The organism is Limnohabitans planktonicus II-D5, from assembly GCF_001270065.2.
Classification (GTDB): Bacteria; Pseudomonadota; Gammaproteobacteria; order Burkholderiales; family Burkholderiaceae_C; genus Limnohabitans_A; species Limnohabitans_A planktonicus.
Map to the genome: position 1 here is coordinate 57,672 of NZ_LFYT02000001.1, position 56,652 is coordinate 114,323.

A 56,652-nucleotide genomic window follows, 5' to 3' on the forward strand; every position below is an offset into this window, starting at 1 on the left:
CCCGTGGCCAGCAAGGCGACCATGGCGTTGACGATGCAGCGCTCGTCGACCAAGCGGCCAATCGGCGTGAAGTTTTTGTCCTTGACCAGCGCCAGCACGGTGCGGGCCGCTTCACGGGTCAGGTCCTGGCGCACGCTTTCACCCGGGTTGATGAAGGCCGTGCCGGGCACATGCAGGCCCATAGCTTCGAGCAGCATCTGGTTGCTGTTGGCCGTGCCGTAAAAGGTGCAGGTGCCTTCGCCGTGGTAGGCCTTCGACTCCGCTTCCAGCAATTCGGGGCGGCCCACCAGTCCCAGTGCAGCTTGTTCACGCACCTTGGATTTTTCGTTGTTGGACAGGCCGCTGGTCATGGGGCCTGCGGGCACAAACACGGTGGGCAAATGGCCAAACTGCAGGGCACCGATCAAGAGGCCCGGCACGATCTTGTCGCACACACCCAGCATCAGGGCCGCGTCAAACACGTCGTGGCTAAGCGAAACAGCCGTGGCCATGGCGATCACATCGCGGCTGAACAGGCTCAGCTCCATGCCCGGTGTGCCCTGGGTCACGCCATCGCACATGGCGGGCACGCCCCCGGCCACTTGGGCAGTGGCTCCCAATTTGCGGGCCTCGTCTTTGATAAGGTCGGGATAGTGCTGCAGCGGCGCGTGGGCCGACAGCAAGTCGTTGTAGGCGTTGACGATGCCAATGTTGGGCGCACGCGGTGCGACCACTTTGATTTTGTCGAGCGCCGTGGCACGGCCCTTGTCGCCTTCGGGCATGGCGGCAAAGGCGTGGGCCACGTTGGCGCAGCCCAGGCGCTGGGCACCGGGGTCGCGTTGGGCAGCGGCATCCACCTGCTGCAAATAAGCCTGGCGGGTCGGGCGACTGCGTTCGGTGATGCGGGCTGTGACCGCGATCAAAATCGGGTGAAGGGTCATGTTTGGACGCCGGGTCAGGCGTGGTAACTAAATTACATGAGCGATGGTAACCGCGTTCCCCCGATTTGGTGCGTATGGCGGGTTACAGACTGGGTACAACTCAACAAGGCACAAGGGCAGGCACAAAAAAACCCGCCGAAGCGGGTTCTTTTGTGCGTGAGCCCCATCACTTGGCGGCAGAGGCATCGGCAGCGGGTGCAGCAGCAGGCGCGGAGGCGTCAGCAGCTGGGGCAGAAGCTTCGGCAGCAGGGGCTGTCACGGCTGCGGGCGCTGCAGGATTGGCTTTTTTGGTCTTGGCAATACCAAACCCAATGGCCAGGCCCACGGCCAGCACGATCACGGCGACCAGAATGGCCCACACTACGGTTTGATTGTCATCTTGAGGGGTCGACATGTTTGTTTTCTCCGAAAATAGTCGGCAGATTGTAATGGGGCCTGACTGCACATGACTGATACACCCGCCGACGCCCAAACCACCCAAGCCATCGACAGCGCCTCTGACCGCGCATCGGCGGCACACCACAGCCGCTTGCTTGACCATTTTCGTGCGCAGGTGTCAGGCCAGGATTTGTGGGTGTTTGGTTATGCCTCGCTGTTATGGCGCCCCGAATTTGACGCCCAAGAGCAGCACCCCGCCAAGGTCTGGGGCTGGCACCGCGCCCTGAAAATGTGGAGCCGCCTGAACCGGGGCAGCCCCGAATGCCCGGGCCTGGTGTTTGCCTTGTTGCCCGGTGGCAGCTGCCAGGGCGTGGCCTACCGGGTGGCCCGGGATCAGGCCGACGAGGTGCTGGTACGGCTGTGGGAGCGGGAAATGCCCATGGATGTGTACACCCCCAGCTGGCTGCCATGCAACACGCCGCAAGGCCCCGTCAAGGCGCTGGCCTTTACCCTGCCGCGCAGCAGCCCCAGCTTCACCGGCCAGTTGCCTGCGGAGACCTACCGGCAAATTTTTCAGCAGGCCTGCGGGCGCTTTGGCACCACGCTGGAGTATGCCCGCCAAACCTACGACAGCTTGCGGGCCCACGGCATCGAAGACCGGGCGCTGGCCGCACTGCTGCGCTATGCCGACTGAGGGTTGGGCGTTGAGGGTTGGGCGTTGAGGGTTGGGCGTTGAGCGTTGGGCGTTGAGCGTTGAGCGTTGGGCGTTGAGCGTTGAGCGTTGAGCGTTGGGCGTTGGGCGTTGGGCGTTGGGCGTTGGGCGTTGGGCGTTGAGCGTTGAGCGTTGAGCGTTGAGCGTTGGGCGTTGAGGGTTGAGGGTTGAGGGTTGAGGGTTGAGGGTTGAGGGTTGAGGGTTGAGCGTTGGGCGTTAGGCGTGGTGAGGATGACTCACCCGGGCCAGCCAGGGCGCACGGCATGAGCTCAGCGCCCCCGGATTGCGCTGGCTCAAAGCCTTAAACCTAGAAAACGCAGTTGACCGCTTTGAACCCGCTGGAAACCCTGATGTAACCTCATCTTTGTGAGCACGAAGACGCTCACCTTATGGGTGATACCGCTACGCACCCGATGGCACAGCCCTGGGGGCACTGGCGGCGTTGTTCGTCGTTGCAGGGGTGCAGCCTGCGGCCTCCTCGCGCCTGGCCATTGCCCCCCATGGCAGCACCCTCGGGCGCGTTCAACTGCGTTTTCTATTGATCCGGCACGCTGAAGTTTGAAATGCGTGAGACATGTCATCTCGTAGGTCGGCACTCGAAGAGTCCGACGTTATTGGTTTCGGCACAGGCCCCTGTCGGGGTCTTCGACCGCCGACCTACAACAGCTTTGCGCATTGAAAACTTCACAGGGCCGAATCAATAACGTCCACCGCTCAACGCCAAACGCCAATCGCTCAACCTAAAGCGCCCAACGCTAGGGCATCAGGTTCGCGCCATCCCCAGCAGGTGCGCCATGTCCTTGAGGAAGATGCGCACATGGGCCATCGGGTCTTTGCGCGCCAGTTCCTTGTTCATGTAGGACTCAAAGGTCAGGCGCTGCACGTCGCGGTCTTCGCAAATCTTGACGAACTTTTCGCGGCGTTTGTCGTTTTGGTACCAGAAGTACTGCATCACGCCCAAAATCCAGAACACGCGGCCATGCTGCTTCATGAAACTCTTGCGGCCTTGTTTCAGGCAGGCGCTGTTGCCGGTTTTCAAGGCCTCATGGGCGGCCTTGGACACGCGCCGGGCGCAGTCCATGGCGTAATAAATGCCTTCGCCCGACGATGGGGCCACCACGCCTGCGGCGTCGCCAATCACCACCACGTCCCGGCCGTTGTCCCACTGGGGCAAGGGTTTGAGCGGAATGGGCGCGCCTTCGCGGCGCAAAGTAGGCGCGTGGGTCAAACCCGCAATTTCTCGCAAGCGCGCTGTGGCGCTGCGCAGCGAATAACCCTTGTCGGCGCTGCCCATGCCCACGCTCATGGTCTTGCCGTGCGGAAACACCCAGCCATAAAAGTCGGGCGAGACCTCCCCTTGGTAGTACACGTCGCAGCGCGCTGCGTCGTAGCCGGGTTGGCCCACGGGGGACTCAATGATCTCGTGGTACGCGAACACATACTTGGTTTTGTGTGCATTGGGAATGGCCTGGCGCGCCACTTCCGAGCGTGCGCCGTCAGCCCCCACCACCATGCGGGTCGACACCTTGATCGGCTTGGCGTGTTCCAGTGCGGCATGCTCTTTGGACGTGACCGGGGTGTAGTGCACCCACAACTGGCCGCTGTCGTCGTGCTCCAGTTTGTCAAAAATGGCCTGACGTCGCACGGCACCCGACTGGGCAGCACGATCGCGCAAATACTCGTCAAACTCGTCGCGGTCCACCATGCCGACAAAGCCGTTGTCAATGGGAATGTCCACTTTGTTGTCGGTGGGCGAGATCATGCGGGCGCAACGCACCTTGGCCACCAGCAGGTGGTCGGGGATGTCGAAGTCCTGGATCAAGCGCGGCGGAATCGCGCCTCCGCACGGCTTGGTGCGGCCCTGGCGGTCCAACAGCAATACGCGCCAACCCTGGCGCACCAGGTCATGGGCGGCCGTGGCCCCCGAAGGCCCGCCCCCCACCACCACGAAATCAAAATCAGTCTGGTTCATGAGCTTGACCCACCTTTCAGCATGAGGGGACTGTCAAAACGCAATGGCGTGCGCTGCGCTGCAGGTACTTGGCGCAGGCGCAAAGCCACCGCTGCCGAGACCGCAAACATGAGCCCTTGCAAGGCAAACACGGCCGCATAGGCTGTGCGCTGTTCGCCCAAAAGGGCGTGGGCCAGGTCGCTGGCGGCCGTGCCCAGCAAACCACCCAAGCCAAAGGCCGCCGCTTGCGCCGCGCCCCACAAACCCATGCGCGTGCCTTCGCGGCCCTTACCGCTCTGGCCCTCTCCGGCCAGGCGCATCATGGTGGCAATGGCCGCGATCGAAAACGCGCCGTTGGCCACCCCCAAAAACACCACATTGGCCTGCAGCGGCCACGCTGCGGACAGGGCCGAGCTGACCAAACCCACCGTGGCCAGCGCCGAAAACAGGCAGCCGCCCACCATCCACGCCTGCACCGATCCCAGCCGACCCGCCACCCAGCGCGAACCGGCACCGGCCACTGCCAGCATGCCGATCAGCACGCCCATGTGGTGCCAGCCCGACAGCTGCGTGGTTTGCCCCGGCGTGAAGCCGTGCACCGCGCCTGCAAAGGGCTCCAAAATCAAGTCTTGCGCGCTGTAGGCCAGCATGGACATGAACACAAACACGGTGAAGGTGCGCGCTGCCGTGTCGGCCCACACCTCTTTGAAGGCTTCTTTGAAGTCTTGCTTTTGCAGGCGCTCGGCAGCCTCGCTTCGCAGCGGCACAGTCTGCGTTTGTGCGTCCTTTTCCAGGCCCCACAAACACAGGGCCGTGATCAGCGCCGTCAACACACTCAAACCCGCCGAGACCTGCAACAGCACCTGCGGGCTGTAAGGGTCGATCAGCTTGCCCACCACACCGGCTGTGACGGCAAAGCCCACGATCATCATCAGCCACACCGTGGTGGCCGCTGGGGCGCGGCGCTCCTCGGGCACGCGCTTGGCCATCAGCGTCAGCAGCGATGTGCCGCAAGCGCTCACGCCCAAACCGATCAGGCTGAACGACAACCAGGCCAACAGGGCACCATAAAAGGGCTCGGCGGCCATCCACACCGTGGCCCACGCGGCCGTGAAGCCGCCCGCACCCAGGACCAGCATGCCACCCATCATCCAGGGGGTGCTGCGGCGGCCTTTGTCAGCACCAAAACCCATGCGCGGGCGCACCATCTGCACCGCGTAATGCCAAGCGACCAAAAAACCAGGCAGCAAGGCGGGCAGCGCCAGCTCAACGACCATGATGCGGTTGAGCGTGGAGGTGGTCACCACCACCACCGCCCCCAGACAGGCCTGAATCAGGCCCAAGCGGATGATCTGAAACCAGCCAAACATCGGCATGTTCAACGCTGTGCTCATAAGGCCCCCACGGTGTGTTGCAACTGATTCAACTGGCGCAGGCCCCAGGCGCTGGCCATCATGCCGCTGACAAACAGCGGCACACCAAAGGCCGACACATGCAAAGCCCGCTCCACCGGTTGGCGCAAAAATTTGGCCATCAAGGGCCCTTGCAAAAGAGCCAAAGCCAAGACAGCCGAAGCGTGCCAAGGCAGTTGCCAGCTCAAAAGCAATGCCGACACCACCACCTGCGGCACCAGCATGAACACACAGGCGGTGCGCGCTGCACCGTGCGCGCCCAGCTGCACCGGCAGCGAGGCCACGCCCATGCGGCGGTCGCCCTCAATCGCCTTGAAATCGTTGAGCGTCATGATGCCGTGCGCCCCCACGCTGTAGAGCAGCGCCAGCGCCACCGAATGCGGGCCGGGCCAGGCCCCGCCCAGCATGACGGCCGTGCCCGTGAGCCAGGCCAGACCTTCATAACTCAGGGCGCAAGCCGCGTTGCCCCACCAGCCGTTGTTTTTCAGGCGCACAGGTGGTGCGCTGTAGGCCCAGGACAGCGCAATGGCCAAGGCGCAAGCGGCAAAGCCCCAAGGCCCCATGAGCGTGGCCCACATCAGCGACAGCGCAGTCCAGGCAATGGCAATGCCCAGCCCCCAGCGCCCGGGCATGCGGCCCGAGGGGATGGGGCGGTTCGGTTCGTTGATGGCGTCCACATGCCGGTCAAACCAGTCGTTGACCGCCTGGCTACTGGCACACACCAGCGGGCCAGTCAGCACCAGGCCCAAGAGCAGCAAACCCCAATGCGCGCTCAGGGCTTGACCCGAGGCCACCACCCCGCAGGCAAAGGCCCACATGGGCGGGAACCAGGTGATGGGTTTGAGGAATTCGGCCACCGTGCGCAAAGCGGGCCGGGTGAGCACGGCCACGGCAGCATCCGCGTGAGCGACCTGGGGTGAGTGGGCGTGAGCCAGTGGCGGGGTGTCCATGCCCCCATTGTGAAGAGCGTTTTTAAAATGTCAACTGGGATTGACACTCATCGTCAACTTTAATTGACGACTTTCAGATGTTTTCTGTTTCAGCCTCGGCCACCATGCCAAAGCGACGCAATTTCACATAGAGACTTTGGCGCGACAAACCGAGCATTTCTGCCGCCGATGCGCGGTTGTTGTGGGTCAGCTCCAGGGCCGCTTCAATGCACAGGCGCTCAATCGTATCCACCGTCTCGCCCACGATGTCTTTGATGGGGCGTCGCCCCACCAACTGCGACAACTCGGCAAAGGGATTGACTTGGCTTTGAGCCAAGGAAGCACCCCCTTGCAGGCGTCGGTCCATGTCACGCACAAAAAAGACATACATTGGCTCGGGCCGGGCCAGGTACACGGCCGAAACCTCCACGGGCAAGGTCATGCCCGATAAAGTGCGCACCTCGGTGGCGAAATTGCGCACCGGCAACTGCTGGCGCAAGCTGGTGTTGAGCACGCCCCAGTCCACCGCACCGCGCAGCAGCCAGCGATCCAGACTTTGACCCACCACCTGTGACGAAGCCGTCAGGCCCAGCAAGGCCATGCCCTCTTCGTTCACGCTTTTGATCACCCCCGAGGTGTCGGTGAGCAACCAACCATCTGGAAAGCGCTCCATCGCTTCGCTCAAAGCGGCCGAAGATCCGGCATCGTGCAGCGGGGCAGATGCCGCCTCGCGGGTGACCAGGCGCACCAGAAACTGCGCCCCGCCCTCCTGACGAAACACCGTGGCCGACACCGTCCAAGCCGAGGGCAAGCCCGCCACGCGGGCCGAACACATCTCGATGCGGCCAGTGGCCAGCGCCATGCGCAGCAAAGACTGCACTTCACCCTGGCTGTCGCCTTCAAAACATTCGCGCACATCACGGCCCACCAGGCGTTTGCCCGCGTCTTTGAGCAAGGCTTGTGCACCCACATTGGCTTCGAGAACGCGCTGAGTGGCGGCATCCACCATCAAGACGGCCTCAGACGAGGTGTCAAACAGGACGCGGTAACGCGCCTCAATGTGGCGCAAGCGCAGATAGTCACGCTCCATGGATTGCTGGGTTTCCACCAGGCGGCGCTGCAATTCAGCCAGACTTTCCAGGTCGCGGCCCATGGCCAGCAGCTTGCCGCCGCCCAGAGGCAACACCACGTATTGAATGGCCACCTCGCTGCCCAAGGCAGACAGGTGGTTCACATGCCGCCAGCGCATGACGTCGGGCACGCCTTGGGACTTGAGCATTTCCTGGATCTTGATGCGGCTTTCACTGGTGACGGTGTCGATCCAGCGGCGTCCCACCCAAGCTTGGCAGCCCAAAGCGGCCAAGGTGTCGCGCCCGGTTGACACATCCTCAATCACACCCTGCGGGTCCATGACCAAGGTGAGGTCTGACACCACTCCCAGCAATTGGGAGAAGGTGGACGGGTCCAGAGAAGGGAGCTTCATGTTTTAAAACTAACGGGTTTGAGCATCAGGAAGTTGACACTTGAATTTGTCAGATAAGTATAGGGTGATGCCAGTCTGACAGCCCCAAAGCCCTGGGAATTAAATGTAATAAAAGTATCTGAATTGTCATTTAAGGTCACGCTTGTGGATCACAAAACCAGCATTTGTGTGACGCAGGCCACCGTTTTGGGGGCATCCTCGGCCACGAGTTTGGCGGCCAAGCCCTTGAGCGAATCAGGGGCCATGAATGCCATGGGGCCGCCCACGAACACCTGCAAATTCAGGTTGTCCGACGCCTCACGCAGTGGCGGCAACAGATGGGTCAGTGTCTGCAAGTGCCTGTCGGTGGAGACAGAAATACCGGCGGCATCGAACCAGTCCGACAAAAACAGATGTTTGAATTCGGCCACATCCTGAGGGACACCCACCGTCACGGTCCAACCGGCACGTTTGAAAAACTCGCTGAGCATGAACAGTCCCATGCTGTGCTGAGCGCCGGGCTCAGTCAATAAAAGCAGGCTCAGACCATTGCGCTGCTGGGGCGATTCCAGCAGAAATTCAGCACTGAAATCGTGCAACAACTGCTGGAGATGGGACGACGCGATGGTCGTCATGGCGAAGTCCAGCCGATCCGAACACCACCATTGGCCCAGCAAACGTGCACACGGGGTGATGCCCTGCAGATAGATGTCTTCGAGCGATTGCCCCTGGCGCTGCCAGCCAAACACCACGCGTCTGGCGGCGTCCAGTCCTTGCAAACAGGCCTGTGCCAAGTGCTGCACCTGGGCCAGGTCAAGCGCAGACTTACCTGCGAAAGAAGTTCCGCCGACCAAACGAGGTCCAACAGGCACGCCCTGCCTCAAGGCCTCGGGCAACTGCGTCGCCAATCCGGCCATTTGTGGCGGGAACTGGGAGTCTTCGACATTGAATTGCGCCATGACAAGCACCGATCATCTATGGGATACACCAGCGGCAGGCTCCAACAGCTCGGAGTGTTCGTCGCAAGAGTTGTATTGAGCAGGTCATCGCCATGCGCCTGCAAAACACGAACTTGAGTGTGCAGGGAATTCAACAGCTTGCCTTCAGTGTAAACCCTTGAATCAATAAAATATGTCAATTTATGTTGACACACTATGGGGCACCCACTTACATTCATTCCAAGACGTTCACAGCACAAGGTTCCTCATGCCCGCATCCAGCCCCCAGGTTTTGTACACACCAGCGCAACGCGCCCGGCGTGACGCGACCGCCTGGACACTGGTGCAAGGCATCCTGGCCCCGGTGCAGTTCCTGATTTTTGGCATCAGCCTTTATTTGGTGATCAACAGCCTGCACACCGGCGAGCACACCGACTGGGCCCTGGCCTCGGTGGTGCTCAAGACCGTGGTGCTCTACGCCATCATGGTCACGGGTGCCATTTGGGAAAAAGTCGTCTTCGGCCAATACCTGTTTGCCCCCGCCTTCTATTGGGAAGACGTGGTCAGCATGGGGGTGATGGTGCTGCACACCGCCTATGTCTGGGCTTGGTGGCAAGGCGCCTGGAGCGCCAACGACTTGCTGTGGCTGGCCCTGGCCGCGTATGGCAGCTACGCCATCAACGCCGCGCAATATATCCGCAAGCTGCGCATGGCGCGGCTGCAAAAAACCGAAACCCCATCACTGCCCGTCACGGGCGCACAGGCCAGCACATGAGCACTGTCATCCCGATCCGCGCAGAAACTTCCGGTTGCACCGACGTCGTGCCTTTGGTCGAACGTGGCCAGCGCGAGGTGTTTTGTGGCCTGACCGGCATCATCTGGCTGCACCGCAAGATTCAAGACGCCTTCTTTCTGGTGGTGGGCTCACGCACTTGTGCCCACCTGATCCAGTCGGCCGCTGGCGTCATGATCTTTGCCGAACCCCGCTTTGGCACCGCCATCATCGACGAGCGAGATTTGGCCGGATTGGCTGATGTGCACGAAGAACTCGACCGCGTGGTCGGCCAGTTGCTGGCGCGACGCCCCGACATCCGCTTGCTGTTTTTGGTGGGTTCTTGCCCGTCCGAGGTGATCAAGCTGGATCTGTCGCGCGCGGCCGAGCGCCAAAACCAGATTCACCACCCCAAGGTGCGCGTGCTCAACTACTCGGGCAGCGGCATCGAAACCACCTTCACCCAAGGCGAAGACGCTTGCCTCGCGGCCATGGTCCCCGGCCTGCCCGCCAGCGCACCCGACACCGCCCCCGCCCTGATGGTGGTCGGCACCCTGGCCGACGTGGTCGAAGACCAGATGCGCAGCTTGTTTGATCGCATGGGTTTGCAAGTCAGCTTCTTCCCGCCGCGCAACAGCCAGGCCATGCCGGTGGTCGGCCCAAACACCCGTTATTTGTTGGCCCAGCCCTTTTTGGCCGACACCGCCCGCGCCCTGCAGTCGCGCGGCGCGCAGCATTTGGCAGCGCCCTTCCCGCTGGGCGTGGAAGGCATGACCGCTTGGCTGCAAGCAGCCGCCACCGAGTTTGGCGTGGCCCCCGAAGTGTTTGAACAAGCCACCGCCGCGCCGCGCCAACGCGCCGAAAAAGCCCTGGCCGTGCAACGCCAGATGCTGCAAGGACAACGCATCTTTTTCTTCCCCGACTCACAGCTCGAAATCCCGTTGGCGCGCTTTGTGCACCGCGAACTGGGCATGGACTTGGTGGAAGTGGGCACGCCCTATTTGCACCGCCAGCACATGGCCGCCGAACTCGCGCTCATCCCCGCAGGCACACGCATCAGCGAAGGCCAAGACGTGGACCTGCAGCTCGACCGCTGCATCGCCGATGCGCCCGATTTGGTGGTCTGTGGCCTCGGTTTGGCCAACCCCCTGGAGGCACAAGGCATCACCACCAAGTGGGCCATCGAGTTGGTCTTCACCCCCATTCAAGGCTACGAGCAAGCGGCGGACCTCGCCGGCCTGTTCAGCCGCCCCCTCAAACGCCGCCTGAAGCTGGCGGCTTAAAGCGCAGGAACACCCCATGCAACTGACGCTCTGGACTTACGAAGGACCGCCCCATGTGGGCGCGATGCGCGTGGCCACCGCCATGACGGACGTGCACTACGTGTTGCACGCCCCCCAAGGCGACACCTACGCCGACCTGCTGTTCACCATGATCGAGCGCCTGCCGCGCCGCCCGCCCGTCACCTACACCACCTTCCAGGCGCGTGATCTGGGCGGCGACACAGCAGAGCTCTTCAAAGACGCTGCACGCCAGGCCATGGCGCGCTTCAATCCTGCGGCCATGTTGGTGGGCTCGTCCTGCACGGCCGAGCTGATTCAGGACGACCCGGGCGGTTTGGCCCAAGCCCTCCAACTGACCATCCCCGTCGTGGCGCTGGAGCTGCCGTCCTACCAACGCAAGGAAAACTGGGGCGCGAGCGAGACCTTTTACCAACTGTGCCGCCACTTGGTGCACAAGCCCGCCGCTGAAAAGCCCGAGAAGCTGAAAAAGGCCCGCCCCACTTGCAACATCTTGGGCCCCAGCGCCCTGGGTTTTCGCCACCGCGACGACGTCAAGGAAATCACCCAACTGCTGAACCAACTCGGTGTCGATGTCGCCGTGGTCGCCCCTTTGAGCGCCAGCGTGGCTGACGTGCAAAAACTGGCCGAAGCCGACTTCAACGTGGTGCTCTACCCCGAAATTGGCCTGGCCGCCGCGCAGTGGTTGCAGCGCCAGTTTGACCAGCCTTACACCAAGACCGTGCCACTCGGTAGCCACGCCACGCGCGACTTCATCGCCGAAGTCTGCACGCTGACCGGCCTGCCCCAACCCGCACAAGACCCGACCAACGCCCACGCCCACTGGTACGCCAAGTCGGTCGACTCGACCTACCTGACCGGCAAGCGCGTCTACATTTTTGGCGACGCCACGCATGTGGTGGCCGCTGCCCGCATCGCCAGCCAGGAGATGGGCTTTGAGGTGGTGGGCCTGGGCAGCTACAGCCGCGAATTTGCCCGCGAAGTGCGCGATTGCGGCAAGCGCTACGGCGTCGAGGCGCTGATCACAGACGACTACCTGGAAGTCGAAACCCAGATCAACGCGCTGCAGCCCGAGCTGATCTTGGGCACACAAATGGAGCGCCACATTGCCAAGCGCCAGGGCATTCCCTGTGCGGTGATTTCGGCCCCGGTGCATGTGCAGGACTTCCCCGCCCGCTACGCGCCGCAAATGGGTTTTGAAGGTGCCAACGTGCTGTTCGACACCTGGGTGCACCCGCTGATGATGGGCCTGGAGGAACACCTGATCGGCATGTTCCGCGAAGACTTCGAGTTCCACGCCGGTGCTGCGCCCTCGCACTTGGGCAGCACACGGCCTGCGGCTGAAAACGTGGCTGCGGTCGTCACTGCCCCTGTGCCCTCACCCGTTGCCACAACGACGCCCATGCCTGTGTCTGCACCCGCCCGCACCGACACCCTGACCACAGACAGCGTTCAAAAGGTCGCCGCCCCCGCCCAAGCCGCTTCGAACCAGGCCACTTGGAGCCCCGAGGCTGAAAAGGAGCTGGGCAAGATCCCGTTCTTTGTGCGGGGCAAAGCGCGCCGCAACACCGAGCGATTTGCCCAAGACCTGGGCGTGGCGACCATCACCGTGGAGACGCTCTACGATGCCAAAGCCCACTTCAGCCGCTAAGCAGGCCACCTCCAGCGCACCGCGCATGAGCGTGGTGCTGTTGACCATGGACAGCCACTTGGCCAGCGCCGCCGAGAGCGCTGCCGAGCGCCTGGCCCGCGACCTGCCCGGCCTGCACCTGCAAACCCACAGCGCCTCGGCTTGGCGCGACAGCGACAAGGCCCTGGCCGCGTGCTTGGCGGCCGTGGCCCAAGCCGACTTGGTCATCGTCACCATGCTGTTCATGGAAGACCATTTCCTGCCGGTGTTGGACGCCCTGCAGGCGCGCCGAGACCATTGCGACGCCATGGTCTGCATCATGTCGGCCCCGCAAGTGACCCAGCTCACCCGCATGGGCAAGCTGGTGATGGGCCGCGAATCGAGTGGCCTGATGGCCTTGCTCAAAAAGCTGCGTCCCAGCGCCAAGAACAAAGACACCGGCTCAGAGACTGGCGCGCCATCGAGCGCCGGGGCCAAACAAATGGCCATGCTGCGCCGCCTGCCCAAGTTGCTGCGCTTCATCCCCGGCACCGCACAAGACCTGCGCCTGTACTTCTTGACCATGCGCTACTGGCTGGCCGGTTCCGAGCACAACATCGAGCATCTGGTCAAAACCCTGGTGCACCGCTACGCCCAAGGCCCGCGCGAGCCGCTGCGTGCACTGGCCAAGCCCGAAGACCCGATCGAATACCCCGAGGTGGGCCTGTACCACCCGCAGATGAAAAACCGCATCAGCGAACAGCTGAGCGACCTGCCCGGTCACGGCCGCAAAGACCAGCCCGCCGTGGGCTTGTTGCTGCTGCGCTCGTATTTGCTGGCCGGCAACACCGCGCATTACGACGCGGTCATCGCATCGCTGCAAGCGCGTGGTCTGCGTGTCATCCCCGCCTTTGCCAGCGGACTGGACGCCCGCCCGGCCATGGACCGCTTTTTCAAACAAGGCACGGGCACCCAAATCCAATCCTTGGTCTCGCTCACCGGCTTTTCGTTGGTCGGTGGCCCCGCTTACAACGACGCCAGCGCCGCCGAAGTGGCGCTCAGCGAGCTTGATGTACCTTATATCGCCGCGCACCCGCTAGAGTTCCAGTCGATCGAGCAATGGGGCGACTCCACACGCGGCCTGCTGCCGGTGGAAAACACCATCATGGTGGCCATCCCCGAACTCGACGGCTCGATCTTGCCCATGGTCTACGGTGGTCGTCCCGGCCCCGCTGGTGAAACCTGCCACGGCTGCGACAAGCGCTGCACCTTCCCCAGCGGCCCGCGCAGCCAGGACATGTTCACCTGCAGCGAACGCACCGAAATGCTGACCGCCCGCGTCGAGCGCCTGGTGCGCCTGCGTGACAAACCACGCGCCGAGCGCAAGCTGGCCATCGTGCTGTTCAACTTCCCACCCAACGCAGGCAGCGTGGGCACGGCCGCTTACCTGTCGGTGTTCCAGTCGCTGTTCAACACCTTGCAGCGCTTGTCGCTCGAAGGCTACCAAGTGACCTTGCCGGACAGCGTGGACGAGCTGCGCAACCGCCTGCTGCAAGGCAACGCCAGCCAGTACGGCACGCAGGCCAATATGCTGCACGCCATCGACACCAGCCACCATGTGCAAAACGAGCGTTGGTTGAACGAGATCGAAGCGCAGTGGGGCCCCGCGCCCGGCAAACACCTGACCAACGGCCAGTCCATCTTTGTGCTCGGCGCAGACTTTGGCCAGGTGGTGGTCACGGTGCAACCGGGCTTTGGCTATGAAGGCGACCCGATGCGCCTGCTGTTTGAAACTGGCTGCGCCCCCACCCACGCCTTCAGCGCCTTTTACCGCTACCTGCGCGACGACTACGCCGCCGACGCGGTGCTGCACTTTGGCACGCACGGCGCGCTCGAATTCATGCCGGGCAAACAAACCGGCTTGTCGGCCCAGTGCTGGCCCGACCGCTTGATCGGCGCGCTGCCCAATGTGTATCTGTACGCCGCCAACAACCCGTCCGAAGGCGCTCTGGCCAAACGCCGGGGCGCGGCCACGCTGGTGAGCTACCTCACCCCCTCGCTCACACATTCGGGCCTGTACAAAGAACTGGTCAACCTGCAGCAATCCATTGAGCGTTGGCAGCAAATGGGCCCCGACCAAGCGCAGGACCGCGAGAGCCTGACCACACTGATCCGCGAGCAAGCGCAGAGCATCGACCTGGCCGTGCCAGCAAATCAGGCGGCAGACCCCACCGCCTGGATCGAGCGGCTGCAAAACCAGCTGCTCGAACTCGAATACGCCCTGATTCCTGAAGGCCTGCACGTCATGGGCCAAGCCCCCACCCGCGAGCAGCGCTTGGGCACCCTCAAAGTCATGGCCGACGCCATGGGTTTGACCGGCGCTCAAAACGCCAGCTTGATGGAAGCCTTGGTCGACGGTGCGAGTGAGGCGCAACTGAACGCACAGTTCAGCAACGAGCTGCCCGCTGGCGATAAAGCCCAAGCCGAGACACTGCGCCAGCTGGTGCGCAGCAACCGCCTGCTGGGCGAAGACCACGAAATGCAAGGCCTGATGCGCGCCCTCGACGGCCGCTACTTGCAGCCCGCTCCTGGCGGCGACCTGATCCGCAATGCCAACGTGCTGCCCACCGGGCGCAACCTGCACGGCCTCGACCCGTTTCGCATGCCCTCGGCCTTTGCCGTTCGCGACGGCATGCGCCAAGCCGACAAGCTCTTGGCCCGTTACCAGCAAGACCACCAGGCCCTGCCCGAGACCGTGGCCATGGTGCTGTGGGGCACCGACAACCTCAAGACCGAAGGCAGCCCCATGGCGCAAGCCCTGGCCTTGATGGGCGCAGCCCCGCGCTTTGACAGCTACGGCCGCTTGGCTGGCGCACAGCTGATTCCTTTGGCCGAACTGGGTCGCCCCCGCATCGATGTGGTCATCACCTTGTCAGGCATCTTCCGCGACCTGCTGCCCATGCAAATCCGCCTGCTGGCCGAAGCCGCGTTTTTGGCGGCCAGCGCCGACGAGCCGCTTGAGCAAAACTTTGTGCGCCAACATGCCCTGGCCTACCTGGCCGAGCACGAAGGCAGCAACATGGAATGCGCCGCACTGCGCGTGTTCGGCAACACCGAAGGCGCATACGGCGCCAACGTGAACCACCTGATCGACAGCAGCTGCTGGGAAAACGAAAACGAACTGGGCGACGCCTTCACCCAGCGCAAAGGTTTTGCCTACGGCCGCGAAGGCCGCCCGGTGCGCAACACCTCGGTGCTGCAAAGCGCGCTGGCCAGTGTGTCGCTCACCTACCAAAACCTCGACTCGGTGGAGCTGGGCGTGACCAGCATCGACACCTACTTTGACACCCTGGGCGGCATCAGCCGCGCCGTGCTGCAGGCCAAACACCAGCGCGACGGCAACGCCGCCGAAGCCCCGCCCGTCTTCATTGGCGACCAGACCCAAGGCGAGGGCGTGGTGCGCAGCCTGACCGAACAAGTGGCCTTGGAAACCCGCAGCCGCATGCTCAACCCGAAATGGCACGAAAGCATGTTGCAACACGGCTACGAAGGCGTGCGCCAGATCGAGGCGCACCTGACCAACACCATGGGCTGGTCGGCCACCACAGGGCAAGTGCAGCCCTGGGTTTACCAGCAGCTGGCCCAGACCTTTGTGCTGGACCCCGCCATGCGCGAGCGCATGGCCCAGCTCAACCCCACCGCATCGGCCAAAGTGGCCAACCGCCTGCTGGAGGCCACCCGCCGCCAGTATTGGCAACCCGACGCCGAGACCATGACAGCCCTGCTGCGTGCCGGTGAAGAACTTGAAGACCGCCTTGAAGGCATACAAGAAGGACTCCCAGCATGATCGAAACCACCAGCATCCCCGTGAACAGCATTCAAAGGGTACGCGGCGCAGACGGCGAAGGCAGCGTGCAGTTCCAGATGGACCCCACCGTCAAGATCGGCACCGCCAAGGTGTTTGCCGTTTACGGCAAGGGCGGCATCGGCAAAAGCACAACCTCGTCCAACCTGTCGGTGGCCTTCAGCAAGCTGGGCAAACGCGTGCTGCAAATCGGCTGCGATCCCAAGCACGACTCCACCTTCACCCTGACCAAAAAACTCATGCCCACCGTGATCGATGCGCTCGAAACCGTGGACTTTCATGCCGAAGAACTGCGCCTCGATGACTTCGTCTTCAAAGGCTACAACGGCGTGATGTGCGTCGAAGCCGGTGGCCCGCCTGCAGGCACCGGCTGCGGTGGCTATGTGGTCGGCCAGACCGTGAAGCTGCTCAAAGAACACCACCTGCTCGAAGACACCGACGTGGTGATTTTTGACGTGCTGGGCGATGTGGTGTGCGGCGGTTTTGCCGCCCCGTTGCAACACGCTGACCGCGCACTCATCGTCACCGCCAACGACTTCGACTCCATCTTTGCGATGAACCGCATCGTGCAAGCCATTGGCGCCAAGGCCAAAAACTACAACGTGCGTTTGGGCGGTGTGATCGCCAACCGCAGCGATGCGACCGACCAGATCGACAAATACAACGCGGTCACGGGCCTGAAAACCATGGCGCACTTCCCCATGCTCGACGAGATCCGCAAGAGCCGTTTGCAAAAGTGCACTTTGTTTGAGCTGGAGCCCACTCCCGCCGTCAAAGCCGTGCAAGACGAATACATGCGCCTGGCCGCGGCCCTGTGGCTGGGGGCCGACCCACTGCCCTCCATCCCGATGAAAGACCGCGACATTTTTGACCTGCTGGGTTTTGACTGATCACCCTCCAGAAAGCACACCATGAACACCACCGCCTACGAACAACGCCGCAGCCAGATCGAGCACTACTTTGACCGCACGGCGGCCGATGCCTGGGCGCGATTGACCTCGAACGAGCCGGTGGGCCGCATCCGCGCCACCGTGCGCGCCGGTCGCGACACCATGCGCGAAACCCTGCTGTCTTGGTTGCCACAAGACCTGCGCGGCCTGCGCGTGCTGGACGCCGGTTGCGGCACCGGCGCGCTGGCCCTGCAAGCGGCCCTGCGCGGGGCTGAAGTGGTGGCGATTGATTTGTCACCCACTCTGGTCAAGCTCGCTGCCGAACGCATGGCCGCCGAACACCCGACGATGCCAGGCTCGGTGGAATTTTTGTCGGGCGACATGCTCAGCCCCGACTTGGGTCACTTTGACCATGTGGTCTGCATGGACTCGCTGATCCACTACGACAGCGACCAAATCGCCGAAGCACTGGCAGGTTTGGCCCAGCGCACGCGCAGCTCCATGGCCTTTACGTTTGCGCCGCGCACGCCGCTCTTGGCCTTGATGCACAGCGCGGGCCGCTTGTTTCCGCGCAGCGACCGCTCGCCTTCTTTGTCACCAGTGGCGCACGCCGACTTGCTGCAGCGCATGCAAAACCATGTGGATTTGCAGGGCTGGCAAGGCGCGCGCATGCAGCGCGTGGCCAGCGGCTTTTACACCTCTCAAGCCTGGGAATGGACACGCTCATGAAACTGCGCGTCCCCATGCCCCGCTGGTTCACGGCCTACGGCACGCGCTTCATGCCGTTTGCCGATGCGGCTTCGCCTGAGCTGCCGATGGCGCGCCTCTTGCGCCTGTCGCTGTTCCAGGTGGTGATCGGCATGGTGACGGCACTGCTGGTGGGCACACTCAACCGGGTCATGATCGTGGAGCTGCAAGTGCCCGCCTGGTGGGTGGCCTTGGCGGTCGCCATTCCCATGGTGTTCGCACCGCTGCGCACCCTGATCGGCTACCGCAGCGACACGCACCCATCGGCTTTGGGCCTGCGCCGTATTCCATATTTGTGGACCGGCACCTTGCTGCTGTTTGGCGGCCTGTCCATCATGCCTTTTGCCTTGTTGCTGCTGTCCGAGCCCGAGGCTGCCAACCTGTGGGTGGGCCAACTGGGCGCATGCCTGGCCTTTGTGCTGGTGGGCGCGGGCATCCAGGTCACGCAAACCGCTGGCATGGCGCTGGCGCACGACTTGGCCACAGACGACAAACGCCCCCGCGTGGTGGCCTTGCTCTACAGCATGCTGCTGGTGGGCATGATCGCCAGCAGCGCGGTGTTCGGCCTGGTGCTCAGTGACTTCAGCCCGCAAAAACTCATCCAGTTGGTGCAGGGCTGCGCCGTCATGGTGGCGGTGATGAACCTGGCCTCGTTGTGGAAACAAGAGGCTCGGGGTGCCAAGCGCGGCCGCCGCGAAGCCGGTGGCTTTGCCAGCAGCTGGAAGGACCTGATCGCCCAGCCGCAAATGCGGCGCTTTTTGTGGACGCTGGCTCTGGGCACCTTTGCCTTCAACATGCAAGACATCGTGCTGGAGCCGTATGCGGCCGAGATCCTGAAGCTTGACGTGGGCGCGACCAGCGCCCTCACGGCCTTGAGTGCCGGTGGTGCTTTGCTGGCTTTCCTCGTGTCAGCCCGCTGGCTGTCGGGTGGCATGCACGCTTGCCGCTTGGCCAGCCTGGGTGTGCTGCTGGGCCTGCCCGCGTTTGCCATGGTGATTTTTTCGGGTCCGCTCGAAGCGGCCTGGATGTTTCGCATCGGCGTGGGCCTGATCGGTTTCAGTGGCGGTTTGTTTTCAGTGGGCATGCTGGTCACGGCCATGGGCATGGCGGCAGACGGCAGCCCCCTGGGCCACTTGGGCGGTTTGGTCATCGGCACCTGGGGCGCGGTGCAAGCCACCAGCGCAGGTGCGGCCATGGCGCTGGGTGGGGCTTTGCGCGACGGCGTGTCGGTGCTGGCCATGTCGGGCGCTTTGGGCGAGGTGCTGGTCACCCCCATCACTGCCTACAGCTTCGTCTACCACCTGGAAATGTATTTGTTGTTTGTTGTGCTGGTGGCTTTGGGCCCGATGTTGCGCGCGAGCCGTTTGGCGGCGCGGGCAGCGGCCCCCAAAACCGGCACCCCCCAACCCTTTGGCCTGGCGCAACTGCCGGGCTGATGCACCGATTTTTTGAAGGAGACAGCCATGGAAACAGGCGCAATCACACAGTACATCGATGTGGCCCAAATCGTGTTGTACATGTTCTGGGCATTCTTTGCGGGGCTGATTTATTACCTCTTGCGTGAAAACCACCGCGAGGGCTACCCCATGGATTCGGGCCGCGAAAACGGCCCCAAGATCGAAGGCTGGCCACCCGTGCCCGAGCCCAAGACTTTCAAGACGCAAGACGGCCACACCTACTTGTCGCCCGATTTGGCCCGCCCTGACGGCACCTACAGCGGCCAACCCACCCACGGCTGGAACGGCGCACCACTGGAGCCCGTGGGCGATCCGCTGCTGGCAGGCGTTGGCCCAGGTGCCTGGGCCATGCGCGCCGACATCCCCGATGCGGACCCGCACGGTCACCCCAAAATCGTGCCCCTGCGCGTAGCGGCTGACCATTCGGTGGCCCAACAAGACGTGGACCCGCGTGGCTTGCCCGTTTGGGGCGCTGACAAGGTCGTGGCCGGCACCGTGGTGGACCTGTGGGTCGACCGCATGGAGATGATGTTCCGTTACGCCGAAGTGCAACTGGCAGGCTCCGACAAGCGCGTGCTGCTGCCCATGACCTTTGCGCGCATCAAGAAAGACGGCACCCATGTGCAGGCCATTTTGGGCCACCAATTTGTGAACGTGCCGCAAACCAAATCGAACGAGCAGATCACCTTGCTCGAAGAAGAAAAAATCACCGCCTACTACGGCGCGGGCACCTTGTACGCCACCCCTGAGCGTCAGGAACCCATCATATGAAAGCCACCCACGAACACGAGTGGGAAGCCGCACCCGGCCTGCCCAGCGCCCTGCCCAAGGGCGAGCGCGTGGTCTGGCAGGGCGCGCCCGACTGGAAACGTCTGGCCATCCACGCGTTTCATGTGCGCAAGGTCGCGCTTTACTTCGCGCTCATGCTCGCGGTGCAGGCCATCAACCTCACCGCGCCCGAGGGACGGGTGGATTGGAAGCCTCTGGTCGTGGCCACCAGCCTCTACGCCCTGGCCTTGACGCTGCTCTTGGGCACCGCCTGGATGTCAGCGCGCAGCACGCTCTACACCCTCACCAACAAGCGCGTGGTCATGAGGATTGGCATCGTGCTCACGCTGACCTTCAACCTGCCCTTCAAACGCATCGCGGGTGCGTCACTCAAGACACAAGGTGCAGGCACCGGCGACATCGCGCTGGCCTTGCACCCTGAAGACCGCATCGGCTGGGCCCACCTGTGGCCACACCAGCGTGCTTGGCATGTGACACAACCCCAACCCACTTTGCGCTGCGTGCCAGACAGCCAACAAGTGGGTGAGCAACTGCTGAACCTGTGGCGTGCCGAACGTGCGGGCCAAAGCCTGCAGTTGGGGGATTCGCCAGCAACTGCGCCGGTCAATCAGCCCCACACACCCAACCACGGCATGCTGGCATGAACACCCTGCCCCAACACGACTGGCAGCCCAGCCGCCCAACGCCGCAGACCCAGGGCCTGAACCGGCCCATGGCCTGGATCGGCGTGATGCTGCTGGCCATGCTGGTGGCTGTGGGCCTGGCCCGCTGGTCGGGCCTGGACCCACGTACGCCCGACGCAGCCGTGCAGTGGCAGCGCGACCTGCAGTTTCGCGACCTGCCCAGTGGCGACATCGCCGTGGTGGACCACCGCTCCGGCCAACAAGTGGCTGTATTTTCTGGCGAGCAAGGTTTTTTGCGCAGCACCTTACGCGCATTGGCCCGTGAACGCCAGCGCGAAAGCCTGGGCAAAGAAGCCCCCTTTTTATTGATCGGCCGCACCGACGGCCGCCTGACTTTGCAAGACCCCAGCACCGGCCAGCGAATTGACCTGGAGTCGTTTGGCCCCAGCAACGCGGCGGTGTTTGCCAGTCTGAGACTGGCCGGCCCAACAGCCCCCTGACCTTGAATTTTTCTGCACCGGAGAACCCCATGACCGCCACCGTTGTCCACACCATCGAAACCGCTGAAGATGCCAACAAAAAGGCCGTGCACGACGACATGATCAGCCCGCGTTTCTACACCACCGACTTCGCCGCCATGGACCGCATCAGCGTCGAACCCGTGCGCGCCGAATGGGACAGGATGATGGCCGAGTACGAGGGCGACAACAACCACGACCACTTCCAGCGCGACGAAGCGTTTGCGGGCGAAGTGGCCGCGGGCATGGCCAGCCTGTCGCCCGAGATGCGCCAGGAGTTCATGGACTTTCTGGTCAGCTCACTCACGTCAGAGTTTTCGGGTTGCGTGCTCTACAACGAGATTCGCAAGAACGTCACCAACCCCGACATCAAGCAGCTCATGACCTACTTGGCGCGCGACGAATCGCGCCACGCGGGCTTCATCAACCTGTCGCTGCGCGACTTCAACTTAGGCATTGACCTGGGCAATTTGAAGCGCACCAAGAAGTACACCTTCTTCAAGCCCAAATACATTTACTACGCGACCTACCTGTCGGAAAAGATTGGTTACGCCCGCTACATCACCATCTTCCGCCAGCTCGAAAAGCACCCCGAAAAACGCTTTCACCCCATCTTTCGCTGGTTCGAGCTGTGGTGCAACGACGAGTTCCGCCACGGCGAATCGTTTGCGCTGATCATGCGCGCCAACCCCAAATTGCTCAGCGGCGGCAACAAGCTCTGGATTCGCTTTTTCTTGCTGGCCGTGTACGCCACCATGTACGTGCGCGACCACACCCGCCCCATGCTGCACGAAGCCATGGGCCTGGATTCGAGTGAATACGACTACCAGGTCTTTCGCATCACCACCGAGATCACCAAGCAGGTCTTCCCGCTGGCGCTTGACACCGACCACCCCGACTTCCGCCGAGGCCTGGAGCGCCTGTTTGCCCTGTCGCAAGCCATGGCCAAAGCCAAGGCCCGAGGCGGCGTGGTGGGTAAATTGCAGCAAGGCGTCTGCGCCGTGAAAGCCGCCGCCACCTTTGCGCGCCTGTACTTAATGCCCGTCATTCAACAAGACCTGTCGCCCCAAGTGCGCATGGAACCGGCATGGTGAATGAAGTGGTCTGGGCCTGCGTGTTCACGGCCCTGTGCTGGTGGCTCGGCACGGGCGTGATCCTGTGGCTCGACCGGCTGCCTGCGCGCAGCTTTCGTTTCAGCCTGGCGGGTTGGACGGTGCTTTTGGCTTTGAGTTTTTGGGGCGTGGCCCACAGCATGCAAGAGGTCAGCGTGTTCAACGCCTACCTCGCTTTTGGCAGCGTGATCCTGATGTGGGGCTGGCACGAGCTGGCTTTTTTGACCGGCTGGATCACCGGTCCGCGCAAAACCCCATTGGACCCCGGCACCACAGGGTGGCCGCGTTTTGTGCAATCGGTGCAGGTCATGCTCTACCACGAGCTGGCCTTGCTGGCCAATTTCGCCGTGCTGTGGTGGATGCAAGAGCGTCAGCCCAGCCATGTGGCCATTTGCACCTTTGCGCTGCTGTGGTGCATGCGCCTGTCGGCCAAGCTGAATTTGTTTTTTGGCGTGCCCCAAAACGGCGCGCAATACCTGCCCGCGCACTTGGTCTACCTGGCCAGTTATTTCCGTACCACCAGCGGCATGTCGCTGTGGTTCGTGCTCTCGATGGGCGTGGCCATGGGCACCTGGTTCTGGCTGGTCTGGCTCGCCCAGCAAGGCGCTGTGGCCATCACCACCGGCTGGGTCATGCTGGCCACTTTGCTGGGCCTCGCGATCGTTGAACACGTCATCATGATTTTTCCTTGGCCACTGGAGCGGCTGTGGGGTTGGGCCATGGGCCAGACCCGCAAACCGGCTTTGACCACACCCCCTTGAAGGCCAACATGAACACCTTGACCCTCACCCCCGCCCTGCGTGCCGATGGCTTTGGCACACCCAGCACCCCTCAACGCCCCCATGCAGGCGAGATGGATAGCACCCGTCAGCGCCCAGTGGCGGTGGTCATTGGCAGCGGTTTTGGCGGCCTGGCCGCAGCGATTCGCCTGAGCGTCAAGGGCTACGAGGTCAAGGTGTTTGAAAAACTCGACGCCCCCGGAGGCCGTGCCTATGTGCACCACCAGGACGGCTTCACGTTTGATGCGGGCCCCACGATCATCACCGCGCCCTTTTTGCTCGAAGAGCTGTGGGCGCTGTGCGGCAAAAGCTTTGCGGACGACGTGAAGCTGGTCGCCATGGACCCGTTTTACCGCGTGCGATTTTCAGACGGCACCTGGTTTGACTACAACGGCGACCCCGAGCACATGCGCGCCGAAGTCGCCCGCTTTGAACCGGCTGACCTGCCCGGCTACGAACGCTTTTTGGAAGAAGCCGAGCGCTGCAAAACCCTGGGTTTTGAAGGCATGGGCGACATGGCCTTTGACAAGGTCAGCGACCTGATGGCCGCCATCCCCGACTTTTTGCGCATGGGCGCTTGGCGCAGCCTGTACAGCCTGGTGGCCAAACACATGCGCAACGACAAGCTGCGCACCGTGATGAGCTTTCACCCGCTTTTGATCGGTGGCAACCCCTTTGCCGTGACCTGCGCTTATGCGCTGATCAACTCGCTGGAGCGCACCTGGGGTGTGCACTCGGCCATGGGCGGCACCGGGGCGATTGTCAAAGGATTGGTCGGCTTGCTGCAGGAGCGCGGCGTCCCCCTGCGTTGCAACGCGCCCGTCACACAAATCCGCATCGAAAACGGCCGTGCCTGTGGCATCGAATTACAAAGCGGTGAGTTCGTGCCCGCCGACATCGTGGTCAGCAACGGCGACACCGCCTGGACCTACAAAAACCTGGTCGCGCCTGAGCACCGCCGCGTTTGGACCGACCGCAAGATCGCCAACGGCAAATACTCCATGGGCCTGTTCGTTTGGTACTTCGGCACCTCCAAACAGTACAAAGACGTGCCACACCACATGATGGTGCTGGGCCCGCGCTACAAAGGCCTGCTGCAAGACATCTTCAACAAGCACAAACTGGCCGAAGACTTCAGCCTGTATTTGCACCGCCCCACCGCCACCGACCCTTCGTTGGCGCCCGAAGGCTGCGACACCTTTTATGTGCTCTCGCCCGTGCCCCACCTGGACAGTGGCACCGACTGGCCCGCCTTTGCCGAGACCTACCGCGCAGCCATTGCCGAGAGCCTGGAAGCCAGCGTGTTGCCCGGTCTGCAGGGCAGCATCGTGACCAGCAAGGTCAGCACACCGCAAGATTTTCAGGACAACTTGTGGTCTTACAAAGGCGCGGGCTTTGGCCTGGAGCCCCTGCTGCTGCAAAGCGCGTGGTTCCGCCCCCACAACCGCAGCGAGGATGTGCCGGGCCTGTTTGTGGTGGGTGCCAGCACCCACCCGGGCGCGGGCGTGCCGGGTGTGCTCATGTCGGCCAAAGCTTTGGAATCGGTGGTCCCCCATGTCAAGGTCTGAACGCACCCCCAACGCCGTCAGTTTGCAAGAACTCGACTTCGACTCGCAAGACCTGCAGGCCTGCGTGGCCATGATGCAGGGCGGCTCCAAAACCTTTTTTGCCGCCAGCCGCCTGCTGCCGCCGCGTGTGCGCACGGCGGCCATCGCGCTCTACGCCTTTTGCCGCGTGGCCGATGACCTGGTGGACGAAGCCGCTGCGGGCGACACCCCGCTCGATGTGCTGCAAAAGCGCCTGGACGCCATCTATGCCGGTACCCCGCACGACCATGTGGAAGACCATGCGCTGAGCCTGGTGGTGCAGCAGTACAAACTGCCGCGCCATTTGCTGGACGCGCTCATCGAAGGCTTTGCCTGGGATGCCGGGGGCCGCACTTACGACAGCATCGAAGACCTGCACGCCTATGGCGCCCGCGTGGCGGGCAGCGTGGGCGCGATGATGAGCTGGATCATGGGCCCGCAAAGCATGGACACCCTGGCCCGCGCCTGCGAACTGGGCGTGGCCATGCAGCTCACCAACATCGCCCGCGACGTGGGACACGACGCCAGCATCGGCCGCCTGTACCTGCCGCGCCGCTGGCTGGTGGAAGCCGGTGTTCAGCCCGAAGCCTGGATGGCCCAACCCACCTTCACCCCCGCCATCGCGCTGGTGGTGACGCGTTTGCTCGACGAGGCCGACCGCCTGTACAAGCAAGCGCATTCGGGCATTGCCGCCTTGCCGCCCGACTGCCGCGCCGCCATTTGCGCGGCCAGCATGATCTACGCCGAGATTGGCCACCAGCTGCGCCGCGAGGGCCTGGACTCGGTGAACAAACGCACGGTGGTCAGCACCACGCGCAAGCTCATGCTGCTGGCCAGCGCCTGGACCCAGGTGCACTGGATACGGGTGGCCGACCACAACCCAGAGCCGCTGGCCGCCATCGTGGGCCTGGTGCAAGGCTGCCGCGACGCCGCCCAGCAAACGGGCAACAAAGCGTATTTCCCAAACCGGGCCATGCCCCAGCGCGTGGCCTGGATGCTGAACTTGTTCGAACGCCGTGAGACCGAGCGCCTGGACCGCAACGCACTGCGTCAAAATTCATGAGCCCAGCACCATGAGCACAAGACCATGAGGGTGCCCAGCCACAGCATCAACGTGCGCCTGCTGTACGTGAGCCGCGCCGTCGGCCCGCAAACCACAACCATGACCACGAGCATCCTGGCGCAAGCCCAAGCCCACAACGCCGTGCAAGGCATCACCGGCGTGCTGTGCCAAGGCCAAGGCTTTTTCTTTCAGGTCATTGAGGGCGAACGCAGCCGCGTGAACGCCCTGTACCGCCGCATCAGCGCCGACAACCGCCACCAGGACGTGGAAATCCTGCACTACGAAGAAATCCACGAACGCCGCTTTGGCCAATGGTCCATGGCACTGGTGCACCTGTCGGTGGACGACCCCATGGTCAAACTGCAGCACCCCGACTTCGACCCCTACTCCGCATCAGGCCCACAGGTCATGCAGCAGGTGCTGGACCTGCTGGAATCGGGACAACCGATTCGGATGCCTGCGGCTTGACACGCCGGCCACTTCACATCTGATCAATCGCTGTGTTGACCGACGGCGCTTCGCCCGGCTTGTCCGACAGTGAAAACCGGTCATCGGTTCGGGTGTAAAAACTCGCGCCGAAGCGGGCCACTGGCTTGTAGTCGCGCAGGTTGACGCGCCAGGCTTCGGTGTCGATCAAGCCCTCTCGGGCGGCCAGCCACTGGATGCGGCCGATGAAGACGTAGCGGCTGGGGGTTTCGAGTTTTTCGTGCAGCACGCACTCAAAAGCAATGGGCGCCTCCTGGATGCGCGGTGGTGTCACCGTGCGGGAGGGCACAGGCGTCAGGCCCACGGTGGTCAGCTCACTCACATCAGAAGGCATGGACTCGCCACAGTGGTGCATTTTTTGCGCCATGGGCTCGTCGGACATGTGCACCACAAACTGGCCGTTGTGCAAGATGTTGGCAGCGGTGTCTTTGAGGCGGCCGTCTTGCAGGCGGTTGATGCTGATCATCAGGATGGGCGGGTCTTCACCAATCATGTTGAACATGGAAAACGGCGCGGCATTGATCACCCCGTTGGCCCCGAGGGTGGTCACCAGGGCGATGGGACGGGGCACGATCAGGCTGGCCATGAGCTTGTAGCGCTGGTAGCTGCTGATCTGGTCAAAGTCGACTTCGGTCATGGGGGTTCCACAAGGTGCGGGTGAAGGATGGGGCAAGAAAAAAACGGCAGCACCCAGTCTAGTCCTCGCTGGATGCTGCCGCCGGGTGGTGGCGTGAAAGCCTTGGCTGGCGCTCAGGCGATCACTTCGACCTTGGCACGTTTGGCCACTGCGCTCCAGCTGGAGATTTGCGTCTGGATGAGCTTGACGAAATCATCCCCCACCACCGGTGTTTTGCGCGGCAGGGTTTGAACCTCTTCCAGTCGCGCCATCACGTCGGGCTTGGCCAGGATTTCAGGGATGAGTGAGGTCAGGCGCTGCGCAATGGGTGGGGGCAAATTTTTGGGCGCAGACAGGCCTAGCCACTGAGAGCCGGTGAGCGAGCCATAGCCCAACTCGGCAAAGGTGGGGATGTTGGGAAATGCCGCCATGCGGTTGGGCGTGGACACCGCCAAGGCGCGCAGCGAGCCGGCCTTGAGCTGGTTGACGTTGGTGGTGACGGGGTCAAACACGCTGTCGATCTGGCCGCCCAGCAGGTCTTGCATGGCCGGGGCGCTGCCTTGGTAAGGCACATGGTCGTGCTCACTGGCCTGGCCTTCGATTTTGAGCAGCTCGCCATACAGGTGGTTGGCCGAGCCGATGCCCGAGGTGCCAAATCGCACGGGTTTGGACTTGGCTGCGTTCACATACTGCGCCAGCGTTTGGTAAGGCGACTGGGCCCGCACCAGCAGCAGCATGGGCGCTTCGACCAGCATGCCCATGTGGGTGAAATCGTTGACCGGATCGAAAGGCATGGTGCGGCGCGTGGCGGTGGCATAGATGTGAACCGAGGCATGACTGACGAGCAAACTGTAGCCGTCGGCAGCTTGGCGTGCAGCGAATTCGGTACCGATCAAACCACCCGCGCCCGCACGGTTGTCCACCACTACGGTTTGCGACAAAGCGCTCGAGAGGTGCGGCGCCATCATCCGCGCCACAGTGTCCACCAAGCCGCCCGGTGGGTATTGGCAGATCAAGCGGATCGGGCCTTTGCTGGGCCAGGCAGAGGACTGGGCGTGGACCCACGGGGCGGCCAATGTGGCAGCACCGGCGGCCAGTAATTCACGACGTTTCATGGAGACTCCTTGAGCAAGCAGGGTTGAAAACAAGGGAATGGGCCATCACCCATCCTGATCCCCTCCATGCACAAGGTGTGCCAACCCGGCCCGATTGATGCTTTGCAGAGGTCTCCACCATCCACAGCACAAAGGAGCACCCCGATCAAGCCCGACATTCACCACCCCAAAACAGGGACAGCATCACAGGCCGCCCTGTTTTGAAACAACTCTTTGCCCTGTTTTGGGGCACCGGCCCAACCATTGAAAGAGGAACACCCGACATGGACTTGCCAAGACCTCGCCGTTATTTGCTGATCAACCCCAACACCAACCACTTGACCACCCAGCGCCTGCAAGATGTTTTGCTCCCCTTATTGCCGCAAGGCTTGCAGCTGGATGTGCGCACCGCTCGCTTTGGCGCGCAGTACATCGCCTGCGAAGCCAGCCACGCGGTAGCCGCACATGCTTGCCTGGATGCCTGGGCGGCACAGCGCAGCGCCTCATCCGATGCGCTGGATGGCGTGTTGATTGGGTGTTTTGGCGACCCGGGTCTGTTCGCCCTGCGGGAAGCCAGTGCTTGCCCGGTGACTGGGCTGGCCGAGGCCTCTTTCATTCAAGCCGCATCGCACGGCCCCTTTGCCATCGTGACTGGTGGCGAACGCTGGAAGCCCATGCTGCACCGTTTGGCGGGCAGCCTGGGCTTTGGGCCACAACTGCGGCACATCGAAACCGTGGCCCCCACCGGGGCGGCACTCCAGGCCGACCCCGACATGGCCCTTGCTTGCCTCAGACAAGCTTGCCAAAGCGCAGCCCAAAGCGGCGTCTCCAGCATCATTTTGGGAGGCGCCGGACTGGCCGGTTACGCCCGGTTGTTGCAAGCCCACTGCGACCTGCCCTTGATCGATAGCGCGCAGGCCGGCTGGGATGTGTTGCATGGACAACTGGCTCCGAAAGCTCCCACAGAACGTGACGGTTTTTATGCACCATGGGTGGGACTGCCCCAAGCATTTATCAGCATGTCGACTTGGATGTGAACAAGACCCGTCCTTCAAACCATCAAACTCCCCCGAGCCGCCTGCACCACCGCTCGGCTCAAGCCATCGAGCAAGGCCGATGCGGCGCGGGTTTCTTGCCAGTACAGCGGCACATCGAGTGGGGTTTGGGGCACCAGCTCAAGCAAGTCGCCGCGTTGCAGGTGCGGCGCAATCAAGGTCTCGGGGTGCAGGCCCCAGCCCATGCCGGCCAATCCGGCAGTGATGAAGGCCTGTGTAGAGGGTAAGCTGTGCCTTGGCAGCTCGACGTGCCGATGGCACAGCCGCCTGACCCAGCGCGCCTGCAAGTCGTCTTGCGGGTTGAACACCAGGCTGGGGGCCTCGGCCAAGCGTCCGGCGGTCACGCCATCGGAAAAATAACGCGCCACAAACGCCGGGCTAGCGGCGGCCAGGTAGCGCATGGCACCCAGCGGGCGGCTGTTGCAGCCGGTGGCGGGCCGGGCCGTGGCGGTCACGGCAGCCAGCACGGCCCCGCTGCGCAACCAGCCCGCGGTGTGGTCCTCGTTGTCCACAGCCACATCCATCAGCACAGGGACCTCGGCAGCAAAGGCCGAAATGGCCGGGGCCAGCCAGGTGGCCAGGCTGTCGGCATTGACCGCAATGGGCAGCGCAACGCGCGTCACGCCCTCGGGGGCCAGGGCGGGCAAGCTGCCTTGCAGTTCTTGCTCCAGCAAGCGCACCCGGTCCATGTGCTGGCAAAGCCGTCGCCCGGTGTCGGTGGCTTGGCAGGGCTGGCCGCGCACCACCAAGGCACAGCCCACGCGCTCTTCGAGCTGCCGAATCCGTTGCGACACCGCCGAGGGCGTGACGTGCAGTGCGCGTGCAGCGCGCTCAAAGCTGCCCTCACGTACCACGGCTGCCAAGGCAGACAAAGACAAATAGTCGAGCATGGAATTAGATTTTCTAAAGTTGATTAATGAATGACAGTTTGTCTTAACCAGCAAAGACTGACAAGCTCTCACCCCATGAACTTGAACGACACCATTTCCGGCGTGGGCCCCGTCTTTGCCCAAGGCCTGTTTTTGAGCCTGGGCCTGATCGTGGCCATTGGCGCGCAAAACGCGTTTGTTTTGCGCCAGGGCTTGCGGCGTGAGCATGTGGGCAGCGTGGTGGCCTTTTGCGCGGTGGCCGATGCGGTGCTGATCACGGCGGGCGTGCTGGGCATGGCACAAGCCCTGGGCGACAGGCCCATGCTGGCCCGTGGCCTGGCTTTGGGCGGGGCGGCGTTTTTGGCCGTGTATGGCTGGCGAGCGCTGCGGCGAGCGCGCCAGGCCAGCGCGCTGGATGTGACAAGCATGGGCCAAGGTCTGAGCCTTGGGGCGGCGCTGGCCCAAGCGGCGGCGTTCACCTTGCTCAACCCGCATGTGTATCTGGACACGGTGCTGTTGGTGGGCAGCATTGGCGCACAGCAGCCCGTCCCCTTGCAGGGCTGGTTTGCGGCTGGGGCCAGTGTGGCCAGTTTGCTGTGGTTCAGCGCCGTGGGCTTTGGGGCGCGCTGGCTGGCGCCCTGGTTTGCACGTCCCCGCGCCTGGCAAGTGCTCGATGCCCTGATCGGTGTGACCATGTGGGTGCTGTCGGCCTTGTTGCTGCGCCATGCTTTATAGGCACACAAGGTTTTGGCGATGGTGGCGGTATGCGAGGCTCTGTTGCGGCGAGGGCACCGCTCCTATGGATTTGGCACGCTGAAGATAGAAATGCGTGAGAAAGGTCATCTCGTAGGTCGGCACTCGCAGAGTCCGACGTTTCTGAGGTTAGCGCCGATGTGGGTTATGGGCCTGGGTGCAATGCCCACAAACGTCGGGGTCTTCGACCACCGACCTACAAACGCATGGCCATGTAGGTCGGCACTCGCAGAGTCCGACGTTTCTGAGGTGAGCGCTGATGTGGGTCATGGGCCTGGGTGTACGGCACACAAACGTCGGGGTCTTCAACCGCCGACCTACAAACGCATGGCCATGTAGGTCGGCACTCGCAGAGTCCGACGTTTCTGAGGTGAGCGCTCAAGTGGGTCATGCGTCTTGGTGCACGGCCCACAAACGTCGGGGTCTTCGACCGCCGACCTACGGGGTGACGGGAATAATTGGGATCTGACCCCAATGAAAGAGGCAGGTTGCTGACGGCATGAATCGGCTACAAAAAAACCGCTTCGCAGCGGTTTTTTTTGAAGTCAGGTTTGAGGCATCACTTGCGTGGGCCTTTGGGTCGGTTGAACCAGTTGGCCAGCATGAACAGGCAAAAAACCACGAACATGATGATGAGGATGTGTTTGATTTCCATGGCTTTTCCTTAGGTTGAGGGTGAAGGGGTTCACGCGGGGTGGCAGCATTATGCAGATTTGAGCGGAGGGCGTACAGCGCCACGCGCTGGCCGCAGCAAGGGGGCCATGGCCCACAGCGTCAGGGCCAGCAACAGGATTTCAAAGCCATAAACCACCGAGTAGCCCATGACCGAACTGCTGCCCAGTGCCACGCCGTCGCGCACCAGACCGCCCAGTGCCATGCCCACGCCCGCAGCCGTGGCCTGCACCGCACCCCAGGCACCCATGGCCAGGCCGGTTTGCTCTGGCGGGGCCATTTGCATGGTGGCGGTCAGGGTGCCGTGGGCAAACATACCACCGCCCAAACCGATCAGGAAAATGCCGAACGCAAACAAGGGTGCCCAGGCCAAAGGGCCAGAGGCGATGACAGCCGCAAAAGCAGGCACGCCCACCCAAGCCCCCCAGCTGGCCATGCGGTAGGCATCGCCCCCTCGGCCCAGCACACGTGAAGCCCAGGCAAAACCGATCAAGCCGCCCAAGGCCAGGTTGGCTGTGAGCAAGGTGGTGGTGGACACGCTCAAGCCCAGGATCTCGCCGCCATAGGGCTCCAGCAAAACGTCTTCCATGGTGAAGGCCATGGTGCCCAGTCCCACGGCAAGCAAACGCCGCACGGTGTTGGGGCCTTGGCAAAACAGCTGCCAAGCCTGCGAAAAGGTGTGCTCAATGGGCGTGCCGGGCTTGCGCATGCGACTGCGCGGCTCTTGTTTCCACAGGGCGACCACGTTGAGCACCAGGGTCATCACGGCCACGGCTTGCACCACACGAATGAGCTGACCCGGGCTGTAGTCGCGCAGCAAATGGCCGAGCATCAAGGCGCTGCCAATCATGCCGACCAGTTGCATCACATACATGAGGCCCACCACTTTGGGTTGACTCTCGGGCGGGGCCAGGTCAGTGGCCAGTGCCAAACCTGCGGTTTGCACGGTGTGCATGCCAATGCCCACCAGCACGAAGGCACCCGCAGCGCCCACCAGCCCCACCCACGCCGGTGCCTGACTGGACTGTCCGGCACCGGCCAGGACCAGCAGTGCAAAAGGCATGATGGAAAAACCACCGAATTGCAGCAAGCTGCCCATCCAGATATAGGGCACACGCCGCCAGCCCAGTTGCGAGCGGTGGTTGTCCGAGCGAAAACCAATCAGGGCGCGAAAAGGAGCGACAAGCAAAGGCAGGGCCACCATCAAAGACACCAGCGTGGCGGGCACTTGCAGCTCCACAATCATCACACGGTTGAGGGTGCCCACCAGCATGACCATGGCCATGCCGACAGAAATTTGAAACAGCGACAAGCGCAGCAGACGAGACAGCGGCAGATCATCGCTGGCGGCGTCGGCGAATGGCAAAAATCGCGGACCCAAGCTGGCCAGCGAGTTCGCCCAAGAAGACCGTGTTTTTGTTTTGTTCATAAGGGAAAGACCAAGCGCTTTCGCGCTTGGCCGTTCGGCGGGTTGCACCCGTTACTTCTTCACCGTCGCGTCAGCAGGTGCCGCAGCAACCACTTTGGCGCCGCCATTGAGGAAGCCCTTCACCCACGTGGTGTTCAAGGTCAAAGCCAGGTGCACGCTGAAGGACGCGACAGCCACAGCAGCAATGAACACGGGAATGCCCACAGAAGGTTTCACCACCAACCACATTTTCGAATAGATCATGAGGTGTCCCCTTTACTTGAGCCAGGGTGAATAGATGTAGGCCAGCAGATGGGCAAATGCGGCAATCATGCCGAAAATCTGCGTACCCTGAATGAGATTGCGGTGAATCTCTTCCGATTCGGCCTGGGTCAGTCCCGTTGGCCAGACTTTGTCTGAGTCAGACATAGTTATTCTCCTTGCAGAAGACGTGCACGGCCCGCACGAGGGCTATTCTTGACCACCATGGCCAGGAATGGGGTTGCCTTGAAAGTGCACGCACGGCGGCCCATTCGGCCGGTTTGCACAAGTTCAAGGTTGTTCATCTCAAGCCCGCCTTGGCATGCGCCAGGGCAGCATGGCTTGAACCACCGGTGACACCAAACGCGGCACCGACAGGGTTTCATGGAAGGCCAGCAAATGCTGGCCCGCGAAATTAAATTGCAACAAGGCACGTTGGTAAAAGGGCGTGTCTTCGAGTTGTTCTTGCACCCTCACCGCGTTTGCACTGCGCATTCGGCGGTTGATGCGCCATCCGGTTTTGGGCAGGGCCTGCACTGGCGGCGCAGCAATGGGTTCGACCGCGCCTTGGGGTGTGAAAAGCAGCGACAACACACGGTCTTCGGCTCCAGGCGCTTGCATGTCGTAGAAGACCACGGTGCTGCCATCGCGCATGCGGGCGCGGGACCAGTCCCAGGTGTGAAATCCCCGTTCTACGGGCTCATCGCCCTCATTCGAATCGAGGTAGGCATGGCCTTGCCACTTCAGATCGGGCGCGTCCAGCGCGACCTCGATGCGCGAGGCCGGTGCCAGTGGCCCCCAGCGGTGACGACCGGCTTCGTCCAAAGGCGTGGCGTAGCCAAACAGTTGCTGCGGCCAGAGCTTGATGTGGCCGCGCACACGGCGCGGGATGGGCACACACACCTCGTCTATGTCGATGTGAAGGCAATCGCCGTCCCAGCTCAGTTGGCTCGGTCCAATGGTGAACTGGCGGGCGCTGCGGACACAGTGGCGCTGGCCGCGCTCGGTCATGGCCCAGCGGCCTTGGCCTTTGCTGTAGATGGCCACATTCAGGGCGCAGTGGTGGTCGGGGTTGGCCGCACCGCGTTTGCGTGCCCAGGCGTAATAAGGCGAGAACACACTGCCGACAAAGGCAATGAGGGTGATGCCGTGTTGGCCGCAATCACTCATGGCGTCGACATACCACCAAAGGTAGCCCCCATCTGGAACGTGCTGGTCGAAGCGAGGCTCGCCATCACGGCCTCGGCCGCCCGCTGCCCGGACAAAGCCGCCATCGGCACACCCGGCCCCGGGTGCACGCTGCCCCCCGCCAGATACAGGCCCGTCAGCGCGCTGCTCGCGCCCGGCCGCTTGAAGATGCTGGTCCAGCCGTGCGTCGCCTGCCCATACAGCGCTCCCCCGCTGGCCGGAAAGCGCCGATGAAAGTCCTGCGGTGTCGTGCGCAGGCTGTTGGCTGCTGTGGCTTGCAGTTGCAGACCCAGTTGGCGCAGGTGCTGAAAAGTGTGCGTTTGGCATTGTTCTATAGCCTCCTCGGTGATCGCGTTGCCATCACCGCAGGCAGGGGCGTTGACCAAACAAAACAGGCGCTCGGCTTGGCCGGATGCCAGCTGTGCTGGGCGGTCTTGTGCGCAGACATAAACTGTGGGTTGCAGTGGCAGGCGCTGGCGCTCGAAGATGTCTTCGAACTCGCTGGCGTAGGTGTTTTGAAAAAACACGTTGTGCCGGTCCAGAGCCACACCATCGGCGGGGGCGTGCATGGACCAGGTCAATGCCGACAAGGAGCGCGGCGGCGCAGTCTGGGGCACGGCTTGGCGCACCTCGTCGCCCAGCAGGCCCTGGCGCAAAGCGGCCGAGTCGCCATTGAAGATGACGCGGTCGGCCGGTAAAAACTCACCCGACTGCAGGTGAACACCACACACCCGGCCCTGGCGCTTTTCGATGCGCTGGCAGGTGCTGTGGTAGCGGAACACGGCCCCGCCTCGGCGGGCCACACGGGCCAAGGCCTGGGCCATACCGACCATGCCGCCTTCAACCGACCAGACGCCGTCCATCTCGACTTGCGCAATCAGCATGAGGGTGGCAGGCGACTGCCAGGGTGATGAACCGCAGTAGGTGGCGTAACGGGCAAAGAGTTGACGCAATCGCGGGTCAGTGAATTGGTGACCCAGTTGCTGCCACAGGCTGCGCATGGGTCCCAGCTGGGCCAAAACGCCCAAACCTTTGAACCCGAGATCGCCCATGAAACGCCCCATGCTGGGGCGCTGGGCGCGGATCATCGGGCCTTCGAGCGTGGCATAAAGCTGGCGTGTGGTGTTGCAAAAAGCACGGAAGCGCCGGGCTTCGTCACCGCCAGACCATGCGGCAATGGCCGCTTCACTCTCTTGCGCATTGGCCGACAGATCGAGCTGGCTGCCATCGGGCCAAAAATGCCGCGCCAGCACTTGCAGGGGTGTGATGCGCATCTCGGCCTCGACACTGGTGCCCACGCTGCGCAGCAAGGCGTCAAACACCCAGCGCATGGTGAACACGGTGGGGCCGCTGTCGATGTGGGCGCCGTTCACCTCGCGGCTGTGCACCTTGCCACCGGGTGCACCAGAGGTCTCGACCACAGTGACATCCAAGCCTTGGTGAGCCAGCACGATGGCGCTGCACAATCCGCCCATACCCGCACCCACGATGACCACCTTGTGCTCAGACATGGCTCACCCCCGGGGTAAGTGCATGGTGCTGAGATGCATCGTGATCGGTCGTGCCTTGCCCGGCCAATGTGTTGCTCAGGCTGTGTTGACTTTGAAACCGGTAGGGCTGGCCATTCCAGACCCCGGCCATCTGCAACACCTGCATGCGCACGAACAAGGATTCGGAAAAAAACTGGTGTTTGTACGCGGCGGTACTGGCCACCTGGTGCGCGCCCTGATGGGCGTAGTGCAACATGGCCTCAGTGTCTTTCCACAAGCTGAAGGTGCATTGACGCACCAAGGGTGCTTCGCCCAAGCCCATGGCCAGCAGACAACCGGGGGCTTGGGCCAAATCGGCTTGTGCTGCTGGGGCATAGCGCCAAAACGCCATGGCCTTGGTGGGCACAATGCTGGCGCGGGTCAGCACGGCAAACGGTCCTTTGTTTTGCGCAGACTGCAGCCCACCTTCATGGTCATGCGCGTCCCACGGCTCGCCCAAGGCTTCGGCCGTGCTGGCTTGCCAGGTTTGCTTGTCCCACTGCCCCCGTGCGGATTGGACCGAGAGCACACCTGTCCAGCACTCGCGGGCACGGCTGCGGTAGGCCTGCACAGCGGCGCTGTCCAAAAATTGCAGTGCCCAATCCAAGTGACTGAAGGTGCAAATCAGGCCCTGGTGTGAGGCGCTGGGGCGCAAGCTGAAACCACCGCCATGACCACTGCCCATGACCTTGGCAGTGGTCAAGCCAGGCACATCCTTGTAGGGCGTGGCCCCGGCCATCAACCTGAGCCAGCCCCAGCCCTGGTGCTGGCGCAGAAAATCGGCCAGCAACACCACCACCACGCCGGTCAACGGGTCATGCGGTGTGCGAAGGCTTGGCATGAGGGTGTGTCCGGCAAGTTGTGGCAAGCGTGCTTGGGCTAACGGCTTGACAGACTTTTTTCAATCCGACTACTTGGCCGCAACTTTGGCAGCGGCCAAAGCGGGTTTGAGCAATTCAGGAAAGTCTTTGGCCATGGGCGCACCATTCAAAGGCTTGTAAGCACCCTGGTGGCAAGTGGCGCAGTTGAGCTTGGCCACGTCACCCAGAGGACCCTTGCGGTTCGCCGGGAAGACTTCGGTCAAGGACTCCATATAGGTCAGGTTCAGGTCACGCGCCATGCGGATGCCGTGCCAGGCCGTCACACGCTGAGGCGGGCTGTTTTCCCAGTTCTGGAAGGACTGCGTGTTGTGGCAATAAGTGCAGTTCACGCCCAGCGAAGTCGACATGTGCGTCATCAGCCCATAGGTCCACTCGGCTTGCTTGATCGACTGGCGGTTGCCCGAGGGCAGCGCGGTGGGGCCGTTCACGCGGATGTTCTGCTTGTCCAGCAAGAACGGGGTGAACGGGTCGTTGGGCAAAGAGGACAAATTGACCACGGGTGAAGGGGTGTTTTGTCCAGCCTTGTCACCGATGAAGTTCGAGCCTTGCGGTTGAGGATCAGACTTGAACCAGATGGCGCTGGGCACGGGCTCGCCACGGTGGCAGGTGTAGCAGGTCACGCCGGTCTGCGCGACGTGGGGTTGCCAGTCGGCGTTGATGTGCTGCGTCATCTCGACCATGCGCCGCGCCACCACCTTGGTGTATTTGCTGTCGTCTTCAAAATTGGGCAAGGCGTGGCAATACGCACAGCCTTCGTTGGGTGCCACCCAGCTGGTCATGGAGACCATCAGGCGGTTGAAATCGCCCACGCTCAGGTCACCCAGGACCTTGACGTTCTTGTAGACCTTGGAGGCTTTGGGACCGTCAGACCCCGCCGAAGGAATGACCACAGGCGGTTGGTTCTTTTCGGTTTTGACTTCGAGCAGGCGTGCGTTGTAAACCTGCGCCATGCCGGTGCCCCGGTAGCCGCTTTGCACCGTCTCGGGAATGGGACGTTCGCAACCGGCCAGCACGATGCCGACCAGTGCCAGGCCCAAGCCTTTGGCCATGCGGCCCAGCCAACGGGGTGGGTGTGTGGTGTTCGGGTTCATGGCTTGACTCCTGTGCTCAGCGCGGGGTCAACCATCGCTGGAAAAATTTCGGGGTACGGTGGTGCCACGCCATGCTTGATGGCCCAGAGGTACCAGTTGTCCACCACAGTGCCGGTCAGCAAGATGCCGATGCCGCCCGTGATGGGGCACAGGACTGCGAACCACCAGGCCCAACGGTGAATCGATTCCATGGTGGCGTTGAATCCCATGGTCCAGCGCCAGAACAAGGCCGCACGCTCAGAGGCCGTGCCCCGGTCGGTGATCTGTTCGATCTCGCGTTCACCACCAAAGCGGGTCACCGCCAAAATGGTCGCACCGTGCATGGCAAACAGCAGGGCCGAGCCATAGAGGAACACGATCGACAGCGCGTGGAAGGGGTTGTAGAACAGGTTGCCGTAGCGCAGCGAGAAAGCCGCCGTCCAGTCCAGGTGGGAGAAGATGCCGTAGGGCACAGCCTCACCCCATGAACCCATCAAGATGGGGCGGAACAAGCCCAGCACCAGGAACAACCAGATGGCTGCCGCAAAGGCCCAGGCGATGTGTGTGCCCATGCCCAGCTCGACCGCACGGCGGTAAGTGCGGGCCCACCAGAACATGACCGATGCGGTGAGGAACAGGCCAACGATGAGGAACCAGCCGCCCTGGTTGAGCGGTGGCATGCTCAGGCCGTAGCTCGGTGGCGGTGGCTCCAGCGAGAGCCAGAACAACTGACGCACAAACTGGATCGGGTCGTAGTTGACCGAGGCCAGCATGTTCATGCCGATCAGGGTGAAGGCGATCATGCCAAACACGAGCGAGGCCAGACCCAGGCCACCCAAATAAATGGGGCCGAGCTGGGCATTGCCCAGTTTGCCGATCCAGTAGTTGATCAGGGGTTGCCCGGTGCGCGGGCTGTTGCCGTGTCCGAGTTCCACCCCGTGGTGGACTGGACCCACGGCTTGCACCGTGGTGAACAGGTTTTGATAGTCGGCCATTTGCGGTACTCCTCAATTCTTGGGGTTCGGGCTGCGTGCAGTCCGAATCAGACCGGCCACTGGGACCAGATCGGCATGTTCAGCCACCAGCTCCACCACTCGGGCCAGCCACGGCTCCAGAAGGGGCCGCTGAGCACAATGCACAGGGCGCTGAACAACACGGCCGCCAGCGCCAGGAACAGACCCAGGCGGTGGATGCCCAAGGTGCCGATCGAGTAGCCGATGATGTCGCGGAAGAACGTGTCTTCGTGCTCGGGTGTCTTGACCACGGTGCCCGGTGCGGGGTTGGTGGAAGACAGGATCAGACCGCCGTGCAGCGACAAGGCAAACACGCTGGCGAAGAAGAAACTCACGGCGATCATGTGCGCCGGGTTGTAGTGAAAGTGCAGGTACTGGTAGCCCACGTTGGAGACCCAGTCCAGGTGGCTGTAGATGCCATACGGAAAGCCGTGGCCCCAAGCCCCCATGAGCACAGGGCGAATCACCACCAAGGTGACATAGGCCGAGATGGCCACACCGAAGGCCACGGGCACATGAAAGCCCATGCCCAGCTTGCGGCAAATTTCGACCTCGCGCATCATCCACGAGCCAAATGCGCCGATGGCACACACCGTGATGAGCTGCCACAGGCCGCCTTCCATCAGGGGCGCAAAGCGCAAGCCGTAAGACAAATCAGGCGGTGCGATGCTGATTTGCCAAATGTTCCAGGTCGGGCCTTGTGAGGCACCCCACAAGATGAGGGCTGTACCCAGGAACGCAAAGAACAGGGTTGTCACGCCGAAGAAGCCGACGTAAAACGGTCCGACCCAAAAGTCGAACAAATCACCACCCAGCAGGGTACCACCGCGAACACGGTACTTTTTTTCAAAACTCAGCATGGCCATGGTTGGGTCCTCCTGCTTCAGTGGATCAACAGATGCCGCATTGACACGAGGTCAATGGCGGCAACTGAACGGCAAGTCCTGGATCAGGACTTGGGCGCGGCGAGCGAAGCCACCGCAGTCGGCAGCGGCGAGTTTTGCGCCGATGCTGCTACGGGTTTTTTCGCGCCGTCGAGCCAGTTGAATTTGTTGGTGCTGAGCAAGATGAGGTGAATCATCGCGGCCAGGCCAAACAAGAAAATGCCCTGCAGTACCATGGCACGCAAAGGGTCGTAAAGTCGCCAAATTCTCCACATGGTGAATCTCCTAAATGATGTGGGACATGAAGGTGTACACCGCAGCTTTCACACCCTGACTCATGCTCTTGGCATCTTCTGCACCAGGCAGCAGATCCCGCCAGTGAACGCCGACCAGTTTGGCCAGTACGACGACCACAAACAGGCATCCGAATCCGATGAGGAAAATGGACCAGTAAGCGGGAGACTCATCCGCACGCGAATGGGCCTCATTGAGGTGGCTTGTGTTGGGCATGACAGTGACTCCGTCAATCTATGGATGAAAAAACAGGCTCTGAATCAGAACCAGGGACGCCACGCCCAGACCAGGATGTGGGCCAGCACAGCAACTGCTGTAAAGCCCACGGTGCCCTGCATCCAGTAGTGGTGGAACTCCTGGGCTTCCTCATCGGTGAGTCCGGAAATTGATGTCTTGGTGGACATGTTTTGCTCCTTTTAAAGAGGCCTTGCGACCCGGGTTGCGCACAGCCCGCGCAGATGGGCATCCGCAGCCAAAGGCCACGACATCCGGTCAGCGGCACCGCACGCGGCAGCACCTGCTGTTGTGTTGATCAAGGTGTGGCTCATGCCGCCACCCCCAGGCCCAGTTCGCGGCTGGCCGCGTTCACATGGGCTTCGGTCACTTCGCTTTGGCCCTGGGCCTGCGAGAGTTGTTCGGCCTGGTCGCGCAAGCGCTTGGCCGCAGAAATTTGCACCAGCACCGGCTGGCTTTGCACCACATCGCGCAGGCGCTGCTGGGCCTGGTCTTGCCAGCTGGCATTGGGTGCCACCACCCCACGCGCATGTGTGGCGGGGGCCTTGTCCATGTCGGTGGCCAGCGGCAGGATGTGGAACAGCGCGTCAAACAAGGCGTTGCACACCTCTTGAATCACATAGCTCGCACCGCTGTAGCCCATGAAGGGTGTGCCGGTGTGGCGGCGGATGATGGCGCCGGGAAAGGATGCCGGAATGAAGGCCGCACGCATCGGGCTGCCACCTGAAATCTCACTCAGGTACATGCGCTCGTTGTAGCTGCCAAACATGATGAGTGGCGTTTGCGTTTTGACCAGCTCGCGCACAGCGACGTTGTCAGTCTTGGTGCCCGCAGTGCGTGAGATGCTGAAGCGGCAGGGCAGCCCCATCTCGTTTTCGAGGAAGTTTTTCAAGCCCCGTGAATAAGTCTCGCCCGCCACCACGGCAAAGCTGGCGGTGGCAAAAAAGTCTTGCGTCACCGAGCGCCACAGGTCCCACATGGGCTTCAAAGTGGTGTGCTTTTCGCGCTCAATGAAGGGCTCGGGGTCCAGGTGCAGCAACTGGCCGAGTTTGCGCAGGAAATTGGTGGTGCTGTGCAGCCCGATGGGGGCTTGCAAATAAGGGCGCTCCAGCGCCTCGCACAGCATGCGGCCAAACTCGCGGTACATGCAGATGTTCACATCGGCTTCAACCAGACGCGACACATCGGCCAGGTGACTGCCCAGCGGGAAGACCATGTTGACCTCAGCGCCAATGCCTTGCACCAAGCGGCGGATCTCAGCCAGGTCACTGGCGCTGTTGAAGGTGCCGTAGCAGGGGCCAATGATGTTGACGCGGGGCTTTTCACCCACAGGACGGTCTTCAAAAGGCTTGCGGGCAGGCACTTTGCGCAGTCCGTACTCGCTCCAGAGCCAATACATGGCGCGGTTGGCACATTGCCACTGGTCTTCGTCGATGGTGCGCGGCAAAAAGCGCGCGATGTTGGTGCCTTCGGGCGTGACACCACCACCGATCATCTCGGCAATCGAGCCGGTCACCACCACAGCGGGCAGTTCGGGGTCGAGCGTGGCTTGGGCGCGTTTCATCGCGCCTTCAGTGCCTTCGCGGCCCAGTTGCTCTTCGGCCAGGCCCGTCACCACAATCGGCAACTCATGCGGGGGCAAAGCGTCGGTGTAATGCAGCACCGAAGTCACCGGCAGGTTTTCGCAGCCCACCGGGCCGTCGATCACCACCTGTAAACCCTTGATGGCGGTGAACACGTACACCGCGCCCCAGTAACCGCCAGCGCGATCGTGGTCGAGGATGAGTGGCGACTTGGGTTTGGCCACTGTGCTGGCTGGAGAAGTGATCTGGTTCATGAACCCATCTCCTCGGCTTTGCGCTTTTTCAAGAGCTTTTCAATCTGGCGGCGGGTTTCAGCTTTGAACTCGGGCCGGTCTTTGGGCACCGACTCCCACACGCCTGCGGCGTGGCCTGCGCCCACATCGCCAAAGAAGGACTTCATGGCGTCAAAGCGGGCCTGGTTGCCCATGGCTGCTTGCACCACCTGCACGAGTGATCCGGCTCCTGCCACCCCCATCAAGGGACGGGCCGAAATCAGGTTGGTGAAGTACAGCGATGGCACGCTGTTTTGCTTGGCGATCTGCACCACCGGCGTGGTGCCAATGGCCAGCTGCGGCCGGTATTCGTACATGGCATTGAGGTCTTGCTCGAGCGAGGCACGCATTTGCACCTGCACGCCCTTGGCTTGCAGCCAGGCGATGTCTTGCGCATTCCAGTCGGTGGCCGGGCAGGCTGAGCCCACATAACGCAAATCGGCACCACACTCCACCAGCAAGCGGCCCACCAGCAATTCGGAGCCTTCGTAGCCGCTCAAGGTGATGCGGCCAGAAATCGGTTTTTGCATCAAGAGGCCGCGCATTTGCGTGAGCGCCTGGTTGCGGGCCACGTCGATCTGCGCCTGTGCAATGCCAGCGGCCTGGCCGATGTTTTGCAACCAGTCTTGTGTGCCCTCCAAGCCCACCGGGGCCGAGCCCACCACGGGGCGACCAGCCGCTTTGAATTCGCGCACGCTGGCGGTGTAGAAAGGGTGGATGGCGGCAGCCACCGAGCAGTCGAGCGCGGCGTACAACTCGCGCCATTCGCGGGTGGGCACCACCGGGCCAGCCGCCAGGCCCATGGGCGCAAGCATCTGGCCAATGATGACCGGGTCGGCCGGGAACATCTCGCCCAGCAAGGCCACTGTGGGCAAGGCACCGCGACCGGCACGGGGCGCGGCCACCGGACCGCTCATGATTTCCTCGCGAGCGTATTTCAGCATCGCCCCAGCGAGCACGTCTTTGGCCTCGGCATGCGTGGGCACACCAAAACCGGGCACGTCGATGCCGATGATGCGCACGCCGTTGATCTCTTTGGGCAGGAGCTGCAGCGGCACGCCACTGGCGGTGGGCACGCACAGGTTGATGATGATGACGGTGTCCACCTTGTCCGGGTCGGCCTCGGCATGCACGGCTTCGCGGATGTCTTCAAACAACTTGCCCGTGACCAGCGACTCGGAGTTGAAGGGCACGTAACCCACACTGCGGCGTGCGCCATAAAAATGCGAGGTGAACGTCAGGCCGTACACGCAGCAAGCCGAACCCGAGAGGATGGTGGCAGTGCGCTTCATGCGCAAACCCACACGCAGCGAACCGAAGGCCGGGCACATGCTTTGCGGCTGGTCGTGTGGACCGGCATCGGGTTGGCGCGGGTAGTCACGGGCGTATTGGTCCAGCACCTCGGACTTGCCCGCTTCTTTGGCGGCAGCCACCATGGCTTCGGTGCCGGCGTGGCAACCCATGCCGTCGCCCTGCAAACCTGCGGGGTTGGGGGCGTCGGTGCTCGGGTGAATCGGGATGGTGCGTGTCATGGCCTGTTCCTGTGGTTGTTGTCTGCAGCGGTTCAGGCCGCGTCGTAGACGACTTCCAGCGAGGGCTTGATGTCTTCGTCCTTGCCGACCATGTCGAACACGGTGGCGGGTTCGAGCACCACGTTGCGGCCCACCACATCAGCGCTGAACAAGCCCAGCAATTGGTCCTGGGTCTGGGGCTTCGGACGCATGGGCGGGGCTTCGGCCACGTTCTTGGCCAATTCGGCAAACAGTGGGCCCCACTCGCCGTCAGGCCGACCGATGATTTCGTAGCTGGCGCTTTTGCGGCGGATGTCTTCGTTGGCCGGAATGGCCGCCAACACTGGGATGCCCGCATTGGCCGCAAAGCTCTGGGCTTCGCCCGTGCCGTCGTCTTTGTTGATGACCATGCCGGCCACGCCCACGTTGCCGCCGAGCTTGCGGAAATACTCCACCGCACTGCACACGTTGTTGGCCACGTACAGCGACTGCAAATCGTTGCTGGCCACCACGATGACTTTTTGGCACATGTCGCGGGCAATAGGCAGACCAAAGCCGCCGCACACCACATCGCCCAAAAAGTCGAGCAGCACGTAGTCAAAACCCCAGTCGTGGAAGCCCAGTTTTTCGAGCGTTTCAAAGCCGTGGATGATGCCGCGCCCACCGCAGCCACGCCCAACTTCGGGGCCACCGAGTTCCATGGCAAACACGCCATCGCGCTTGAAGCAGACGTCGCCAATGCTCACGGCCTGGCCAGAGAGCTTGAGGCGCGATGAGGTTTCGATGATGGTGGGGCAAGCCTTGCCACCAAACAGCAAACTGGTGGTGTCGCTCTTGGGGTCGCAGCCGATCAACAGCACTTTTTTGCCCTGCTGCGCCATCATGTAAGACAGGTTGGCCAGCGTGAAGCTTTTGCCAATGCCGCCCTTGCCATAGATGGCAATGATTTGCGTCTCTTTGGTCACCTCGGAGGTGCTCACGGCGTCGGGTTCGACGTCGGCTTCGCGGCGCAGCACTTCTACAAATTTGATGGGCTGGGTGGTGGCGTCTGTAGTGGTGGGGGTGTTCATGCGGTGGCACTCCAATCAAGGATCATCTTGAGACAGCTCGCATCTCCGAAGGCGGTCTCGTAGGCAGAACCAGCTTGCGTCGATGGCTGGGTATGGGTGATCAATCCGTCGAGCGACAAGCGGCCGGTGTGCACCAGCTCATTGACGGCCAACAGGTCCGGGCGCTTCCACTCGGCGGCGATGCGCATGCGCGCTTCCCGCATGAAAGCCGGGGCATAGGCAAAAGAGAGGTCTTGTTTGTAAAAACCGGCCAGCACCAACTCGCCACCGGGGCGCAGGCGCTGAATCAGGCTGTTGAGCAGGCTGCCGTCGCCGCTCACGTCGTAAATGGTGCGGTAGTCGCGGCGCGGGTCGTCTTGCGGCTGCAGCACGGTGTAGCCCTCAGCCCCGGCAAATCGCTCGGCTTGGGTTTCCCACACGGTGGGTGCGGGCAAGCCAGCAGCGACTGTCAGGCGGGCCAGCAGGCGTCCCATGACGCCGTGGCCCACGATGAGTTCGGGGGCTTCAAACGGGTCTTGCTGACCACCGCCCGACACCGCGTGGTAAGCCGTGGCGGCCAGCGCCAGCAGCACCGATTGCGCGCCCAGGTGTTCGGCCACGGGCACGACTTTTTGTTCGGTCACCACCAGGCGCGAAGCCGCGCCGCCAAACAAGCTTTTGACGCCGGTGAAGCAATTGGCACCCGGCACAAACACGCGCTGACCGGCTTGCACGCCGGTGTCCGAGGCGGCACGGACCACGCGGCCCACCGTCTCGTAACCGGGCACCAGCGGGTAGCCCATGCCCGGGAAGGGTGGCATGCTGCCGTCCCAGAGCATGCGCTCGGTGCCGGTGCTGATGCCGCTGAACTCTACGGCCACATCCAGCTGACCGGCTTGCAGTTCAGGCAAGTCCAGAGCTTGCAGTGACAGGTGTCTGGGGCTGTTGAAGACGACGGCTTGGGATCTCATGGCTGTATTTTTTGCCTTACATCAAGATATGTCAAAGCTAATTGACACTTTTCTTGGAAATCAAGGGTAAACACTGAGATTTACGCCCCACTAGGATGCGTGCGTGGATGGGCATGGCGTTGGGCACCAACTCCACATGGGTGAAACCGGCCTCTTGCATCATGGCTTTGAGTTCTTGCGGGGTGCGCAGACGCCCTGCGCCCATGGCCAGGAGGTAGAAGTGAAAGTAGGCATCGACCGATGCACTGGCTTGGCCCGCCTCGTCCTCGGGCTGCGCCATGGGTTCGGCCACCAACAATGCCCCCCCCAAAGGCAAAGCCTCGAAGGCCTTTTGGAAAATGAGCTTGACCACTGCGTCCGGGTGGTCGTGTGCCACACGCACCAGGGTGATCAAGTCAGCACCTTGCGGCAAAGGGTCATCCAGAAAGCTGCCGGGGTGCAGGGTCACGCGCGGCGTCAAGCCCTTGGCCTGCAAGCCTTCACGGGCCAGCGCCAGCACCGGGGGCAGGTCGAACATTTTGAACTGCAGGTGTGGCGAATGCGCGGCCAGCTCGCTGACAAAACGACCCCGGCCCGCACCCACGTCGAGTACACAGCGGTGCTCGTCAAAGAAGTAGGACGACAGGATTTCCTGCACCACAAAGCCCTGCGAAGCCGCCATCAGCTCAGAGTAGCGGGTGAACTTGTCCACCTCGGCTTCAGGCCTGGCGGCAGGCGCTGGCTGTTCATGGGCGTAGGGCCAGTACTCGGCCATGCCGCCGCTCCAGGCATTGCCCAGAAACTTCACCGGGTCCTGCATGTCCTGGTAGAGCAGATGGTTGTGCTCGATCATCTGGGCAATGCCCTCGTGCTGCGCCAAAGGCACGCCCAGTGGCCCCAGGCCAAAGCGGCCCTGGCTGCGCTGCTCCAGCAGTCCCAGCGCCACGGCCGAGAGCAGCAAACGCTGCAACACCGCCGGTGCCAAACCGGTGCGGCGCGCCAGATCGTTCAGGCTTGCGGGGGCGTGGTGCAAGGCGCGAAACAGGTCAAGCCGCACGCAGCCCAACAGCACCTGGCTGTGTACAAAACCGGCCATCAAATCGAAAAGTTTGCGCGTGCGGCGACGCGTGAGCCAGCGCGTGAGCGGGTTGCCCAATGACCAGCGGTACAGGCCAGGATGCGCGTACCAGCGCTCCAGACGCGCCTGCCAGGCGTCCTTGAAGGTGGCAGGGGCGGTGCGGGCCTCAACAGCGGCCAGATCGAGGGGATGGGACATGCGGATTCCTTCGCGTGACAGCTGCGCCAAGCCCGCTCAATGCGGGGTGCTGCTGCGGTCCGTGGCCAGGGCCACAGGGGTGTTGGGGCGCGTGGGGCTGTGCGGGTGGGACTTGAAATACCCCTCACACAAGGCTTTGGGCACCAGGCGCTCGGATTCAAGCTGCACCAGATGGCGCAGCATGTCGCGTGAAGAGCAAGCCGGAATCGAGCTGGCGGCTTGTTCGATCAGGTGGTCGAAGTGCGCAATTGCACCATCAAGGCCCAGGGCCTGGGCCGAGCTGGGCCGGGCGTGCAAAACGTCTTGCCCGACCGGCTTGCCCAAGCTGGCCGCATCGGCGATCACGTCACGAATGTCATCGGCCACCTGGTAGGCCTCGCCGAGGTAGGCTCCCAATGGCGCCCAAGGCGCGGGTTCCTGGCCGCAACTCAAAGCACCGGCGCAAGTGGCCGACACGAACAGTGCGCCGGTCTTGGCGCGCTGGTACTCGCCCAGGTCGGCACTGGTTTCACATTCCCAGGCCTGCCCGGCCACGATGCCGTGGGGCAAACCCACGCCCGTGCTCAGGTTGTCCATCAACGCGATCAAGCGTTCAGGGCGATGCGCCCCAGCCTGCAGCAAAACCTTGTAGGCCATGACAATCAAGCCGTCTCCAGCCAGCAGTGCCAGCGGTTCACTGAAGGCTTTGTGCACCGTAGGCAACCCTCGCCGGGTGTCTGCATTGTCAAAGGCAGGCATGTCGTCGTGCACCAACGAAGCGCAGTGCATCAATTCGAGCGCCACGGCGGCAGCATTGGTCAGCTCGGGCACATCGTCACCACAGGCGGTGGCCACAGCCATGCACAGCTGCGGGCGGATGCGGGCCCCGCCTGAAAACACCGCATGCCGCATGGCGGCGACCAACCGGGGCGGAGCGCCACTGCCAGCGGCTTGCTCGAAATGTGTACTCAGGGCGAGTTCGGCGCGTTTCAACAGACTCATGGGACCTCCGAAGGAGAAGCCCTGTCAACCCAGACTGACAGGTATATGTGTCAATATATCAAGATAATTGACACTGTCAATCTTTATTGACACATCAACACATGAAAGGTCAAGCCATGGGAATTTGGTTGGAGCTGGGCATTTTTGGCCTGGTGTTCGTCTTTGCCTTTTGGCAAATGCACGACGTGCGCAAGGCGCAGGAACTTACCCGTCAGCAACGGGTGCGGGAAAAGGCGGCGCAGGAGACGAAGGATCTGCAGGAGGCCGCCGAACCACCGGAAGGCGAGACCCACAAGAAGTCGTGAGTCACGCGCCTGTGCATGAGCCTTTTGGGGGCATGTGCCGCGCCCATGGCCCATGGGGGGGATTCAGGGTGTTGCCTGATCAGTGGCCCTGACTGTTCTGGGCACGCCGCCTTCGGGGCGATTGGCAGGGAGCTGCGTGGTTTTTTGCGCGGCGAGGGTGCCGCGCCTGCAACACCTTCTTCAGACGCCTGATGCCGCGTTGAACTGCAACGCAGCCAAGCTGGCGTAGAGCCCCCCTTTGGCTTGCAGCTCGGCGTGGCTGCCTTGCTCCATCAAGCGGCCGCGCTCGAGCACCCAGATCACATCGGCGCGTTGCACCGTGGCCAAGCGATGCGCAATCACCAGCGTGGTGCGGCCGACCATGGCTTTGTCGAGCGCGGCTTGCACCATTTTTTCGCTTTGTGCGTCGAGTGCGCTGGTGGCTTCGTCCAGCAGCAAGAGCGGTGAATTTTTCAAAATAGCCCGTGCGATGGCGATGCGCTGGCGCTGCCCGCCCGACAAGCGCACACCCCGGTCACCCAAATAGGTGTCAAAGCCCTCGGGCAGTTCGCGGATGAACTCATGCGCATAAGCCGCTTCAGCGGCAGCGTGCACGTCGTCCAGACTGGCGTCGGGCCTGCCGTAGCGGATGTTCTCGATCACGGTGCCCGAAAAAATCACCGGCTCCTGCGGCACGATGGCCATGCGGTGGCGCAGTTCGTGCAGGTCCATCTGGTCAATCGGCACACCATCGAGCACGATGCGGCCCGACTGCGGATCGTGAAAGCGCATGAGCAGATCGAACAAGGTGGTTTTGCCCGCGCCGCTCGGGCCCACCACAGCCACGGTCTGTCCGGGGTGGATCTGGCCTGCCAGCTGGTCCAGCGCCCAAGTGTCGGGACGCGAGGGGTAATGAAAGCGCACCGACTCCAGCTGCAAGGACGAGCCGCCTTGCGGCCAAGGCGCTTGTTGCGGCTGGGCCGCGATCTTCAGATTCGACTCGGTATGCAGCAACTCCATCAGGCGCTCGGTCGCGCCCGCTGCGCGCAGCAAATCGCCGTACACCTCGCCCAGCACCGCAAAGGCGCTGGCCAGCAAGATGACATAAAACACCGTCTCGCCCAGCTGGCCTGCGGTGCTGGTGCCCGCACGCACGGCCAGCGTGCCCATGTACAAGCCCCAGAGCAAGACGGCGCTGGAGGCCATGATGATGAAGCCCACCAGCATGGCCCGCGCCCGGATGCGGCCCAGCGCCGTGCCCAGGGCGCGTGCGGTGGAGTCGATGAAGCGACGGGTTTCGCGGCCTTCAGCGGTGTAGCTTTGCACCACACTGATGGCGTTGAGCACCTCGGAAGCGATGGCACTCGAATCGGCCACCCGGTCCTGGTTGGCCCGCGACAGACGGCGCACGCGTCGGCCCAGATACACACTCGGAAAAATCACCGCGGCCAGCACGGCCACCACCTGCAGCATGAGCACCGGGTTGGTCCACACCAGCATGATCAGCGCCCCCGCGCCCATGACCAGATTGCGCAAGCCCATCGAAAACGATGAGCCCACGACGGTTTGCACCAACGTGGTGTCGTTGGTCAGGCGCGAGAGCACCTCGCCCGACTGCGTGGTCTCAAAAAAAGCCGGGCTTTGCTTGAGCACATGGGCGTAGACCGCATTGCGCAAGTCACCCGTGATGCGCTCACCCAGCCAACTCACGGCGTAGTAACGGCCGGATGAAAACACCGCCAAAGCGGCTGCCACGCCAAACAACTGCAAAAAGTTGCCCGACAACTGCTCGGCACTGGCCCCGCTGGCCAAGCCTTGATCAATCAACTGACGCAAAACCCACGGAAAAGCCAGTGTGGTGCCCGCCGCCAGCAAAAGGAACAAAGCCGCGACACCCAAAGCCACACGGTAAGGCTTCAGAAAAGGAGTCAAACCAGTGAGCGATTGGGCAGAAGCGGCCATGAAAAAATTCAGTCTTAAGATGTCGAAGTCTGAGCATAACGGCAAATGAAAAATGCCAGCCAGAGACATGAACCGCAGTCTTGTGCAGGCAAGCTGTACCGATAATCAACAGATTCACCCCGACGGCACCGCTGACCCAGCGCTGTGCCTGCCCCTGAAAGATAGACGGAGACAATCACCCCATGAATACAAGTTCCAGCTCGGCTTTGACGGCCACAACGCCTCCAGGCAAGACTGTCAACTGGCCTTCTTTGGCCAACGACATTTTTTTGCGCGCCTGCCTGCGCCAAGCCACCGACCACACCCCCGTCTGGCTCATGCGCCAGGCCGGACGCTATTTGCCCGAGTACTGCGCCACCCGCGCCAAGGCCGGCAGCTTCATGGGCCTGGCCACCAACGTCGACTTCGCCACCGAAGTCACGCTCCAGCCGCTGGAGCGTTACCCGCTCGACGCCTCCATCTTGTTCAGCGACATCCTCACCGTGCCCGACGCCATGGGCCTGGGGCTGTCGTTTGCCCAAGGCGAAGGCCCGCGCTTTGCCAAAAACGTGCGCAACGAAGCCGCCGTGGCCGAATTGGCCGTGCCCGACATGAACAAGCTGCGCTATGTGTTCGATGCGGTGTCATCGATTCGCAAGGCGCTGAACGGCCGCGTGCCTTTGATCGGCTTTTCCGGCAGCCCCTGGACGCTGGCGTGCTACATGGTTGAAGGCGCGGGGTCTGACGATTACCGCCATGTGAAGACCCTGATGTACAGCCGCCCAGATTTGATGCACCGCATCCTGGAAATCAACGCCGATGCCGTGGCCCTGTACCTGAACACCCAGATCGAAGCCGGTGCCCAAGCGGTCATGGTCTTTGACAGCTGGGGCGGCGTGTTGGCCGATGGGGCTTTCCAGCAATTCAGCTTGACCTACACGGCCCGCGTGCTTGCCCAGCTCAAAACCGAGCACAACGGCCAGCGCATCCCCAGCATCGTCTTCACCAAAGGCGGGGGCCTGTGGCTGCCCGAGATGGCGGGTCTCAACTGCGACGTGCTGGGCCTGGACTGGACCATGAACCTGGGCCGCGCCCGCGCCCTCGTGGGCGGCCAAGTGGGCGGCCCCGGCAAGGCGCTGCAAGGCAACATCGACCCGAACATTTTGTTTGCACCCCCTGCGCAGATCGCGACCGAGGTGCACCGCGTGCTGGACAGCTTTGGCCAGCCTCACACCGACACCACACAAACCGGCCCCACGCACATCTTCAACCTGGGCCACGGCATCAGCCAATACACCCCGCCCGAGCATGTGACGGCGCTGGTGGAGGCGGTGCACAGCCATTCGCGGAAATTGCGCCAGAGCCGCTGAGGCAGCTGCCTGCCGAGGCCACAGATTCTGCCCATGCGGCGGGCCTGTGGCCCCGGAGGATGTTCAAGGGTTTCCACCCTATTGATCCGGCCCTGTGGAGTTTGCAGGGTGACTTCAAGCTTGTACATTGTGGGCGCAAGCCCTGCTGGCGATCAGAATCTTGTGGACCACAGGCTTTTCGCTTGCCTGGCAAGCTCCCACAAAATCCCCCCATCGGGCAACACACTGCTCAGACTCGCAGGTCGGCGGTCGAAGACCCCGACGTTTGCGTGATTTGCCCGTACCGCCCTGACATGGGCATGTGCTTGTTCGGGCAAATGTCGGACTCTTCGAGTACCGACATACGAGATGGCGGTGATGAGTAGGTCGGTGGTCGAAGACCCCGACGTTTGCGTGATTTGCCCGTACCGCCCTGACATGGGCATGTGCTTGTTCGGGCACATGTCGGACTCTGCGAGTGCCGACCTACGAGATGACGGTGATTGGCAGGTCGGTGGTCGAAGACCCCGACGTTTGCGTGATTTGCCCGTACCGCCCTGACATGGGCATGTGCTTGTTCGGGTAAATGTCGGACTCTGCGAGTGCCGACCTACGAGATGGCGGTGATGAGTAGGTCGGTGGTCGAAGACCCCGACGTTTGCGTGATTTGCCCGTACCGCCCTGACATGGGCATGTGCTTGTTCGGGCAAATGTCGGACTCTGCGAGTGCCGACCTACAAGATGGCGGTGATTGGTAGGTCGGTGGTCGAAGACCCCGACAGGGGCTTGTCCCGAAACCCATCATGTGGGACTCTGCGAGTGCCGACCTACGGGGGCGTCGTTATGTGGAGGTGCATCGCCCTTGCCGCCTGGCTCCGGCTGGGCCAGCACCTCTGGGCCATGGGGTGGGCTGGTGCTGACGACTGATGGCCTTGGGGACGGTTCACCCCTATGCGTAGGCGGGCATGAGTTGCGTCAGGTCTACACCGTGGCACAGGCTGATGAGATCGGCGCCTGTGTTGACGTCGAATTTTTGATAAATCGTAGCGCGGTGTTTTTTGGCGGTGCCGGGCTGGATGCCGGTGACTTCACTGATGGCTTTATTGGTCAGGCCCTGAACAATGAGCATGAAGATTTCTTGCTCACGCTTGGACAGGGTGACAAATGAACGTTTGAGGTTGTCGAGGTTGATGAACTGCAAGTTGCGGTCCCGGTCGATGTCCAAGGCGCGGTCCAGGGTTTCGCACAGTTTTTCGCGGGTGAAGGGTTTGAGCAAAAAGTCAATCGCACCGCCCCGGAAAGCGGTGATGATTTCATCTTGGTTGCTTTCGCCACTGATGAAAATGATCGGGGTTTTGCGACCCAGGGTGTGCAGCCTGGCTTGCAACTCCAGCCCGGTGATGCCAGGCATGCGCACATCCAGCAGGAGCACGGCCGGGGAGATGTCCAAGGATTGACTCAAAAAAGCTCTGGGGTCTTCGTAGGCATCGACGGTGTAGCCCACCATGGTCAGCAGGTCGCTCAAATAAAAGCGCATGTCATGGTTGTCGTCGACCAGAAAGATGTGACCCAATCTTTTTTTCATTTCTCTCGCCTTCTCTATTAAATCAAAAGTCGAGTTTCAATTTAACAAAATCGCCAAGGCCTGTAATTACCCAATTGGTTAATTTCATGGGTATTTTTCCCTATTTAGGTAATTCAGATCCTCGATTTTGGGCAGGATAGGCTCTGCGAACTTGTTTTTCATGCCAAAGCGCAGTGTCTTCTTGGCCCGTGAGCCGGGCACTGGCAATGAGGGTGTGGATGACTTTGGGTTCTGGCGAGTAGTGCAGCAGGTTTTGACTCAGCGCCAGCAAGTGCGCCGCATTTTGGGGGGTGACCGGGGTGAGTGTGAGTTCTGCAAATTGGGCACTGGGTGCAAAAAACCAGCTGCTGTGGGCGGCACCCAAAGGATCCTGACGCCACCAGGACCAGCGTTGTGCAGCGGGCATGTAAATTTGACGCACACGGGCGTAGTCAAAGGCGATGACGCTCAAGACGATGAGGCCCACGGCTGCCACAGCGCGCACGGCCGATGGCCAAACCCATTCACCGGTGGTTCTGCCGCGGGTGAGCATCAGCAGACTCATCAGGGTGGCGATTTGAAAGGGGCCATACCAAAGGGGGAATTCCAGCAGGCTGTGCAGCCCGATGACGGCCAACACGCCCCAAGCCATTTGTTGGTGCAGTTGACGACTTTTCCAGGGCCGCATGAGGACCACTGCCACCAGCAGGATCAAGGAGATGAGTGCCGTGATGGGAATACCCAGTGTGACGGCCAGGTGCAAGGGCAGGTTGTGCGCATGGCCCAGCATGTCGCAAAAGCGCGACTCTGGACCGCCGGGGTATTGGGCCATGTAGTGGGCATATTTGAGTTCGCCCCAACCCCAGCCGGTCCAGGGTTTTTGCTCAATGAGGTGCAGCACATTGCCCCACAGCACGCGCCGACTGCCACAGGCTTCGTCGTTTGACATGCGCGACCAGGCACTTTCCGACAATTGGCCCGTGCTCAACTGCAGGGCCCAAGGCAGCAGCACACTGGCCAGGCCGAAGATCACCATTGCCCACAAGGCCAGCGGCCAGGACATGGCTTGTCTGTGATCGGCACGTCTGGACCACCACAGCGTGAGCAGCAGCACCAGGACCATGTGCAGCAGTCCCGTGCGCGAAGCGGTGGCGGCATTGCATGTAGCTAAAAGGGCCAGCATCCACAGGGCATGCCATGGTTTGAGCCCCTGCGCTTGCCACCAAAGCACGGACACCATTCCGATGGCCAAAAGCGTGGCCAGCTGGTTGCGCTGGCGTAAGTTGGCGTTGGCTTCAGCCCATGATGCAGGCACATGCAACCAGGGACTGAAGACAGAGGCAGCGCCGAAATACTGCACCAAACCCATGGCGCTGCTGAGCAGCGCCGCCCAGGCCCAAGCACGCGCCAGGTCCTGTGCGCGGATGCCATTTGAAAAAACCAGCAGCGTGCACAGGCAGGCCCAGCTGATCAGCAAGGGGACGGTGTTGGGTTGGGGCGCAGGTGCCCAGGGTTGAACCCAGGGCAGAACCAGCAAGGCGCACAGCCAGAAGCTGTGCAGGCCCGAGGTGTCGCGTGAATGGAGATTCAGACGCACTGCTGGGATGGCATCAGGGCAGCGGGAGGGTGTGCAGCATCAATGCCCTGACTTGCCAAGGGCAGGCCTGCATCAGGATGCCTTGCATGAACCAGGCAGGTATTTGAGTGGCAAGCCATTGTTGGCTGCCGGGCCGCAGCGCCAGCTGGCCACAGTTTTGCCGCCGTCGGTGCTGCCATTGATGGCGGTGTCACCGGTTTGCAGGGGTGTCAGGGCAATGGCATTGGCCGAGGCGCTGGTGCTGCCGCGCAGGGCTTCATGGTTGCCGACCACGGTGATGACACCGTTGGCATCGACACTCACGCTGGCCACGTATTTGCTGGTCTGGCTTTCGCAGACTTTGGGCAAGGTGGCAGACACATCGGGCTGCGATGAAGAGCCGATGGCTTCGTTGACCGCCGTTTTGCAGCCATTGGCCGCCAACAGCATTTCGGCGGTTTTGGCCCGAATGCTGTAGTCCTGATAGGCCGGCAGGGCCAGCGCACCCAGAATGCCGATGACCGCAATCACGATCATCAGCTCGATCAAGGTCATGCCACGTTGGTGATGTTTCATATCAAAGCCCCCTGAAAAAGTTGAACTTTGATGTTAATTGAAAGCACCACCAAACTCCATACATCGGTCAGGCTGCTGCGTCGCTGGCAGCTTTTCGACGCGAGAGGATGAACTTGCCCAGGCCCAAGACCAGCAAGGCACCGGCGACGCCCAGGCCGTAGCCAAACATCTTGTCTTGCGGAATGTAGGCGACCAAGGCTGGGTCGGTTTGCACCATGGTGCCGGCAATCCAGCCCAGCAGCATGCCGCCGATGGTGATGATCAAGGGGAAGCGGTCCATCAATTTGAGGACCAGCTGGCTGCCCCAGACGATGATGGGAATGCTGACCAAGAGGCCGAAGATGACCAGGGGCATCTGGTGATCGGCATTGCCCGAGGTTTGAGCAGCGCCAGCGATGGCGATCACGTTGTCAATCGACATCACCAAGTCGGCAATGATGACGGTTTTGACGGCGCCCCACAGCTTGTCACTGCCCTGGATGTTGCCGTGGTCGTCTTCTTCATCGGGGGTCAGCAATTTCACGCCGATCCAGATGAGCAAGACCGCGCCCACAAACTTCAGAAATGGAATGGCCAGCAGTGTGAGAGCAAAGAAAATCAAAATCACACGCAAAATGATGGCACCGGCGGTGCCCCACAAAATGCCTTGGGTCCTTTGCTGTGCTGGCAGTTGGCGGCAAGCCAGCGCAATCACCACGGCGTTGTCGCCACCCAAGAGGATGTCGATCATGATGATCTGGCCCACGGCGAACCAGAAATGAGGGGTCAGAAATTCTTCCACGGTGTTCCTTTGTTGACCGGTACACAGGCCGGTGAATCGTTATGAGAGAAAACAGAAAGCCGGATTGTCCCGCAGGACATCCGGCTTCGATATTGTGGCTAACCGCAGGACTTGACCCATTGGGGACAGTGTCCAGACGTTTGAGCCCTATCTGGCGCAGTCTGGGACAGCACAAAATCTGCCCACCAGTGCATTTACTTCAGCTGAGCCTTGAGCAGTTTGCCCAGTTCAGACGGGTTGCGTGTGACGATGAAGCCGCACTCTTCCATGATGGCCAGCTTGGCGTCGGCCGTGTCGGCACCACCGGAAATCAAAGCACCGGCGTGGCCCATGCGCTTGCCGGGAGGGGCAGTCACACCGGCGATGAAGCCGACCACGGGCTTTTTCATGTTGGCCTTGCACCACATGGCGGCTTCGGCTTCGTCTGGACCGCCGATTTCACCGATCATGATGACGGCGTCGGTGTCTGGATCGTCGTTGAAGGCCTTCATCACGTCGATGTGCTTCAAACCGTTGATCGGGTCGCCACCGATACCGACGGCGCTGGATTGGCCCAGGCCCACTTCGGTCAGCATGGCCACGGCTTCATAGGTCAAAGTGCCCGAACGGGATACCACGCCAATGCGGCCTTTGCGGTGGATGTGACCGGGCATGATGCCGATCTTGATTTCGTCAGGGGTGATCAGACCTGGGCAGTTGGGGCCCAGCAGCAGCGTGCGCTTGCCGCCAGCGGCTTCCTTGGCCTTCATCTTGTTGCGCACTTCGAGCATGTCACGCACTGGAATGCCTTCGGTGATACAGATGGCCATGTCCAGGTCGGCTTCGACGGCTTCCCAGAT

At 62.2% G+C, this 56,652-nt stretch carries 54 protein-coding genes (2 of these 54 running past the window's edge); 20 read left to right on the top strand and 34 right to left on the bottom strand.

Annotation, left to right across the window (positions count from 1 at the left end; all coding sequences use genetic code 11):
• Together edd and H663_RS20460 are read right to left on the bottom strand one after the other, a co-directional pair.
• Positions 1–920: the 5' portion of a phosphogluconate dehydratase gene (gene edd, locus H663_RS18845; protein ID WP_053169866.1), read on the bottom strand. It extends 922 nt beyond the left edge of the window; 920 of the gene's 1,842 nt are visible here — the first part of the coding sequence; it begins with the start codon at positions 918–920; its stop codon lies beyond the left edge, outside the window.
• 166 nt (positions 921–1,086) lie between these two features.
• Positions 1,087–1,314 (bottom strand): hypothetical protein, encoded by a 228-nt coding sequence (locus H663_RS20460; RefSeq protein WP_053169868.1) that lies wholly within the window; start codon positions 1,312–1,314, stop codon positions 1,087–1,089.
• Positions 1,315–1,365: 51 nt separating this feature from the next.
• Between H663_RS20460 and H663_RS20465 the strand changes: the two genes are divergently transcribed.
• Positions 1,366–1,992 carry a gamma-glutamylcyclotransferase gene (locus tag H663_RS20465; protein ID WP_083451047.1) on the top strand — a complete coding sequence of 209 codons (627 nt, stop codon included), beginning with the start codon at positions 1,366–1,368 and terminating at the stop codon, positions 1,990–1,992.
• A 781-nt stretch (positions 1,993–2,773) separates the two neighbouring features.
• Here the strand turns inward: H663_RS20465 and H663_RS20470 are convergent.
• From H663_RS20470 to H663_RS20490, 5 genes are all read right to left on the bottom strand, one after another.
• A complete protein-coding gene (locus H663_RS20470) occupies positions 2,774–3,982 on the bottom strand; it encodes a geranylgeranyl diphosphate reductase (protein WP_053168831.1) in 1,209 nt (402 codons plus the stop codon).
• Positions 3,979–5,355 carry a BCD family MFS transporter gene (locus H663_RS20475; protein ID WP_053168833.1) on the bottom strand — a complete coding sequence of 459 codons (1,377 nt, stop codon included), beginning with the start codon at positions 5,353–5,355 and terminating at the stop codon, positions 3,979–3,981. The genes H663_RS20470 and H663_RS20475 overlap by 4 nt, the downstream gene beginning before the upstream one ends.
• Entirely contained in the window at positions 5,352–6,323 is a 972-nt protein-coding gene (gene chlG, locus H663_RS20480; protein ID WP_053168835.1) for a chlorophyll synthase ChlG, read from the bottom strand. The genes H663_RS20475 and chlG overlap by 4 nt, the downstream gene beginning before the upstream one ends.
• 73 nt (positions 6,324–6,396) lie before the next feature.
• A complete protein-coding gene (gene ppsR, locus H663_RS20485) occupies positions 6,397–7,785 on the bottom strand; it encodes a transcriptional regulator PpsR (RefSeq protein ID WP_053168837.1) in 1,389 nt (462 codons plus the stop codon).
• Between the two features lie 149 nt (positions 7,786–7,934).
• On the bottom strand, positions 7,935–8,723 hold the full coding sequence (locus H663_RS20490) for a cobalamin B12-binding domain-containing protein (protein WP_053168839.1): 789 nt from the start codon (positions 8,721–8,723) through the stop codon (positions 7,935–7,937).
• 247 nt (positions 8,724–8,970) lie between these two features.
• Between H663_RS20490 and bchF the strand changes: the two genes are divergently transcribed.
• The 15 genes from bchF to H663_RS20565 are packed head-to-tail and all read left to right on the top strand — an operon-like array spanning position 8,971 to position 26,281.
• Positions 8,971–9,477, top strand: coding sequence for a 2-vinyl bacteriochlorophyllide hydratase (bchF, locus tag H663_RS20495; protein WP_053168841.1), 507 nt, complete (start codon positions 8,971–8,973; stop codon positions 9,475–9,477).
• On the top strand, positions 9,474–10,757 hold the full coding sequence (locus H663_RS20500; RefSeq protein WP_205872656.1) for a ferredoxin:protochlorophyllide reductase (ATP-dependent) subunit N: 1,284 nt from the start codon (positions 9,474–9,476) through the stop codon (positions 10,755–10,757). Before bchF ends, H663_RS20500 begins: the two co-directional genes overlap by 4 nt.
• 16 nt (positions 10,758–10,773) lie before the next feature.
• Positions 10,774–12,426 (top strand): ferredoxin:protochlorophyllide reductase (ATP-dependent) subunit B, encoded by a 1,653-nt coding sequence (gene bchB / locus H663_RS20505; protein WP_053168843.1) that lies wholly within the window; start codon positions 10,774–10,776, stop codon positions 12,424–12,426.
• Positions 12,401–16,231, top strand: coding sequence for a magnesium chelatase subunit H (locus H663_RS20510; RefSeq protein WP_053168845.1), 3,831 nt, complete (start codon positions 12,401–12,403; stop codon positions 16,229–16,231). Before bchB ends, H663_RS20510 begins: the two co-directional genes overlap by 26 nt.
• Positions 16,228–17,139: a ferredoxin:protochlorophyllide reductase (ATP-dependent) iron-sulfur ATP-binding protein gene (bchL, locus tag H663_RS20515; RefSeq protein ID WP_019429120.1), complete on the top strand. Its 912-nt coding sequence runs from the start codon at positions 16,228–16,230 to the stop codon at positions 17,137–17,139. The genes H663_RS20510 and bchL overlap by 4 nt, the downstream gene beginning before the upstream one ends.
• Before the next feature lie 21 nt (positions 17,140–17,160).
• Complete coding sequence (bchM, locus tag H663_RS20520) at positions 17,161–17,868, top strand: magnesium protoporphyrin IX methyltransferase (RefSeq protein WP_053168847.1); 708 nt, start codon at positions 17,161–17,163, stop codon at positions 17,866–17,868.
• Positions 17,865–19,322 carry a BCD family MFS transporter gene (locus H663_RS20525; RefSeq protein ID WP_053169389.1) on the top strand — a complete coding sequence of 486 codons (1,458 nt, stop codon included), beginning with the start codon at positions 17,865–17,867 and terminating at the stop codon, positions 19,320–19,322. Before bchM ends, H663_RS20525 begins: the two co-directional genes overlap by 4 nt.
• 27 nt (positions 19,323–19,349) lie before the next feature.
• The gene (gene puhA / locus H663_RS20530) at positions 19,350–20,114 is read left to right on the top strand and encodes a photosynthetic reaction center subunit H (protein ID WP_053168849.1); all 765 of its coding nucleotides are present in this window, start codon (positions 19,350–19,352) and stop codon (positions 20,112–20,114) included.
• Positions 20,111–20,776, top strand: a complete 666-nt coding sequence (gene puhB, locus H663_RS20535; RefSeq protein ID WP_053168851.1) for a photosynthetic complex putative assembly protein PuhB — start codon at positions 20,111–20,113, stop codon at positions 20,774–20,776. The genes puhA and puhB overlap by 4 nt, the downstream gene beginning before the upstream one ends.
• Positions 20,773–21,255, top strand: coding sequence for a photosynthetic complex assembly protein PuhC (gene puhC, locus H663_RS20540; RefSeq protein ID WP_053168852.1), 483 nt, complete (start codon positions 20,773–20,775; stop codon positions 21,253–21,255). Before puhB ends, puhC begins: the two co-directional genes overlap by 4 nt.
• A gap of 29 nt (positions 21,256–21,284) precedes the next feature.
• Positions 21,285–22,367, top strand: a complete 1,083-nt coding sequence (gene acsF / locus H663_RS20545) for a magnesium-protoporphyrin IX monomethyl ester (oxidative) cyclase (protein WP_053168854.1) — start codon at positions 21,285–21,287, stop codon at positions 22,365–22,367.
• The gene (gene puhE / locus H663_RS20550) at positions 22,361–23,146 is read left to right on the top strand and encodes a putative photosynthetic complex assembly protein PuhE (RefSeq protein WP_053168856.1); all 786 of its coding nucleotides are present in this window, start codon (positions 22,361–22,363) and stop codon (positions 23,144–23,146) included. The genes acsF and puhE overlap by 7 nt, the downstream gene beginning before the upstream one ends.
• Before the next feature lie 8 nt (positions 23,147–23,154).
• Complete coding sequence (locus H663_RS20555; RefSeq protein ID WP_083451019.1) at positions 23,155–24,732, top strand: phytoene desaturase; 1,578 nt, start codon at positions 23,155–23,157, stop codon at positions 24,730–24,732.
• The gene (locus tag H663_RS20560) at positions 24,719–25,813 is read left to right on the top strand and encodes a phytoene/squalene synthase family protein (RefSeq protein ID WP_053168858.1); all 1,095 of its coding nucleotides are present in this window, start codon (positions 24,719–24,721) and stop codon (positions 25,811–25,813) included. Before H663_RS20555 ends, H663_RS20560 begins: the two co-directional genes overlap by 14 nt.
• Positions 25,814–25,837: 24 nt before the next feature.
• Entirely contained in the window at positions 25,838–26,281 is a 444-nt protein-coding gene (locus H663_RS20565) for a BLUF domain-containing protein (protein WP_053168860.1), read from the top strand.
• Between the two features lie 13 nt (positions 26,282–26,294).
• Here the strand turns inward: H663_RS20565 and H663_RS20570 are convergent, their stop codons facing one another.
• Together H663_RS20570 and H663_RS20575 are read right to left on the bottom strand one after the other, a co-directional pair.
• On the bottom strand, positions 26,295–26,936 hold the full coding sequence (locus tag H663_RS20570) for a flavin reductase family protein (protein WP_053168862.1): 642 nt from the start codon (positions 26,934–26,936) through the stop codon (positions 26,295–26,297).
• 113 nt (positions 26,937–27,049) lie between these two features.
• Positions 27,050–28,030, bottom strand: coding sequence for a Bug family tripartite tricarboxylate transporter substrate binding protein (locus tag H663_RS20575; protein WP_053168864.1), 981 nt, complete (start codon positions 28,028–28,030; stop codon positions 27,050–27,052).
• Positions 28,031–28,293: 263 nt separating this feature from the next.
• Between H663_RS20575 and H663_RS20580 the strand changes: the two genes are divergently transcribed.
• Entirely contained in the window at positions 28,294–29,046 is a 753-nt protein-coding gene (locus H663_RS20580) for an aspartate/glutamate racemase family protein (RefSeq protein ID WP_053168866.1), read from the top strand.
• Between the two features lie 14 nt (positions 29,047–29,060).
• On the opposite strand, the gene H663_RS20585 is transcribed toward H663_RS20580, so the two are convergent.
• On the bottom strand, positions 29,061–29,954 hold the full coding sequence (locus H663_RS20585; RefSeq protein ID WP_053168868.1) for a LysR family transcriptional regulator ArgP: 894 nt from the start codon (positions 29,952–29,954) through the stop codon (positions 29,061–29,063).
• 75 nt (positions 29,955–30,029) lie between these two features.
• Here H663_RS20585 and H663_RS20590 point away from each other — a divergent pair, with 75 nt between their 5' ends.
• Positions 30,030–30,668: a LysE/ArgO family amino acid transporter gene (locus tag H663_RS20590; protein WP_053168870.1), complete on the top strand. Its 639-nt coding sequence runs from the start codon at positions 30,030–30,032 to the stop codon at positions 30,666–30,668.
• Positions 30,669–31,389: 721 nt separating this feature from the next.
• Here H663_RS20590 and H663_RS20595 read toward each other — a convergent pair.
• The 18 genes from H663_RS20595 to H663_RS20680 all read right to left on the bottom strand — a co-directional run bounded on the left by H663_RS20595 (position 31,390) and on the right by H663_RS20680 (position 47,742).
• Positions 31,390–32,787 (bottom strand): PucC family protein, encoded by a 1,398-nt coding sequence (locus tag H663_RS20595; protein ID WP_053168872.1) that lies wholly within the window; start codon positions 32,785–32,787, stop codon positions 31,390–31,392.
• Between the two features lie 51 nt (positions 32,788–32,838).
• Entirely contained in the window at positions 32,839–33,030 is a 192-nt protein-coding gene (locus tag H663_RS20600) for a light-harvesting protein (RefSeq protein ID WP_053168874.1), read from the bottom strand.
• Between the two features lie 12 nt (positions 33,031–33,042).
• A complete protein-coding gene (pufB, locus tag H663_RS20605) occupies positions 33,043–33,195 on the bottom strand; it encodes a light-harvesting antenna LH1, beta subunit (RefSeq protein WP_053168876.1) in 153 nt (50 codons plus the stop codon).
• A 138-nt stretch (positions 33,196–33,333) separates the two neighbouring features.
• A complete protein-coding gene (locus H663_RS20610; protein WP_053168878.1) occupies positions 33,334–34,197 on the bottom strand; it encodes a carotenoid 1,2-hydratase in 864 nt (287 codons plus the stop codon).
• Entirely contained in the window at positions 34,194–35,726 is a 1,533-nt protein-coding gene (gene crtD, locus H663_RS20615) for a 1-hydroxycarotenoid 3,4-desaturase CrtD (RefSeq protein WP_053168880.1), read from the bottom strand. The genes H663_RS20610 and crtD overlap by 4 nt, the downstream gene beginning before the upstream one ends.
• A complete protein-coding gene (locus tag H663_RS20620) occupies positions 35,719–36,585 on the bottom strand; it encodes a hypothetical protein (protein WP_083451020.1) in 867 nt (288 codons plus the stop codon). The genes crtD and H663_RS20620 overlap by 8 nt, the downstream gene beginning before the upstream one ends.
• A gap of 69 nt (positions 36,586–36,654) precedes the next feature.
• Entirely contained in the window at positions 36,655–37,716 is a 1,062-nt protein-coding gene (pufC, locus tag H663_RS20625; RefSeq protein ID WP_240620276.1) for a photosynthetic reaction center cytochrome PufC, read from the bottom strand.
• Complete coding sequence (pufM, locus tag H663_RS20630; RefSeq protein WP_053168883.1) at positions 37,713–38,690, bottom strand: photosynthetic reaction center subunit M; 978 nt, start codon at positions 38,688–38,690, stop codon at positions 37,713–37,715. Before pufM ends, pufC begins: the two co-directional genes overlap by 4 nt.
• A 47-nt stretch (positions 38,691–38,737) precedes the next feature.
• Positions 38,738–39,574, bottom strand: a complete 837-nt coding sequence (gene pufL / locus H663_RS20635) for a photosynthetic reaction center subunit L (RefSeq protein ID WP_053168886.1) — start codon at positions 39,572–39,574, stop codon at positions 38,738–38,740.
• Positions 39,575–39,657: 83 nt separating this feature from the next.
• Positions 39,658–39,867: a light-harvesting antenna LH1, alpha subunit gene (pufA, locus tag H663_RS20640; RefSeq protein ID WP_053168888.1), complete on the bottom strand. Its 210-nt coding sequence runs from the start codon at positions 39,865–39,867 to the stop codon at positions 39,658–39,660.
• A gap of 10 nt (positions 39,868–39,877) precedes the next feature.
• Positions 39,878–40,102: a hypothetical protein gene (locus H663_RS20645; RefSeq protein ID WP_053168889.1), complete on the bottom strand. Its 225-nt coding sequence runs from the start codon at positions 40,100–40,102 to the stop codon at positions 39,878–39,880.
• A 44-nt stretch (positions 40,103–40,146) separates the two neighbouring features.
• Complete coding sequence (pufB, locus tag H663_RS20650; RefSeq protein ID WP_019425952.1) at positions 40,147–40,290, bottom strand: light-harvesting antenna LH1, beta subunit; 144 nt, start codon at positions 40,288–40,290, stop codon at positions 40,147–40,149.
• Positions 40,291–40,430: 140 nt separating this feature from the next.
• Entirely contained in the window at positions 40,431–41,957 is a 1,527-nt protein-coding gene (gene bchZ, locus H663_RS20655) for a chlorophyllide a reductase subunit Z (RefSeq protein WP_053168891.1), read from the bottom strand.
• Positions 41,954–43,507, bottom strand: coding sequence for a chlorophyllide a reductase subunit Y (gene bchY, locus H663_RS20660; protein WP_053168893.1), 1,554 nt, complete (start codon positions 43,505–43,507; stop codon positions 41,954–41,956). The genes bchZ and bchY overlap by 4 nt, the downstream gene beginning before the upstream one ends.
• A gap of 32 nt (positions 43,508–43,539) precedes the next feature.
• Complete coding sequence (locus H663_RS20665) at positions 43,540–44,556, bottom strand: chlorophyllide a reductase iron protein subunit X (protein WP_053168895.1); 1,017 nt, start codon at positions 44,554–44,556, stop codon at positions 43,540–43,542.
• A complete protein-coding gene (gene bchC / locus H663_RS20670; RefSeq protein ID WP_053168897.1) occupies positions 44,553–45,506 on the bottom strand; it encodes a chlorophyll synthesis pathway protein BchC in 954 nt (317 codons plus the stop codon). The genes H663_RS20665 and bchC overlap by 4 nt, the downstream gene beginning before the upstream one ends.
• 37 nt (positions 45,507–45,543) lie before the next feature.
• Positions 45,544–46,761, bottom strand: a complete 1,218-nt coding sequence (locus tag H663_RS20675; protein WP_053169393.1) for a methyltransferase — start codon at positions 46,759–46,761, stop codon at positions 45,544–45,546.
• Between the two features lie 36 nt (positions 46,762–46,797).
• Complete coding sequence (locus H663_RS20680; protein ID WP_053168899.1) at positions 46,798–47,742, bottom strand: polyprenyl synthetase family protein; 945 nt, start codon at positions 47,740–47,742, stop codon at positions 46,798–46,800.
• Between the two features lie 116 nt (positions 47,743–47,858).
• On the opposite strand from H663_RS20680, the gene H663_RS20685 reads away from it, so the two are divergent.
• On the top strand, positions 47,859–48,047 hold the full coding sequence (locus H663_RS20685; protein WP_053169396.1) for a hypothetical protein: 189 nt from the start codon (positions 47,859–47,861) through the stop codon (positions 48,045–48,047).
• 180 nt (positions 48,048–48,227) lie between these two features.
• Here the strand turns inward: H663_RS20685 and H663_RS20690 are convergent, their stop codons facing one another.
• Entirely contained in the window at positions 48,228–49,988 is a 1,761-nt protein-coding gene (locus tag H663_RS20690; protein ID WP_053168901.1) for an ABC transporter transmembrane domain-containing protein, read from the bottom strand.
• Positions 49,989–50,170: 182 nt separating this feature from the next.
• Here H663_RS20690 and hemE point away from each other — a divergent pair, with 182 nt between their 5' ends.
• Positions 50,171–51,337, top strand: a complete 1,167-nt coding sequence (gene hemE, locus H663_RS20695) for a uroporphyrinogen decarboxylase (protein WP_116695767.1) — start codon at positions 50,171–50,173, stop codon at positions 51,335–51,337.
• A 928-nt stretch (positions 51,338–52,265) separates the two neighbouring features.
• Here the strand turns inward: hemE and H663_RS20700 are convergent.
• The 5 genes from H663_RS20700 to sucD all read right to left on the bottom strand — a co-directional run.
• Positions 52,266–52,901: a response regulator transcription factor gene (locus H663_RS20700; protein ID WP_053173024.1), complete on the bottom strand. Its 636-nt coding sequence runs from the start codon at positions 52,899–52,901 to the stop codon at positions 52,266–52,268.
• A gap of 100 nt (positions 52,902–53,001) precedes the next feature.
• Positions 53,002–54,477: a PglL family O-oligosaccharyltransferase gene (locus tag H663_RS20705; RefSeq protein WP_053173026.1), complete on the bottom strand. Its 1,476-nt coding sequence runs from the start codon at positions 54,475–54,477 to the stop codon at positions 53,002–53,004.
• Between the two features lie 72 nt (positions 54,478–54,549).
• Positions 54,550–55,032: a pilin gene (locus H663_RS20710; RefSeq protein ID WP_053173028.1), complete on the bottom strand. Its 483-nt coding sequence runs from the start codon at positions 55,030–55,032 to the stop codon at positions 54,550–54,552.
• Positions 55,033–55,099: 67 nt separating this feature from the next.
• Complete coding sequence (locus H663_RS20715; RefSeq protein WP_053173030.1) at positions 55,100–55,813, bottom strand: TerC family protein; 714 nt, start codon at positions 55,811–55,813, stop codon at positions 55,100–55,102.
• 194 nt (positions 55,814–56,007) lie between these two features.
• Positions 56,008–56,652, bottom strand: partial view of a succinate--CoA ligase subunit alpha gene (gene sucD / locus H663_RS20720; protein WP_053173032.1) — the 3' portion only. Its footprint extends 252 nt past the window's final position; the window shows 645 of its 897 coding nt (coding positions 253–897); its start codon lies off the right edge, out of view — the gene reads right to left on this strand; the stop codon is at positions 56,008–56,010.

What these genes read in the sequence shown, in the direction of transcription:
- H663_RS20475 (WP_053168833.1), bottom strand. Translation starts at nt 5,355, where the DNA reads ATGAGCACAGCGTTGAACATGCCGATGTTTGGCTGGTTTCAGATCATC.
- H663_RS20580 (WP_053168866.1), top strand. Translation starts at nt 28,294, where the DNA reads ATGGACTTGCCAAGACCTCGCCGTTATTTGCTGATCAACCCCAACACC.
- pufL (WP_053168886.1), bottom strand. Translation starts at nt 39,574, where the DNA reads ATGGCCATGCTGAGTTTTGAAAAAAAGTACCGTGTTCGCGGTGGTACC.
- H663_RS20620 (WP_083451020.1), bottom strand. Translation starts at nt 36,585, where the DNA reads ATGCCAAGCCTTCGCACACCGCATGACCCGTTGACCGGCGTGGTGGTG.
- ppsR (WP_053168837.1), bottom strand. Translation starts at nt 7,785, where the DNA reads ATGAAGCTCCCTTCTCTGGACCCGTCCACCTTCTCCCAATTGCTGGGA.
- chlG (WP_053168835.1), bottom strand. Translation starts at nt 6,323, where the DNA reads ATGGACACCCCGCCACTGGCTCACGCCCACTCACCCCAGGTCGCTCAC.
- H663_RS20470 (WP_053168831.1), bottom strand. Translation starts at nt 3,982, where the DNA reads ATGAACCAGACTGATTTTGATTTCGTGGTGGTGGGGGGCGGGCCTTCG.
- pufB (WP_019425952.1), bottom strand. Translation starts at nt 40,290, where the DNA reads ATGTCCACCAAGACATCAATTTCCGGACTCACCGATGAGGAAGCCCAG.
- H663_RS20555 (WP_083451019.1), top strand. Translation starts at nt 23,155, where the DNA reads ATGAACACCTTGACCCTCACCCCCGCCCTGCGTGCCGATGGCTTTGGC.
- H663_RS20510 (WP_053168845.1), top strand. Translation starts at nt 12,401, where the DNA reads ATGCCAAAGCCCACTTCAGCCGCTAAGCAGGCCACCTCCAGCGCACCG.
- bchC (WP_053168897.1), bottom strand. Translation starts at nt 45,506, where the DNA reads ATGAGATCCCAAGCCGTCGTCTTCAACAGCCCCAGACACCTGTCACTG.
- puhA (WP_053168849.1), top strand. Translation starts at nt 19,350, where the DNA reads ATGGAAACAGGCGCAATCACACAGTACATCGATGTGGCCCAAATCGTG.
- H663_RS20490 (WP_053168839.1), bottom strand. Translation starts at nt 8,723, where the DNA reads ATGGCGCAATTCAATGTCGAAGACTCCCAGTTCCCGCCACAAATGGCC.
- H663_RS20570 (WP_053168862.1), bottom strand. Translation starts at nt 26,936, where the DNA reads ATGACCGAAGTCGACTTTGACCAGATCAGCAGCTACCAGCGCTACAAG.
- H663_RS20710 (WP_053173028.1), bottom strand. Translation starts at nt 55,032, where the DNA reads ATGAAACATCACCAACGTGGCATGACCTTGATCGAGCTGATGATCGTG.
- puhB (WP_053168851.1), top strand. Translation starts at nt 20,111, where the DNA reads ATGAAAGCCACCCACGAACACGAGTGGGAAGCCGCACCCGGCCTGCCC.
- H663_RS20680 (WP_053168899.1), bottom strand. Translation starts at nt 47,742, where the DNA reads ATGAGTCTGTTGAAACGCGCCGAACTCGCCCTGAGTACACATTTCGAG.
- bchB (WP_053168843.1), top strand. Translation starts at nt 10,774, where the DNA reads ATGCAACTGACGCTCTGGACTTACGAAGGACCGCCCCATGTGGGCGCG.
- puhE (WP_053168856.1), top strand. Translation starts at nt 22,361, where the DNA reads ATGGTGAATGAAGTGGTCTGGGCCTGCGTGTTCACGGCCCTGTGCTGG.
- pufC (WP_240620276.1), bottom strand. Translation starts at nt 37,716, where the DNA reads ATGAACCCGAACACCACACACCCACCCCGTTGGCTGGGCCGCATGGCC.
- bchY (WP_053168893.1), bottom strand. Translation starts at nt 43,507, where the DNA reads ATGACACGCACCATCCCGATTCACCCGAGCACCGACGCCCCCAACCCC.
- H663_RS20590 (WP_053168870.1), top strand. Translation starts at nt 30,030, where the DNA reads ATGAACTTGAACGACACCATTTCCGGCGTGGGCCCCGTCTTTGCCCAA.
- puhC (WP_053168852.1), top strand. Translation starts at nt 20,773, where the DNA reads ATGAACACCCTGCCCCAACACGACTGGCAGCCCAGCCGCCCAACGCCG.
- bchF (WP_053168841.1), top strand. Translation starts at nt 8,971, where the DNA reads ATGCCCGCATCCAGCCCCCAGGTTTTGTACACACCAGCGCAACGCGCC.
- H663_RS20700 (WP_053173024.1), bottom strand. Translation starts at nt 52,901, where the DNA reads ATGAAAAAAAGATTGGGTCACATCTTTCTGGTCGACGACAACCATGAC.
- H663_RS20645 (WP_053168889.1), bottom strand. Translation starts at nt 40,102, where the DNA reads ATGCCCAACACAAGCCACCTCAATGAGGCCCATTCGCGTGCGGATGAG.
- H663_RS20465 (WP_083451047.1), top strand. Translation starts at nt 1,366, where the DNA reads ATGACTGATACACCCGCCGACGCCCAAACCACCCAAGCCATCGACAGC.
- H663_RS20525 (WP_053169389.1), top strand. Translation starts at nt 17,865, where the DNA reads ATGAAACTGCGCGTCCCCATGCCCCGCTGGTTCACGGCCTACGGCACG.
- H663_RS20575 (WP_053168864.1), bottom strand. Translation starts at nt 28,030, where the DNA reads ATGAAACGTCGTGAATTACTGGCCGCCGGTGCTGCCACATTGGCCGCC.
- H663_RS20600 (WP_053168874.1), bottom strand. Translation starts at nt 33,030, where the DNA reads ATGATCTATTCGAAAATGTGGTTGGTGGTGAAACCTTCTGTGGGCATT.
- crtD (WP_053168880.1), bottom strand. Translation starts at nt 35,726, where the DNA reads ATGTCTGAGCACAAGGTGGTCATCGTGGGTGCGGGTATGGGCGGATTG.
- pufA (WP_053168888.1), bottom strand. Translation starts at nt 39,867, where the DNA reads ATGTGGAGAATTTGGCGACTTTACGACCCTTTGCGTGCCATGGTACTG.
- bchM (WP_053168847.1), top strand. Translation starts at nt 17,161, where the DNA reads ATGAACACCACCGCCTACGAACAACGCCGCAGCCAGATCGAGCACTAC.
- pufM (WP_053168883.1), bottom strand. Translation starts at nt 38,690, where the DNA reads ATGGCCGACTATCAAAACCTGTTCACCACGGTGCAAGCCGTGGGTCCA.
- bchZ (WP_053168891.1), bottom strand. Translation starts at nt 41,957, where the DNA reads ATGAACCAGATCACTTCTCCAGCCAGCACAGTGGCCAAACCCAAGTCG.
- hemE (WP_116695767.1), top strand. Translation starts at nt 50,171, where the DNA reads ATGAATACAAGTTCCAGCTCGGCTTTGACGGCCACAACGCCTCCAGGC.
- H663_RS20585 (WP_053168868.1), bottom strand. Translation starts at nt 29,954, where the DNA reads ATGCTCGACTATTTGTCTTTGTCTGCCTTGGCAGCCGTGGTACGTGAG.
- H663_RS20565 (WP_053168860.1), top strand. Translation starts at nt 25,838, where the DNA reads ATGAGGGTGCCCAGCCACAGCATCAACGTGCGCCTGCTGTACGTGAGC.
- pufB (WP_053168876.1), bottom strand. Translation starts at nt 33,195, where the DNA reads ATGTCTGACTCAGACAAAGTCTGGCCAACGGGACTGACCCAGGCCGAA.
- H663_RS20665 (WP_053168895.1), bottom strand. Translation starts at nt 44,556, where the DNA reads ATGAACACCCCCACCACTACAGACGCCACCACCCAGCCCATCAAATTT.
- H663_RS20610 (WP_053168878.1), bottom strand. Translation starts at nt 34,197, where the DNA reads ATGAGTGATTGCGGCCAACACGGCATCACCCTCATTGCCTTTGTCGGC.
- H663_RS20685 (WP_053169396.1), top strand. Translation starts at nt 47,859, where the DNA reads ATGGGAATTTGGTTGGAGCTGGGCATTTTTGGCCTGGTGTTCGTCTTT.
- H663_RS20675 (WP_053169393.1), bottom strand. Translation starts at nt 46,761, where the DNA reads ATGTCCCATCCCCTCGATCTGGCCGCTGTTGAGGCCCGCACCGCCCCT.
- H663_RS20460 (WP_053169868.1), bottom strand. Translation starts at nt 1,314, where the DNA reads ATGTCGACCCCTCAAGATGACAATCAAACCGTAGTGTGGGCCATTCTG.
- H663_RS20560 (WP_053168858.1), top strand. Translation starts at nt 24,719, where the DNA reads ATGTCAAGGTCTGAACGCACCCCCAACGCCGTCAGTTTGCAAGAACTC.
- H663_RS20690 (WP_053168901.1), bottom strand. Translation starts at nt 49,988, where the DNA reads ATGGCCGCTTCTGCCCAATCGCTCACTGGTTTGACTCCTTTTCTGAAG.
- acsF (WP_053168854.1), top strand. Translation starts at nt 21,285, where the DNA reads ATGACCGCCACCGTTGTCCACACCATCGAAACCGCTGAAGATGCCAAC.
- H663_RS20500 (WP_205872656.1), top strand. Translation starts at nt 9,474, where the DNA reads ATGAGCACTGTCATCCCGATCCGCGCAGAAACTTCCGGTTGCACCGAC.
- H663_RS20595 (WP_053168872.1), bottom strand. Translation starts at nt 32,787, where the DNA reads ATGAACAAAACAAAAACACGGTCTTCTTGGGCGAACTCGCTGGCCAGC.
- bchL (WP_019429120.1), top strand. Translation starts at nt 16,228, where the DNA reads ATGATCGAAACCACCAGCATCCCCGTGAACAGCATTCAAAGGGTACGC.